Source organism: Dyadobacter sp. HNCC25DJ186 (assembly GCF_056895235.1).
On the sequence record NZ_JBXHAS010000014.1, the window covers coordinates 57,672 to 115,342 of the forward strand.

Annotated in this window: 38 protein-coding genes, 1 tRNA gene and 2 pseudogenes (2 of these 41 cut by a window edge); 22 read left to right on the forward strand and 19 right to left on the reverse strand. The window is 43.5% G+C overall.

Annotation, left to right across the window (positions count from 1 at the left end; translation table 11 throughout):
* The 8 genes from gltB to AC1XUO_RS26965 all read left to right on the forward strand — a co-directional run.
* Nucleotides 1-1,658 carry the end of a glutamate synthase large subunit gene (gltB, locus tag AC1XUO_RS26930; protein WP_483332941.1) on the forward strand. 2,926 nt of this gene lie to the left of the window's left edge, so 1,658 of the gene's 4,584 nt are visible here — the last part of the coding sequence; its start codon lies off the left edge, out of view; the stop codon is at nucleotides 1,656-1,658.
* A gap of 89 nt (nucleotides 1,659-1,747) precedes the next feature.
* The gene (locus tag AC1XUO_RS26935; protein WP_483332942.1) at nucleotides 1,748-3,256 is read left to right on the forward strand and encodes a glutamate synthase subunit beta; all 1,509 of its coding nucleotides are present in this window, start codon (nucleotides 1,748-1,750) and stop codon (nucleotides 3,254-3,256) included.
* A 162-nt stretch (nucleotides 3,257-3,418) separates the two neighbouring features.
* Complete coding sequence (locus tag AC1XUO_RS26940) at nucleotides 3,419-4,042, forward strand: polysaccharide deacetylase family protein (protein WP_483332943.1); 624 nt, start codon at nucleotides 3,419-3,421, stop codon at nucleotides 4,040-4,042.
* A gap of 53 nt (nucleotides 4,043-4,095) precedes the next feature.
* Nucleotides 4,096-5,097 (forward strand): glycosyltransferase, encoded by a 1,002-nt coding sequence (locus AC1XUO_RS26945; protein WP_483332944.1) that lies wholly within the window; start codon nucleotides 4,096-4,098, stop codon nucleotides 5,095-5,097.
* A 27-nt stretch (nucleotides 5,098-5,124) separates the two neighbouring features.
* Nucleotides 5,125-5,892: a TatD family hydrolase gene (locus AC1XUO_RS26950; RefSeq protein WP_483333013.1), complete on the forward strand. Its 768-nt coding sequence runs from the start codon at nucleotides 5,125-5,127 to the stop codon at nucleotides 5,890-5,892.
* 26 nt (nucleotides 5,893-5,918) lie between these two features.
* Nucleotides 5,919-6,992: an asparaginase gene (locus tag AC1XUO_RS26955; protein WP_483332945.1), complete on the forward strand. Its 1,074-nt coding sequence runs from the start codon at nucleotides 5,919-5,921 to the stop codon at nucleotides 6,990-6,992.
* Nucleotides 6,993-7,174: 182 nt separating this feature from the next.
* A tRNA-Ser gene (locus AC1XUO_RS26960) sits at nucleotides 7,175-7,261 on the forward strand.
* Nucleotides 7,262-7,702: 441 nt separating this feature from the next.
* A complete protein-coding gene (locus tag AC1XUO_RS26965; protein ID WP_483332946.1) occupies nucleotides 7,703-9,643 on the forward strand; it encodes an LTA synthase family protein in 1,941 nt (646 codons plus the stop codon).
* Nucleotides 9,644-10,100: 457 nt separating this feature from the next.
* On the opposite strand, the gene AC1XUO_RS26970 is transcribed toward AC1XUO_RS26965, so the two are convergent.
* The 4 genes from AC1XUO_RS26970 to AC1XUO_RS26985 form a co-directional block, all read right to left on the reverse strand.
* Entirely contained in the window at nucleotides 10,101-10,571 is a 471-nt protein-coding gene (locus tag AC1XUO_RS26970) for a S41 family peptidase (protein ID WP_483332947.1), read from the reverse strand.
* A 26-nt stretch (nucleotides 10,572-10,597) separates the two neighbouring features.
* The gene (locus AC1XUO_RS26975; protein ID WP_483333014.1) at nucleotides 10,598-10,678 is read right to left on the reverse strand and encodes a hypothetical protein; all 81 of its coding nucleotides are present in this window, start codon (nucleotides 10,676-10,678) and stop codon (nucleotides 10,598-10,600) included.
* The gene (locus AC1XUO_RS26980) at nucleotides 10,654-10,860 is read right to left on the reverse strand and encodes a hypothetical protein (RefSeq protein ID WP_483332948.1); all 207 of its coding nucleotides are present in this window, start codon (nucleotides 10,858-10,860) and stop codon (nucleotides 10,654-10,656) included. Before AC1XUO_RS26980 ends, AC1XUO_RS26975 begins: the two co-directional genes overlap by 25 nt.
* A gap of 75 nt (nucleotides 10,861-10,935) precedes the next feature.
* Nucleotides 10,936-11,208: a hypothetical protein gene (locus tag AC1XUO_RS26985; protein WP_483332949.1), complete on the reverse strand. Its 273-nt coding sequence runs from the start codon at nucleotides 11,206-11,208 to the stop codon at nucleotides 10,936-10,938.
* A 409-nt stretch (nucleotides 11,209-11,617) separates the two neighbouring features.
* Here AC1XUO_RS26985 and AC1XUO_RS26990 point away from each other — a divergent pair, with 409 nt between their 5' ends.
* On the forward strand, nucleotides 11,618-11,839 hold the full coding sequence (locus AC1XUO_RS26990) for a helix-turn-helix domain-containing protein (protein WP_483332950.1): 222 nt from the start codon (nucleotides 11,618-11,620) through the stop codon (nucleotides 11,837-11,839).
* A gap of 12 nt (nucleotides 11,840-11,851) precedes the next feature.
* On the opposite strand, the gene AC1XUO_RS26995 is transcribed toward AC1XUO_RS26990, so the two are convergent.
* From AC1XUO_RS26995 to AC1XUO_RS27020, 6 genes are all read right to left on the reverse strand, one after another.
* Nucleotides 11,852-12,991 carry a PepSY-associated TM helix domain-containing protein gene (locus AC1XUO_RS26995; RefSeq protein ID WP_483332951.1) on the reverse strand — a complete coding sequence of 380 codons (1,140 nt, stop codon included), beginning with the start codon at nucleotides 12,989-12,991 and terminating at the stop codon, nucleotides 11,852-11,854.
* Between the two features lie 28 nt (nucleotides 12,992-13,019).
* Nucleotides 13,020-15,383 (reverse strand): TonB-dependent siderophore receptor, encoded by a 2,364-nt coding sequence (locus AC1XUO_RS27000; RefSeq protein ID WP_483332952.1) that lies wholly within the window; start codon nucleotides 15,381-15,383, stop codon nucleotides 13,020-13,022.
* Nucleotides 15,384-15,504: 121 nt separating this feature from the next.
* Nucleotides 15,505-15,900: a hypothetical protein gene (locus tag AC1XUO_RS27005; RefSeq protein ID WP_483332953.1), complete on the reverse strand. Its 396-nt coding sequence runs from the start codon at nucleotides 15,898-15,900 to the stop codon at nucleotides 15,505-15,507.
* A gap of 683 nt (nucleotides 15,901-16,583) precedes the next feature.
* Nucleotides 16,584-17,417, reverse strand: a complete 834-nt coding sequence (locus tag AC1XUO_RS27010) for a hypothetical protein (protein ID WP_483332954.1) — start codon at nucleotides 17,415-17,417, stop codon at nucleotides 16,584-16,586.
* A 4-nt stretch (nucleotides 17,418-17,421) separates the two neighbouring features.
* On the reverse strand, nucleotides 17,422-18,192 hold the full coding sequence (locus AC1XUO_RS27015; RefSeq protein ID WP_483332955.1) for a T9SS type A sorting domain-containing protein: 771 nt from the start codon (nucleotides 18,190-18,192) through the stop codon (nucleotides 17,422-17,424).
* A 466-nt stretch (nucleotides 18,193-18,658) separates the two neighbouring features.
* On the reverse strand, nucleotides 18,659-19,342 hold the full coding sequence (locus tag AC1XUO_RS27020) for an IclR family transcriptional regulator (RefSeq protein ID WP_483332956.1): 684 nt from the start codon (nucleotides 19,340-19,342) through the stop codon (nucleotides 18,659-18,661).
* A 100-nt stretch (nucleotides 19,343-19,442) separates the two neighbouring features.
* Between AC1XUO_RS27020 and AC1XUO_RS27025 the strand changes: the two genes are divergently transcribed.
* On the forward strand, nucleotides 19,443-20,393 hold the full coding sequence (locus AC1XUO_RS27025; protein WP_483332957.1) for an aldo/keto reductase: 951 nt from the start codon (nucleotides 19,443-19,445) through the stop codon (nucleotides 20,391-20,393).
* 94 nt (nucleotides 20,394-20,487) lie between these two features.
* Here AC1XUO_RS27025 and AC1XUO_RS27030 read toward each other — a convergent pair whose 3' ends face one another.
* The 6 genes from AC1XUO_RS27030 to AC1XUO_RS27055 all read right to left on the reverse strand — a co-directional run bounded on the left by AC1XUO_RS27030 (nucleotide 20,488) and on the right by AC1XUO_RS27055 (nucleotide 31,598).
* A complete protein-coding gene (locus AC1XUO_RS27030; protein WP_483332958.1) occupies nucleotides 20,488-22,530 on the reverse strand; it encodes a glycoside hydrolase family 3 protein in 2,043 nt (680 codons plus the stop codon).
* 1,637 nt (nucleotides 22,531-24,167) lie between these two features.
* A complete protein-coding gene (locus AC1XUO_RS27035) occupies nucleotides 24,168-25,931 on the reverse strand; it encodes a RagB/SusD family nutrient uptake outer membrane protein (RefSeq protein WP_483332959.1) in 1,764 nt (587 codons plus the stop codon).
* Nucleotides 25,932-25,943: 12 nt separating this feature from the next.
* On the reverse strand, nucleotides 25,944-27,359 hold the full coding sequence (locus tag AC1XUO_RS27040; protein ID WP_483332960.1) for a SusC/RagA family TonB-linked outer membrane protein: 1,416 nt from the start codon (nucleotides 27,357-27,359) through the stop codon (nucleotides 25,944-25,946).
* An 80-nt stretch (nucleotides 27,360-27,439) separates the two neighbouring features.
* Entirely contained in the window at nucleotides 27,440-29,545 is a 2,106-nt protein-coding gene (locus tag AC1XUO_RS27045) for a SusC/RagA family TonB-linked outer membrane protein (protein WP_483332961.1), read from the reverse strand.
* Nucleotides 29,546-29,678: 133 nt separating this feature from the next.
* The gene (locus tag AC1XUO_RS27050; protein WP_483332962.1) at nucleotides 29,679-30,887 is read right to left on the reverse strand and encodes a FecR family protein; all 1,209 of its coding nucleotides are present in this window, start codon (nucleotides 30,885-30,887) and stop codon (nucleotides 29,679-29,681) included.
* A gap of 126 nt (nucleotides 30,888-31,013) precedes the next feature.
* Entirely contained in the window at nucleotides 31,014-31,598 is a 585-nt protein-coding gene (locus AC1XUO_RS27055; protein ID WP_483332963.1) for an RNA polymerase sigma factor, read from the reverse strand.
* A gap of 705 nt (nucleotides 31,599-32,303) precedes the next feature.
* On the opposite strand from AC1XUO_RS27055, the gene AC1XUO_RS27060 reads away from it, so the two are divergent.
* The 8 genes and pseudogenes from AC1XUO_RS27060 to nhaA (AC1XUO_RS27095) all read left to right on the forward strand — a co-directional run bounded on the left by AC1XUO_RS27060 (nucleotide 32,304) and on the right by nhaA (AC1XUO_RS27095) (nucleotide 39,537).
* Nucleotides 32,304-33,458, forward strand: coding sequence for a baeRF3 domain-containing protein (locus AC1XUO_RS27060; RefSeq protein ID WP_483332964.1), 1,155 nt, complete (start codon nucleotides 32,304-32,306; stop codon nucleotides 33,456-33,458).
* Nucleotides 33,459-33,527: 69 nt separating this feature from the next.
* Complete coding sequence (locus AC1XUO_RS27065; protein WP_483332965.1) at nucleotides 33,528-33,842, forward strand: HPF/RaiA family ribosome-associated protein; 315 nt, start codon at nucleotides 33,528-33,530, stop codon at nucleotides 33,840-33,842.
* Nucleotides 33,843-34,030: 188 nt separating this feature from the next.
* Nucleotides 34,031-35,341, forward strand: a complete 1,311-nt coding sequence (gene nhaA, locus AC1XUO_RS27070; protein WP_483332966.1) for a Na+/H+ antiporter NhaA — start codon at nucleotides 34,031-34,033, stop codon at nucleotides 35,339-35,341.
* A gap of 82 nt (nucleotides 35,342-35,423) precedes the next feature.
* Nucleotides 35,424-35,777 (forward strand): annotated as a pseudogene (locus AC1XUO_RS27075) (DUF389 domain-containing protein).
* Nucleotides 35,778-35,919: 142 nt separating this feature from the next.
* Complete coding sequence (locus AC1XUO_RS27080; RefSeq protein ID WP_483332967.1) at nucleotides 35,920-36,180, forward strand: hypothetical protein; 261 nt, start codon at nucleotides 35,920-35,922, stop codon at nucleotides 36,178-36,180.
* 784 nt (nucleotides 36,181-36,964) lie between these two features.
* Nucleotides 36,965-37,393: a response regulator gene (locus tag AC1XUO_RS27085; protein WP_483332968.1), complete on the forward strand. Its 429-nt coding sequence runs from the start codon at nucleotides 36,965-36,967 to the stop codon at nucleotides 37,391-37,393.
* A 228-nt stretch (nucleotides 37,394-37,621) separates the two neighbouring features.
* The gene (gene acpP, locus AC1XUO_RS27090; protein WP_483332969.1) at nucleotides 37,622-37,855 is read left to right on the forward strand and encodes an acyl carrier protein; all 234 of its coding nucleotides are present in this window, start codon (nucleotides 37,622-37,624) and stop codon (nucleotides 37,853-37,855) included.
* 497 nt (nucleotides 37,856-38,352) lie between these two features.
* Nucleotides 38,353-39,537: a Na+/H+ antiporter NhaA gene (nhaA, locus tag AC1XUO_RS27095; RefSeq protein WP_483332970.1), complete on the forward strand. Its 1,185-nt coding sequence runs from the start codon at nucleotides 38,353-38,355 to the stop codon at nucleotides 39,535-39,537.
* Nucleotides 39,538-39,608: 71 nt separating this feature from the next.
* Here nhaA (AC1XUO_RS27095) and AC1XUO_RS27100 read toward each other — a convergent pair.
* From AC1XUO_RS27100 to AC1XUO_RS27110, 3 genes and pseudogenes are all read right to left on the reverse strand, one after another.
* Nucleotides 39,609-39,844: pseudogene (locus AC1XUO_RS27100) on the reverse strand (trehalase family glycosidase).
* Nucleotides 39,845-40,451: 607 nt separating this feature from the next.
* Nucleotides 40,452-41,462, reverse strand: a complete 1,011-nt coding sequence (locus AC1XUO_RS27105; protein ID WP_483332971.1) for a glycoside hydrolase family 43 protein — start codon at nucleotides 41,460-41,462, stop codon at nucleotides 40,452-40,454.
* Between the two features lie 116 nt (nucleotides 41,463-41,578).
* The gene (locus tag AC1XUO_RS27110) at nucleotides 41,579-45,823 is read right to left on the reverse strand and encodes a hybrid sensor histidine kinase/response regulator transcription factor (protein ID WP_483332972.1); all 4,245 of its coding nucleotides are present in this window, start codon (nucleotides 45,821-45,823) and stop codon (nucleotides 41,579-41,581) included.
* A 436-nt stretch (nucleotides 45,824-46,259) separates the two neighbouring features.
* Between AC1XUO_RS27110 and AC1XUO_RS27115 the strand changes: the two genes are divergently transcribed.
* From AC1XUO_RS27115 to AC1XUO_RS27130, 4 genes are all read left to right on the forward strand, one after another.
* A complete protein-coding gene (locus AC1XUO_RS27115) occupies nucleotides 46,260-49,487 on the forward strand; it encodes a SusC/RagA family TonB-linked outer membrane protein (protein WP_483332973.1) in 3,228 nt (1,075 codons plus the stop codon).
* A gap of 13 nt (nucleotides 49,488-49,500) precedes the next feature.
* A complete protein-coding gene (locus AC1XUO_RS27120; RefSeq protein ID WP_483332974.1) occupies nucleotides 49,501-51,495 on the forward strand; it encodes a RagB/SusD family nutrient uptake outer membrane protein in 1,995 nt (664 codons plus the stop codon).
* 105 nt (nucleotides 51,496-51,600) lie between these two features.
* Nucleotides 51,601-56,238, forward strand: a complete 4,638-nt coding sequence (locus tag AC1XUO_RS27125) for a T9SS type A sorting domain-containing protein (RefSeq protein WP_483332975.1) — start codon at nucleotides 51,601-51,603, stop codon at nucleotides 56,236-56,238.
* Between the two features lie 718 nt (nucleotides 56,239-56,956).
* Nucleotides 56,957-57,671, forward strand: the 5' portion of a protein-coding gene (locus AC1XUO_RS27130) for an alpha/beta hydrolase-fold protein (protein WP_483332976.1). It continues 401 nt past the right edge of the window; the window shows 715 of its 1,116 coding nt (coding positions 1-715); its start codon is at nucleotides 56,957-56,959; its stop codon lies beyond the right edge, outside the window.

Consider the following 57,671-nt stretch of genomic DNA (forward strand, 5'->3'; position numbering starts at 1 on the left):
AACTTCCGGGACATAAAGTCGATGACTGGATCGGACGTACGCGTCACTCGACTCCGGGCGTAGGACTTATCTCTCCCCCGCCCCACCACGATATTTACTCGATTGAAGATTTAGCACAGCTGATCTTTGATTTGAAAAATGCCAACCGCGCCGCTCGTATCAGTGTAAAACTGGTGTCAGAAGCAGGGGTCGGAACAATTGCTGCCGGTGTTGCAAAAGCACACGCAGACCATATCCTGATTTCAGGTTATGATGGAGGAACGGGTGCATCGCCACTTAGCTCGATCCGTCATGCCGGACTTCCGTGGGAGCTTGGTTTGGCTGAAACGCATCAGACATTGGTTAAAAATAAATTGCGTGGACGTGTGACGGTGCAGGCTGACGGACAGCTTCGTACAGGTCGTGACCTTGCGATTGCAGCCATGTTAGGTGCAGAAGAATGGGGTGTTGCAACGGCTGCCCTTGTTGCGGCAGGTTGTATCATGATGCGTAAATGCCATTTGAATACTTGCCCGGTCGGGGTTGCCACGCAGAATAAAGAACTTCGTGCATTGTTTTCCGGAAAACCGGAACATGTTGTGAATATGTTCACATTCATGGCCGAAGAGCTTCGCGAGATTATGGCGCAGCTTGGATTCCGTACAGTGAATGAAATGGTCGGACAGGTTCAGTACCTTGAACCTCGCCAGGACCTGAAACACTGGAAATACAAAAACCTGAATTTTGACGCAATCCTGTTCAAGGATGCTGATCTTTCAGTTGCACAATACAAACAGGAAGACCAGAATCACGGCATCGACGATATCATTGATCTGAAATTAATTGAAGCAGCAAAACCTGCTTTGGAAAATTCAGAAGAAGTGTATGGCGAATTCGCTATCAATAACCTGAACCGTGCCGTGGGTACGATGTTGTCGAACGAAATTTCGAAACTACACGGCGGCGTTGGTCTTCCCAAGGGAAGTATCCATTTCCGGTTCCGCGGAACTGCGGGGCAAAGTTTCGGAGCATTCAACACCGCTGGTATCCGTCTGGAACTGGAAGGTGATGCAAATGATTACTTCGGAAAAGGACTTTGCGGTGCTGAACTTATTGTATACCCGGACCGCGATTCCAAGTTTAAACCAGAAGAAAATATCATCATTGGTAATGTAGCATTTTATGGTGCAACATCCGGTGAAGCTTATATCCGCGGAACTGCCGGAGAGCGTTTCTGCGTAAGAAATTCCGGTGCAAAAGTTGTCGTTGAAGGACTCGGCGACCACGGATTGGAATACATGACAGGTGGTTTGGCCGTGATACTTGGTTCAACAGGTAGAAACTTCGCGGCTGGTATGTCAGGTGGTGTAGCTTATGTTCTTGACAAAAAAGGAGATTTCAAGGAAAAGGTGAATTTTGAGATGGTGACACTTGAAACCATTAATGAAGAAGATCAGCTGATCCTTCGTGATGCTCTTGAAAAACATTTCCAGTATACGACAAGTAACGTCGCGTTCCAGTTGCTGCAAAACTGGGAAGATGCGATCAAACAATTTGTAAAAGTTCTGCCAAGCGATTTCAAGAAAGCTCTGGATGGACGAGGCATAACACTTGCCCAGCAAATTGCGGACAAAAACGTTGTATATCAGGACATTGTTGTCGACGTAGAACATTTGTAAAATTAGTCGTTTGCTATTCGCTGTTAGCTTCGGCCGCCACAGAAAATATACAGCCTAATTGAATCACGATTAATAAGGAAATTATAAGAATGGGAAAGCCAACCGGATTTATAGAGTTTGAAAGGGAATTACCAAAAAAACGTGCGATTGAGGAGCGTCTTCATGACTACAAAGAAATAGAGACGATGCCGGTAGAGTCGCACTCTAAGCAACAAGCCGCACGTTGTATGGATTGTGGAATTCCTTTTTGCCATAACGGATGTCCGCTCGGAAACATTATTCCGGAATTTAACGACGCCGTATATGATGGCAACTGGGGACTTGCTTATGAAATATTAATATCGACCAATAACTTCCCGGAATTTACGGGAAGAATTTGCCCTGCACCTTGCGAAGCATCCTGTGTTTTGGGTATCAATAAACCACCTGTTGCGATTGAATTTATTGAGAAATCAATTGTTGAAAAAGCGTTTGAACTGAATCTTGTTAAACCAAGATTGCCTAAAAAACGTACAGGTAAAAAAGTGGCTGTTGTAGGTTCAGGTCCGGCTGGTATGGCTGCGGCTAATCAGTTGAACCAGGCTGGTCACACGGTTTCTCTATTGGAACGTGCTGATAAAATCGGAGGACTGCTACGTTACGGAATTCCTGATTTCAAACTGGAAAAGAGAGTAATCGATCGTCGTCTTGCTGTGATGCAGGAAGAAGGTATTGAATTTATTACCAATGTAAATGTTGGTGTGGATATCAAAGCGGACGAACTTTTGAATGATTACGACGCTGTGGTTTTGACTATGGGTTCAACGGTTCCAAGAGATCTGAACATTGAAGGCCGGAATCTGAAAGGTGTACATTTTGCAATGGAATTTTTAAGCCAGCAGAACAAACGTGTGGCTGATATTTTCCCGGAAGTCGACCATCAAGGTGCGACCTACAAACACGGACAACTTCTTGCCACCGGCAAAAATGTTGTTGTGATCGGTGGTGGAGATACGGGATCTGATTGTGTGGGTACCTCGAACCGCCAGGGAGCGAAATCGGTAACGCAGATTGAGCTTATGCCAGTTCCGCCAAAAGACCGCGATACAAGCACGCCTTGGCCCAATTGGCCGATGATGTTGCGCACATCCACGTCGCATGAAGAAGGTTGCGAAAGACACTGGTCTATCAATACAAAGTCTTTTGTCAATGACGAAAATGGAAATTTGACAGGCTTGAAAATAGTAGAACTTGACTGGCAAAAAGATCCTGAAACGGGTCGTATGCAGATGAAAGAAGTTGCCGGAAGCGAGCAAACGCTTCCTTGCGAGCTTGCTCTTTTAGCAGCTGGTTTTCTGCATCCGCAACAAACCGGACTTTTGAAAGACCTTGAATTGGAATTTGACGAACGTGGTAACATTAAGGCAAACGGATATCAGTCTACTACAAATGAGAAAGTGTTTGCAGCAGGTGACTGCCGCAGAGGACAATCCTTGGTAGTATGGGCAATCAGCGAAGGTCGTGAAGCAGCACGCGCTGTGGATGAGTTCCTGATGGGAGAATCATTCCTGGAAGCAAAAGCAGTTTCCATGCTGAACCCGGTTTTTGCTCACGCCTGATCTTTCTGAAAAATAAATATATTGATAGAATAAGCCACTCGTCATGAGTGGCTTATTTTGTTGTAATTTCTGATAAAACAAATTTCAATGGGTTACCAGTGATCGTCCCTATATTTGAATGATTAAATTTTCGAGTCAGGTTCTCGGTAAACACACTTACTAATGTTTTTACACTACTCTCCTTTTTGGCTGAAAGCATTGTTCCCGCGGTATAAGTGGTCTGTCAACACAAAGGACAAAACAATTTTTTTAACTTTTGACGACGGCCCAATTCCGGATATCACCGAGTTTGTCCTCGATACGTTAAGACAATATAACGCAAAGGCCACATTCTTTTGCATCGGAGATAATGTACGCAAACATCCCGAAATTTTCAGGCAGATTTTAGAGCGCGGACATTCTGTTGGAAACCATACCTTTAATCACATGAATGGATGGAAATCTGACGATGCAGAATATCTGGCCAATATTGATTTATGTGAAAAACAACTAAATATTCCGACAAATTTATTTCGTCCGCCGTATGGGAGAATGAAGAAAAGCCAGGCACGAAAACTTCCAACCAGTAAAGAAATTATCATGTGGGATGTACTCAGTGGTGATTTTTCTCCGAATATAAAGCCGGAAATTTGTTTACAAAAATCCATAAAACATACTAGTCCTGGCTCGATTGTTTTATTTCACGACAGCCTGAAAGCTGCCAGTAATATGCAATACGCTTTGCCTAGATATCTGAGTCATTTTAAAAAAATCGGATACCAGTTTGAAGCATTGCCGATGTTATAGCAGCATTTCATTACACTGCGTTCCTAATATTCAAGTTTCAGTAATAAGACTTTATGTCTATCAAATCAAGCCCTGTTTTAGTAAGTATTTTGTTGGCCGCCAGGAATGAAGAAGCAAATATTGAACGCTGCCTACGCTCTCTCGAAGCATTAGGATTCCCAAAAGAAAAAATAGAAATCTGCATCGGTGACGACGATTCATCTGATGACACCGCCAGTATTATTCAGGAATATATAAAAGACAAACCGTATTTTAAATACTATAAAATTTCAGATCAGAGAGCCGGTTTAAAAGGAAAAGCAAACGTGCTGGCCCAACTTGCCAATTTCAGCACCGGGGAATACTTATTTTTTTGCGATGCAGACATAGCCGTTTCGCCCGACTGGATTGAAAAAATGCTTGCCCATTTTGAAGACAATACCGGGGTGGTCGTTGGTTTGACCAGAATGAAAAAAAGAAACCTCCTTGCAGATTTTCTTTCCCTTGAGTGGATATTTACATTAAGTCTTATGCGCTATTTTTCTTTACTGGGCATTCCCGTTTCCGGTCTGGGAAACAATATGGCAGTGACAAGAAAAGCTTATGACGCGGTGGGAGGCTATGAAGGAATTGGATTCTCAATCGTCGAAGATTACGCGCTTTTCATGGCCATTGCGAATAAAAAATTCGGTTTCGTACAGGCCTATACCAAAGATGTTATTGGAATTTCAGAGCCATTGTCATCTTTTAAAGAGCTTGTTATACAACGAAAAAGATGGATGCAAGGAATTATGCAGTCACCGCTCTTCATCCGGATTTGTCTTATCTTTTCAGCGCTGCTGATTCCGGGAATTATGGTCATCGCCATTTGGGATCCTTTGCGAAGTATACGAATGGTGGTATCAAACTATTTCTTCATCACGGGAATTATGTTGCTCGCTACTGTGATTTTAAGACAATGGGATTTGCTTAAAACGGTCTTACTTTTCTGGTTTTATCTCATCGGTATCAGCTGCCTGATGTTAGTCGTTTATCTTATTCCCGGTAAAACGGTATGGAAAGATCGAACTTATTGAATTAATTTTGAAGGAAATAAAAATATGATGATTGAAACGCACGCCCATATTTACGATGAAAAGTACGACGAGGATCGTACGGAAATGTTACAGCGCGCCTGGGATCACGGAATAGAACAGATCTGGATGCCAAATTGTGATCATACCACGATTCCGGGAATGATGCAGCTGGCTGAGAAATATCCTGACCGCTGTCTGCCAATGATTGGTCTGCATCCAACTTACGTAAAAGAGGGTTTTGAAAAAGAATTACAAATCGTAGAAGAATGTTTAAGTAAGCATAAATTCATAGCCATTGGCGAGATCGGCATGGACTTATTTTGGGATAAAACTTTTAAAACCCAGCAGGAAGAAGCGTTTTTATTTCAGTGCTTTTTAGCTCGCAAACATAATTTATGGATTGATATTCACAGTCGTGAAGCTTTCTGGGAAACCGTTGCGCTGATCGAAAAATTTGGAGATTCATCGCTGACCGGTATATTTCACTGCTTCATAGGATCGCTCGAAGAAGCACAAAAAGCGATCGAACTAGGATTTAAGCTGGGAATCGGTGGCGTTTCGACATTTAAAAACGGAGGATTGGATAAAGTTCTTCCATTTATTGAGCTTGAAAATCTTGTACTGGAAACCGATAGTCCATACCTCGCCCCGACTCCCTATCGTGGAAAAAGAAACGAAGTTGCTTATATTGACCTTGTAGCACAGCGCATTGCTGATTTGAAACAAATTACAAAACAGGAAGTTATTGACGTGACGACGAAAACCGCTAAGTCTATGCTGGCAGTAAACAATTGACCTTCCCAAAAACGATTTCTAAGTAAATGGCATACAATAAAGTACACATCAACCCTATTTCTCCTGAGCCACCACGCGCTTCTGTGTTGGTAATTTATACAGGAGGAACATTAGGGATGGTTTTTGAAGCAAAAGGAAAACAGCTGGTGCCCTTCAATTTTGAGCAGGTGATTGAAAAGGTACCGGAAATTCGCCGGCTGGACTTCGAAATCACATTCTTAACGCTGAATGAACCGATTGATTCGTCCAACATGAATCCCGAAATCTGGGTTGAACTGGCGAAAATTATTGGCGATCAGTATGCATTGTATGATAGCTTTGTGATTTTGCATGGAACAGATACCATGGCCTATACTGCTTCTGCATTGAGTTTTTTGTTAGAAGATTTAAATAAACCCGTAATCCTGACAGGTGCGCAGCTACCCATTGGTGTAGCAAGATCGGATGCGCGTGAAAATTTCATTACTGCACTTGAACTGGCAGCATCCGTCACTGACGATGGACATCCCGTTCTATCTGAAGTTTGTATTTATTTCAATTCGCGATTACTTCGTGGAAATCGCAGTAAAAAACAGGAAAGCTCAGACTTCAATGCTTTTCACTCCGAAAACTACCCGCACCTTGCCAATGCTGGCGTCAGAATCGACTGGAATTTCCCATTCATTAAACCTTATGACCAAAGCAAAAACCTCAAAATTTGCGATAAGCTTGATACGAACGTAGCATTTCTCAAATTATTTCCGGGGATTAATAAGCAAGTTGTACATTCGATTTTGAACATTAGCGGTTTAAAAGGTATCGTTATGGAAACCTACGGAGCGGGAAATGCGATGACCGATCAATGGTTTCTCGATGCCATAACAGACGCCATTGACCGGAATATTATCATTTTTAATGTATCTCAATGTGACGGAGGCCGCGTCTCCCAGGGCCACTACCAAACCAGCCGGTATTTGAAACAGGTTGGCGTAGTCAGCGGCTCAGATATAACTGCCGAAGCGGCCATCACAAAAATGATGTATGTTTTTGGAAAAGAAAGTGATCACTCGAAATGTGTCGATATGCTGTCAAATCCTGTTTGTGGCGAGATGAGTCTTTAAGGTCTGTAAATGGTACTGAAATTAAAAATTGATATTAGAATCTATCGGTTCTATTATACTTAGCACCTAATGGATTGACAATCAGCAAGGCTTAATCCTGATTGTAAAATAAGAAGTTACAAAGCAGTATTTCATTTGATAATACAGTCAAAAAAACTATCTTTGCACCCACATTACCCAATAGAGAGGTGTCCGAGTGGTTGAAGGAGCACGCCTGGAAAGTGTGTATGCGGGTAACCGTATCGAGAGTTCGAATCTCTTCCTCTCTACAATATCAAAATAAAAATCCCTTAATACAAAACGTATTAAGGGATTTTTATTTTGATATGTATTCGAACTGTACCGCTTTCGATACTTAATTGGTTGGACAAATTGTCAAATGAAGGGACACGGTAGATCTGGCATTATCAGGTCGTAATTGTGATTTCACATTCAAGAAAATATTTACCGCGCCAAGGCTTCGCGAATTTGCATCACAAAATATCAAATCTAAATCTTAAGAAGATCTTAAGGTTTACTTAAGGCTATCTGAATTCATTTCCTGGCTATTTAGCGGCGTGATGGATAAACCATTTAAGAGGTAAAGAATGCATTCCTTTCAGATGTTAATACATTCTTATTACAAGATCTGCATATTTCCGGATCCGAAACAGCTGACCTGTCAAATAATTAAATAATCCCTCGTCCTCAAAAATCCTTACCCTAGCCGCATGAAACTGAAAGAGAAAATCGTAAGCGCCAACCATTATCCGATCAAGGCCCATTCATTCGGGCTCATCGGTTTGCTTGCAATACTGGTAATTTTATTTTCCACAATCACAAGGATTGCTTTATTTATGAAATCAGCTGCAAGTATCGATTACACTTTTCTGAACTTGCTAAGCATTTTTGGCATAGGACTTTTGTATGATCTAATTAATGCCCTATACGTCGTCTTACCTCTAATGATCTACGTATGGTTAACGCCCGGTAATACAATCCGCAAAAACTGGCAACTTGGTTTCCTTCACATCCTTTTTTCACTTTTCACATTCGGATTGCTATTCAACGCTGTTTCGGAATGGCTGTTTTGGGACGAGTTTAGTTCAAGATTTAATTTCATCGCAGTTGACTATCTAATTTATACAAATGAAGTCATCGGAAATATCCGCCAGTCTTACCCGGTAGAAATTATTTTAACAATACTGGTTCTGCTAACTGCTGCAATAAATTATTTAGTTCACCCTGCAATCAGAAGGTCCTGTGCAAATGCGCTTCCTTTTCGATATAGATCACTTTGGCTCCTCGTCTATCTGTTTATATTAACTGGGACGTTTTTTCTTTTCGATAATAAAATCAAACAATTTTCTGAAAACACTTATGCAAATGAACTGGCCGGAAACGGGCTTTACGAACTGTTCGCCGCTTATAGAAATAACGAACTTGACTATGCACAGTTTTACCAGAAAATACAGGATGCCGATGCTTTTAAATCAATTCGGAAGCAAATCCAAACACCCGAGAGTCACTTTATCGATCACAATCCTTTCAGTATTGAAAGAGAAATCATCAACCCCGGAACGGAAAAAAAACTGAACGTGGTACTAATTAGTGTCGAAAGTTTAAGTGCTGACTTTTTGGGAACTTTCGGAAACAAACAAAATATAACTCCCAATCTGGATACGCTTGCAGGCCAGAGTATTCTTTTTACAAATCTTTATGCAACAGGTACACGCACGGTGCGGGGTCTGGAGGCCCTTTCGATTGGCACACCTCCCACACCGGGCCAGTCCATTGTAAGAAGGCCCCACAACGAGGGCCTGTTTTCAATGGGAAGAGTTTTTAAGAAAAAAGGGTATGAAACCAAGTTTATTTATGGTGGCTATGGCTACTTCGATAACATGGGCTATTTCTTTGAAAACAATGATTATAAGGTAGTTGACAGGAAGAAAATCAAAAAGAAAGATGTTGCCTACGAAAATATCTGGGGTGTGGCCGATGAAAATCTTTTTACTCTGGCAATACAGGAAATTGAAAAAACAATAAAAAAAAGCAAACCAGTTTTTGCACACATTATGACAACATCCAATCATCGTCCTTATACTTACCCGGACGGCCGCATTGATATTCCCTCTCATAACAGCCGGGAAGGTGCTGTGAAATATACGGATTACGCTATTGGCAAATTTATCCGGGAGGCCAAATCAAGAACATGGTTTAAAAATACCTTGTTTATCATTGTGGCAGACCATTGCGCTTCAAGTGCCGGCAAAACTGACTTACCTGTGAATAAGTACAAAATTCCACTTTTAATTTATTCACCTGGGAATATACAGCCTGTGAAGGTGGATCGGCTGATGAGCCAGATTGACCTCGGGCCTACAATTCTGGGTTTACTAAATTTCTCATATAGAAGTAAATTCTTTGGCTACGATATCTTTAAACTAGAAAAAGGACGCGAGAGGGCATTTATCAGTACTTACCAAAGTCTGGGTTACCTTAAAAATGATACACTGATTATTTTAAAACCTCAGCAGCTTGCGGAATCTGTCATCCCTAATTTTGCTGATGGCTCGGCCGTGGCAACCCATCCAAATAAGAAACTGACAAAGGAGGCCATTACCTGGTACCAGACTGCCAGTTATCAGTTTAGAAATAACTTAATGAAGTAATAAACCACTAAATCTGATCTTAGTTAATATTTTAGAGAGCCCGTCAGGCAATGTTTACTTGACCGGTTTCGCCAGCTCGATTACGCTACACTTTCCAAAAGAGACAAGAATTTTGTGAAAATTGTCAGTGTACTATGTGAATTTTATGACACCGGTACCATAGCAACATCCCGGGAACAGATCAAAATTGACGGCGCAATCAGCGAGCTGGTTAAGCAATTTGTTGATCACCTGGCCACGCTGCGATTAAAGTCAACAACAATAAGGGAGCGCGAACATTATCTGAGCAGGTTCCTTTTTCATCTGAAATATAATGGCATCAATTCCGTCGACAAGGTGGATAGGTTAGTGATTATGGATTATCTGAGGACCTTAGATATACGGTATTACACGGTTGCTCATATAATTTTTAAGAGAGATGCAAAGCGGGCAGGTCGAATAAGATGGCATGATCCCACTAATGATTTTTCAGTTTCATTAGATTTAGCGCAAAGTTTAAAGCGTCCCGGAATTCAACTTGATGATCCGGAGTCACTCCCCTGAAATCGGTCTCCTTAGCGCCCATGTTATAATATAAATTGTGCGATATGGTCAGTTCCATGTTGGTTACCGCCAGGGGCGTGGTAATGATATCTCCGAAGCTTACAATCAGTCCGCCTGTCTCCTGCCCTACTACTTTCCCGAGTTTATAATGATGAATCGCCTGGGTAAAATCAGCAGCAGAGGAAAAGGTAAAAGGACTTGTCAGTACAAACAGTTGGCCATCAAACCGGTTGGCAAGTTCCCTTCTTTTGATAAGTGGATATTCTTCCACTTCGATACTGCCATTTTTCTTATTCATCATCACTTCATAAGCACTGCTGTTGCGATCCGTATTTGAATTGTTTTGATACCTTTCTTTTTGCAGACGGCTATATTTTGTAACCACTTTCGAGTATTGATTGAAGTCAGATTTTACAAAATATTGTAAAAATTCATCGCCAATTTCAGAGTCCCTCCCAGATTAGACCTCAAATCAATGATAAGCTTGTCCACTTTTTCGTCTTTAAGTAAAGAAAACGTCGAATCAGCAAAACGCAGAAAAGATGGTTTTCCTCAAAACTTCGGAAGTCGATGATGGCTGTGTTCAAACTGTCCACCAGTTTCAAACTATAAGGTGCCTGACTCGGTGCGGCTTGACTTTCCTTTTGCTTGCGTGCGTTAAACTCTTTGTCCATGATGGAGAATTCGGACGTGTTAACCATATGATTCCGTGGCAGATTGACCATCAGCAGACTATTACTAGCTGTCTGCTAAATAACTGTCAACCATTTACTTAAACTGATCAATTCCAGCCGAAACAACCTGCCCTCAATTTCCGAATTTGGGTGATCAGTGGCTCCGAATTCTCCTTCCAAAGTAGCATTATGACTATTTTGTGGTTTAATTACGTCAACCTTACTTGATGGAGAAGTATTCAAATATCCGAGCACAAGTGCCATCGTAGTGATAGCCCCCAATAGTAGCTCCACCCACTTTTCTCTGAGTTTGATTCCCATTAAGGCTACTGCAAACGAAACGCACATAATTAGGTTTACTATGAAAATGGTCTCCTCTTTAAATAGATACAAAAATAGATAATTTCGGGAGTTTAAAATTGCAATGAAACTGATAGCCAATCTCGATATGAAAATTGCGAAATTTATCGGAATTAGTTTAGATGAAATTATTGTATCAAGGACTACGACATTTGTAGTTCCGATCTTGGAAGACTTGTAACATTTTGCTTTGTCCAGGTTAAGCTTTTCTGAAAGATGATTAAAGTCAATTTCGTTGCTGCAGACAATTACGATCAGATCGTGCTTCTCGCTGAATTTAGCTACCACAGGCAGCTCAGCTGATTGCTCAGCACCTGCCTGAGCTACCTCATTTAGCTGCTTATCTAATGTATTAATCTCAAGAAAAAGCTAACTAATTGACAATGAGCTTACTTCAATGAACGGAATTGCCTCCGAAACTGTGAGCCGAACACTGACTGATTTTACAGAAGAAGGCTTGATTGAAAAAAAGGAAAGTCTGATTTGTATTAAGGATTCTGAGCGTTTAGGCAAAAATGAAAAACTGATGAGCATCACAGGAAAGCGCGATCTGCCGGAACAGACAAAAGAAAGTGTCGTAGAATTAGCCAGTGTTCCAGATTATTGCCTGATTCAGTAAATGTCCTTATCATTATTGAATAGTGGTTCTATCTTTTTGTGCAGGAATTAAATGCTTTCGCCTGCGCCTCCACCATAGAAGAAAGCCCGTAACAGTTAGCAACCCAGGCGTGAGCCCAATGATGACATAAAGTACCTTGACCGCAAGCCCGCCAAAATTACCTACATGTAAAGGAAAAAATGTCGCTTCGATACGTTCTCCCAAAGGTTTGTCTGCCAGACGGCTAATTTTTACGATGTCTCCGGTTTTCTGATCCGCCTTTACGGAATTCCCGATACCCCATAATTTTAACTGCCCTTTAGTGTAACCTCGTACCTCGAACTTACGGCCTGGTTGTGTCGGCAGGTAAACATAGGTAGGCTCCAGATCGGGCATAGCGAGCAGCGCCTGCTGATACATCCGGTCAGTTGAAACAGATATGTGCATATTGGGTTTGGTCGGTACCAGCTCATTCTGCCAGGTTTTTGCCTTAAATGCAAACATATTCATCCAGAAACCGGTAAAGAAAATTATTGCGTTTAAAAGCAGAGACCACACACCCACGATGCGGTGCAAATCGGAGCTTATTGTCCGCCAGTTTTTCCGGTTGATCTTTACGCGCAAGGTCAGCACTTTCCAAAGCATTTTCCGGTACACCACCGCCCCGGTAAGCAGCGAAAGCAGCATCGTGATCCCAAAAATGGCCGTCAATGCAGCCCCCGGCATGCCCAGCTGGAAACTGAAATGAAACTGAAAAAGCCATTCGATAAAACTGGGCGTAAACTGGCTCGCCGGCCCCTCTCTGAGAATTGCGAAGGTATATGGATCAAATGAAATCAACCCCAGATCGTAGGTCATTAGACGCGTGTCATTGAAATAGATCCGGAAATTATAAGCTTCATCCGGCCCGGCATCCGGATTGACCCACGCAATCCCGTCCAGGTTCGGATACCGGCTGATAATTCTATTGTAGCAATTTTGCAGGACCTGATCGGGAACCCTGGTCTGTGCATGTGAAACGTGGAGTAAATCCTGGTTGAAAAAATGATCCAGCTCCGTTCTGAAAACCAGAACGGAGCCGCTCAATCCAAGCAGGATCAAAAATATACCGGTAAACAAGCCAAGCCAGCTATGCAGCTTGAAAAGCTTTCGGCTGAGTGATGATTTTTTCATGTATATCCTGATCATTAACAAATATGAATTACCAGAGCTGATAGCTAACCCCTACCCTCACATTCAGCGGATCGCCCAATCCGGCCAGTGTCACGCCCGACCGGCTTCCGGTGAAATAGTGTTTATTGGTCAGGTTATACGCGTTGAGCTGAACCTGAAATCTGTTCCGCTGATAAGAAAGCGCCGCATCCAGAATCGTGTAAGACGGAAAGATAAAATTCTGGTTGGTCAGCAAACCCACCTGGTCGCTCACATAACGCACCCCTGCGGCCAGACCAAACCCTTTAAGCACTCCTGAAAGCGCGTACTTGCCCCAGAAGTTGATCTGATGTTTCGGCGCATTGGCAAAACGGTCACCTTTTTTTCCATAATTGCTCGTACTTACCAGTACGTGTTCATTAAATGCATATCCCGCGATCAGGCTAAGCGCATTCAGATTACCCGTTACAGAAAACTCACCTCCACGGCTACGCGTACCGTCGATCGCTGCCTGCCGGTGAGAATTTTCCTCTGTGGGTGCGGCGGTGAGAATGTTGGCGTAGTTGATCTGATACAATGATACTGTGGCCGACAACCGGCTACTGAAAAGATCAGCTTTCGAACCCATTTCGTACTGGGTTGCCTGCCGGGTCGGGAAAGGTCCGCCAGCCAGCACATTATTGGAAGTCTGAGGATTGAATGATTTCAGATAAGTACCATAAACGGATAAATTCTTCATTGGCAAATACACCAGGCCGATCCTGGGAATCCATCCCGAAGCCTGCAGCTCGTCACCCTGCTTGTTGTCGCGGTCAGATAATGGCGTTTCCTTTCCGTTGTAACTGTCATAACGCAGCGATAGCAGCACTTTTAATTTACCAACACTTACCTGATCCTGAATATAGCCGCCGATCAGGTTGGTAATGCGCTTGTTGTCATCGGATTCGTCTGCCGGGACGGAAGCCTCAGGAACACTGCCCGCATAATTCGGATTCAAAATAGAAATGCGGGTAGAAGATTTATATTGATAGTCATTTTGCGTCCAGCCGTAGCGGTTATAATCTGTACCCACAATAATCTGGTGGCCAACCGGCCCTGTTTTTGTGCTGTAAGTGGCAAATGCAGTCGTTTGCAGACTGAACCTGTCGGTAAGCCAATCCTGATATCCCCGGCTGATACTATCATTGCGGATCCTTCCCACCGGTATGTGATCGGTAAAATCCAGCTTGTTACGCACTGCCCGCTCCACGACCGTGAGTTTCAGGTTGTCACCGATCTGATGGTCAAAGGTTAATGTAGCGGATGCATTGTGCGTTTTGCCGTAATCCGTCGGACTTTGGATCGTCAGGTTGTCAGGATAATAGTTAAAATCAAAACTACCATCGGGTCTGGTGTATATAAAACTTCCGTTGTCGTATTGATGAACCGCCTTTTGATAAGCGTAATTCAGTTCGAGGTTTAACGAAGTCTTTCGGTTAAAGAGATAAGTTAGCGATGGGGCAAGAAAAAGATTTTGTTTTTTCTGATAATCCCGGAAACTCTCTGATCGGTCATAACCGGCAATCGCCCGGTACAAAAGCTTTTTCTGACCTCCAACCGGCCCGGTGAAATCCACCGACGTACGTCCAAAACCCCAGCTGCCCAATGAAAGATCCACGCTGGCCCGCTTTTCCGACAAAGGCTTTTTCGTAACGAAATTAACCACGCCACCCGGAGAACCTTCACTAAACAACGCACCCGAGGGACCTCTGAGAAGCTCTACCGATTCAATATTATAGAGCAAAGGTTGCTGACTCCAAAGGAAAAGATTCCCGCGAATACCATTATATAGCAGAAAACTGGCATCATTGGGCGAATATGCCGTGAAGCCGCGTATCTGAAAATTACCGTTTCCGTTGTTGGCCTTCATGCCGGTGAAGGAGCCAGCAATCTCATTCAAAGTGAATGCCTGGCGGTCACGGAGAACCTGTGAAGACATGACCTGCACGGATTGGGGTGTGGAGAGAAGCGGGGTATTGGTCCGGGTTGATGCATTGGAATTCAGTACCTGATAGCGGTTTTTAGCCGTACTTACCACAACCTCCTCCAACTCCTGCTTGCTTTCTGAAAGCTGCAGGTCAAGAAAAGGGTTTTTCCCTTTCGAAATACGAAGACTTTGGCTGTAAGCAGTATAACCTACATTTGAAACAGATAAAATATAAGATCCGGGTGTGATGCCCGTCAGGCTGAACTGACCTTTGGAATCCGTAACGGTTCCCAGACTGGTGTTCTGTAAAGTGATAGATGCGCCGATAATGGGCTGCTGCTCAACATTGACAATACGGCCATTAAGGGAACCTGGCTCGGATTGAGCAAAGGAACTAAAACAGTTACTTACAATAAAAAACAACAGAAATAGATACTTGATTTTCATTAGAAATGATAAAATAATAAGTACCCCCTATTCACTTTTGAAAGGGTACGAATTGATGTCTTAATACAAATAAGGATATAACACCCGTAAAACGGATGGGTCATAGGCTATGGTCAGCCAATCAGAAAGTTGAAACCAACGACAAACAAGGTGGTGGAATTACTATGGAAAGCGGCGCTTGATAAGTTCCCAGCTGATAGCAGAAGGCAAGCCGCTGATTTTGTAAAAAATTCGCTGTTAAAAAAGCGAATGAAGTAACCGGAGAAGCAAAAAGCTGAAGTGAAGGAATGTTTTGAACCTGCTCGCTGGTTTGCTGATCCTTTTTTTCCTGTTGCGATTTCAGTTTTTTAGCCAGATAGCATCGACCATTACAGTTCAGCTGCGGTTTCTCCCGGTTAATGCAAAGTACCCGGGTTATATATTCCTTGTTAATCTGATAATAGGCGATTGTACCCCACTGACTAAAGGTCGGCAGGATTGTAGTAAAAAGCCATATATAGATAATAACTGTGCGCATCGATTCTGTGACAAATATAGGTATGAATTATCTTGTCATACGAATTTAAGTGCCAAAGTTTCGAATTTTATAACCGGTTTACCTCTTAATAGTGCACTTTATATACATCAGTATAAAAGAACTCACCTAACTGAGTTAGCGCGGTTATTTCAGAGGGTACTGGATTTTCCTGTCACAGGCATCTCGTTTGCTAGATGGTCTCCATAAGGAAAAGTTTACCTGAGACATTGTTCGATGAATTCAATCTCCGCCTGGAGCGTCCGTAAATAGGTCGATCTCAATAGAAATTCGGTGGCCCAACTGCTGGCTAAGAAAGGTGCCACCGACTAACTTGAAGGAATCAAACTTATTATCAGCCATGAGTTATCGACGACTGCTATTTAAAGAGTTATTTACTGTTTTATGGTAGATCATGATTGACTATACCATAAGTACCGCTGTTGTTTTACCCATTAGCACCAACCGGATCAGTGCCTTGCCATAAAACCTTTTTATTGCTTATATCCTGTAATCGTCCCCAAGTTCCAATATCCCTCGTTTTCATTAAAGAATCGTATGAAAGTCCTGACTGTTTTCAGCAACGGATAAAGTTAAAGGCAGCTGCATTAACGATCGTTCTTTTCACTCCCGCTTTGGCGTAAATCCTGGGTGGATGGAATTGCCTGTATCAGAATGACAGAAATCTAGTTGTCCAGTTTTTTTATGACCATTGAAGCATTTACGTTGAATTGCATTCCACCTGCCAAGTTTTGTAGCGTGACTGCCGCAGCGCTCGTATGGTTTCTTAGCGACAGTATATCTCCGGCAGAAGCAACAAGTAATACAGTTCCAGTATTTAATTGTGTGCCAGCCCCTGAACCAAATGTTGAACCCGGAACAGGAGCACCATTTTGAAACAGGGCAAACTGATTAGGCTCTACGCCAGAGATATTGAACGTCACCTCATACACACCGGCGCCGCCTAAAACAATAATTTGGGAGCCTGGTGTATGGAGAATTTCGCCGGTTGCAATGCCATTATTGCTAAACGTAACATCAGCTTCGATCGGGACTACCTGAGCTGCTTCGTTGTAAATATAGGCATACGTTCCAGCCACACTACCGGATGTCTTGGCGTACAGGGCATAAGGAACACTCAGCAATTCTGTCGTCCCCATTACGGTGTAGTCAGCTCCCCCGTCAGGATCTATTTCCGTTTTGATAAAATATGGACCCGCCCCCCAATGGATTCCAGAAAATGAGCCTGTTGCGCCTGTTCCCGTTCCGACTGCCACACTCACAAGGCCGTTGGCATTGGTTGTAGGTGCATGTGTCTCTGTATAAACAGCCGTTCCTGAAACAGTTCCCTGTAAAATACTGATTTTCAAACCAATTGTAGTAGTGATCACCAGCGTTCCCCCGGCGTTCCTGATTACTGCCTGATAGGTCATTTTTTCCGGTACCTGAGCGAATAGCGAAAGACTCACGAAGAGTATTATTGCTAACACTGCACCAGCCTTTTGTAGTAGTGATGACATAGTTTTAATTTTTTATGATTTTAAATTTTTTTACTTCGTTGTCTTTATTATATTGAATCAGATACAGGTTGGAAGAAAGGTGGGACATATCGATTTTTCTTTCGCCAGCCGAGAGGTTTTTCGCATCTATCAACCTCCCATTAATGTCAAATATTTGATAGGACCTGTTCAAACCTGGATTGCCTTCCTTTATGAAAAGAAATTCATTCACCGGATTCGGATAAATCTCAGCCAGAACAGCGCTTGCTTTTAGGCTAACAGATTTCATATTTGAGTAGGCATACGAATTATCATAATCAGTCTGCTTGAGGCGGTAATAACTAACGCCTTCGTAGGGAGCAGTATCGGTCCAGCTATAAATTTTGCGCGAATTACTATTACCGGAAGCATTCACGATTGTTGCCTGCTCAAAAGCAACGCCATTCTTACTTTTTTCGACCGTAAAGAAATTACTATTCTCCTCGGCCGCAGTTTCCCAGCGTACCTGGACAAGCCCGTTTTCCACCTTTGCATCAAAGTATACCAGACGGACCGGTAGCACGACGAATTCAAATGGCTGCTGAACACCTTGATTTTCCGTACCTTCTGCCGCTACATTGAAGGTATATACAACCTGCCCAATTGAATAGCTGACCGAGCCTCCAGGCCCGGTTGCTTCACCACCTGCTGGATCTATAATTGCCTGAGCATATACAGATTGGGCAAAAACGGCTGTAAGAATGATGAGACAGCCTGCGCGGATGTGATGGTAAAAATTTGTTTCGATAAGTTCCAATGTTTAATATTTATGACTAGATTAAGTAATTCTACAATATTAACATAAAAATTCTACAAATAATTATATTCAAATGAATAAATTGAACAGGTGTTGCATTCGAATGTACACAATCACCAGATTATGATACTTAGTCACTATCTGATACTCTGAAATCAGGAACAGCGTTATATCAACGATGCATTAAAACTTTAATTCAGGTAGGATCCATAACGGAATTGACAAGTTCCTTGTGGACTTTTCTATCTGCATGAAGACTTAATATTTATTTACTCCAGCCTTACCGATATGTTGGGTGAATAAGGGTATTCAGTGGAAAATATATTAGCAATCTTATCAGGCAGGAAAACCAAAAAGATCATCTCATCCAATGCTATCCTGCCCTGGCGGTTAAACGGAATTTTGGACGAATATATAGACTCAGGGGAGGTTGTGAAAAAGAGACAAAATGAAAACGGTTCCGATCCTAAATCATGCTTTTAACAAAATCAGCCATCGCCTCCATTTTACTTTTACCAAACCTGTGTGCCGGACCTGACAGTCCAATAACCGAAATAATCCTGTCCTTATAAAAATAAGGAACAGCTATGCAATTCAGTTCTTTTTCATATTCTTCCAGGTCCATGGCATAACCCCTTTTGAGTACATCCTGCATTTGGGCTTCCTGCTGTTTTATTTCGCTTTCTCCTTTGTAAATACTATTCGATAAATGCGGCGAATAGGCCATAAATACCTTTCCTATTGCTGTGTGTTTCATCTCAAATTCTTTTCCCAGTTCAAGAGAAATCCGTAACGACCTGTTGGGTTCGCATTTCCATTCGTACCGAAAATAACTGCCCATCTGTATCGCCATAAACGACGTTTCCCCGCTTTCGGCGGTAAGTTTTTCCATCACTGGCCGTAAATCGGCACGTAATTTTTGATAAGGAATATCAGAAAAGTCCAGATGGCGAATTTTAGAGGTTATCCGGTAACGAGGGGTTAACTCATCCTGTTCAACATAACCTAATTCTTTGAGACCGGCCAGGAAATTATGCACCGTTGTCTTTTGAAGACCCAACGCCTGAGCGATATCGTTTAACCGGACAGTGTTCCCGTTGGCCGCTATGTATTCCAGAATATCGAATGTTCTTTTAACGGATTGAATCATTTGTTCAACTATATTGAATTTTTAAACATTTAGCAATCGATCATGCCTGATTATTTCCAAAATAACAGCAATTTTGAAACAATAAGTAAAATATTTAAAAATGAAAAAAGTAACATTAGGAACAACAGGGTTACAGGTAGCCCCAATTAATTTTGGTGGCAATGTATTTGGATGGACATTGAATGAGAAAGAGTCTTTTGATATTTTAGATGCCTTCGCAGAAGCAGGTTTTAATTTTATAGATACCGCGGACACCTACTCTTTTTGGGTGCCAGGCAACAAGGGCGGAGAATCCGAAGCGATCATCGGCAAATGGCTGAAAGAGCGGGGAAACCGCCAGGACATGGTTATCGCCACCAAAGTCGGTTTTCAAAACAATGAAAGACCAGCGGATATCAGCAGGGAAATTATCATCAAATCAGTAGAAGAATCCTTACTGCGCTTAAAAACAGATTATATCGATCTGTACTACACCCACATCGATGATGGAAAAACGCCGGTAGAAGAAACGATGGAAGCACATCACCTGCTGGTAAAAGAAGGAAAAGTACGGCATATCGGCGCATCTAATTTGAGCGTTGAAAACCTTGTCGCTTCTATGGAATACGCCAAAAAACAGGGAATTCCTGCCTATGAAGTATATCAGCCCCATTATAACCTGATCGAAAGAAGCGAATTTGAAACAACCTACGCACCGTTAATGGGTAAATATAACTTGTCGGTCCTTCCCTATTATTCGCTTGCTTCCGGATTTTTGACAGGAAAATACCGTTCAGCAGATGATCTTGGAAAAAGTCCGCGTGGTGGTGGCGCAAATCAATATCTGAACGAAAAAGGTTTAGGTATTTTATCAGCGCTGGACAAGGTATCTGCCAAACATGATACAAAGCCAGCTACCATTGCATTGGCCTGGCTGCTTAATCAACCAAATGTAGTTGCGCCGATTGTAAGTGCAACTTCAAAGGAACAGCTGGCTGTTTTAGTTGATGCACCAAATATCATTTTGGATAGCAGCGATTTGGAAATTCTGGGAAAGGCAAGCACCTTTTAAAAAGTTGAAAGTCAAATCCGGCATATTGTATTAAACGATTTGCCGGACAATTGAAATCATAAGTTATCATTAATGTAAATACTTTAATTAAACGCTACCGTTCTGCCGAACCATAATTTAGACCGTGTCCAAAATTGAACAGTCCGTAACCATTTGGCTCCATGGATCCCGGCAAATCTGACTTATTATCAACCACGGTCTGGTTAGACGCAGGAATTGTAAATGGCAATTTGCCTGTTGGATTAAAGTTTCCGCTTATAACATCTAACAATGCATCGGCCGTTGTACCAAAAGTAGCAAGCAGCGTTTTTGCATCTCCCCCGTCGATCTCATCTAAGACCCATGGGCTGGAAAAGTTGATCGCGATCACTGTTGGTTTACTCTTAACGAGCTCATTTACATGCGTTACATCAATTTTATTTTTGGATAAATTTAACTCGATTGGCTTATTACCAGCTGCAAACAAACCGCCTGTGCTTGGAATTAGCCAAAGTAAAACCACATCAGCATCTTCCTTACTTGAGACAAATTCAATGTCATTGACCGATTGCGTTGGTTTCTGAACAGTAATCGAACCCGCTGCACGACCGTTATCATAATAAGTTTCAAAATAGACTTTTGTTCTGGACTTCAATGGGAGGAGTTGAGCGGAATTGCGCAACAACACTATCGACTTGCGCTGGGCTACATCAGCCTTTTTTTGAAATTCGACATTGCCAACCAGCTGCTGCGCCTTTTGGGCATCTACATAGGGATTTTCGAAAAGACCAAGTTCAAATTTTTCTTTGAGTAACCTGGCAACTGACTCATTGATGCGTGTTTCTGTAACCAATCCCTGTTTCACAGTTTCCAGTAAAATCGCTGGATCTGCGGTTCCCGAAAAAAGGTCAACCCCGGAATCCAGGGCCTTTTGATATCTTTGGTGAAGTGTAAGATTTTCCACACCCCAGGGCATCATTTCGATCGGACCAGTATCAGAATTAATGATGCCTTTGAAACCCAATTTATTTCGCAGCAAATCCTGAATAATTGCTTTATTGTAAGAAAACCCAACCTCTTCAAACTCTTTTCCCTTAGGCGCGGAATAGTACGGCATAATGGCAGAAGTACCTGCTGCAATAGCAGCTTTGAAGGGCTTAAGGTGATACTCAAAATTACCACCAGGATAATGCGCAAATTTCCCCCAGTCAAAATGGGAATCAAGGCCATCAACCTGAGGGCCACCTCCGGGAAAATGTTTGGTCGTCATGGCAACTGAGTTTTTGCCAAGCAGCTTTCCCTGAAAACCCAATATGATCTCGCGAATCATACCCGAAGCCAGATCGGCATCCTCTCCGAAAGTGCCTTCTATACGTTGCCAACGCGGTTCAGTCGCCAAGTCGGCCATGTACATATATCCCTTACGCAGCCCGACGGCCGTCCACTCCCGCCGCGCAATGTCGGCAAATTCGCGTGTAAGTTTCAAATCGTTCATGGCAGCCATACCCAATTCGCCCGGCCATTTTGAAAACGCTGTTGTACCCACACTTAAACCAATGGCTGCGTCAATTGTGATATGGTTACGCGGGTTAGAAGCTACAATCGCTGGTATTCCTAACCTGGAAATTTCGCAAAGTTCCTGAAGGCGGTTAGCCCATTCGGCAATAACTGCGGCTGGCGGATTAGCTCGTAAAATAAAGTGGCGAAGGTGATATTGGTTCACCCCTTTGGTAGTTCCTGCAGATGACATGATGGGAATAGTCAGAGGCTTTCGGGTAAATATATTGTTAGGTTGAACTAAGTCTTCTTCGTTAAAGGCACTAGTAATTTCGCGCTTGGGTGCGTTTTGTTGAAATGCATTATCGCCACCCATTCGCGTGGTGCTGATGAGCATAAAACCTATTTTCTCCTCCAGGCTCATCTGGACAAGAAGGTCCTGAACGCGGGTTTCAACAGGCAGACGCCAGTCTTCATATCGGTCAAGTTTACCATTTTTGTTAAGGTCTTTGAAATTTAATCCACTTTGTGTCAAAGTTTTTACTGAGCGTTGGCCAAGTGTCGGCTGATTAATCCGCTGGGCCTTGAGAACGTGAAAGGAAGACAAAAATACTACCAGCTGCAAACCTGTTCTAACCAATTTTTTGTATTGTTTTTTCATCGATCTGAAATCATTTAATTTGATAGAAAATAATTGATTGACAAGTAATTATTTCTTTGATAAAAGCTGGATATAATTGTTATATACAAACAAATTATATTGCAAAAACAAGACGGAAAGATCACTGATTTACCCTGTATCCAACTTACTTATTTAATAGAATTCTGGTCAATAATTGAAATTAAAATTTCCTCTCCAACAGATGCAAGTTATATTTCACGAGTATAATACCTGATTAAAATTAATATATAGCCCGCCTGATGTACTATACAAAGGAGCGTCGTTGTTACGAGCCTGATTTCTGGCAAAAAAGTTAGTGAGATTTCAGAGACATTTGGAATTGCTGAAAAACGGTCCGCCGTCGCGGCAGATGTATCGTTGGAAAACCTTATCTGAAATGAAGAGAAAGGCCAAAAGTAACGAGTCCGAAGGTAGCTCTAAATTGGTTGCTGAGAATGCGAAATTGAGGGCGGAGATTGAGTGGCTTAAAACTGACCGTGAAATTCTAAAAAAGGCATTGGTTCTTCTGAGTTCGTCCGATCAAGAGATGTCTATAACTTAGTATCACCGCTTGTTAAGAAGCACAAAATGACCTACTTGTGTTCGTTATTTGATATCACGAGGCCGGCGGCAGAACTGCTTATTGTCGGTATAAGCGTGGTAAAAGTTATGATACGGACAATGTGTATTCCTGACTTTGGAACGGTCATATTAAAATCCGTTGACAATACTACTTCAAGGATATCGCTCATTGTAGGGGCAGGAGCAATTTACCATTTTAACACTACCCTATCGCTCGTTGCTCAGCGAACCTATAGTTATACAATTCCCACCACGGATTATAAAACTCGAGCTTATCAACTGAGCCTTAATGTGCAACTGATGTTTAAGCTGTAATTTTATCTGAATGAGGTTGTCAAAAAGCTGATTCCTTGATATTGAAGTTGTCTCTACCTTTCACTCAAAACCACCTTATTTGATTGATATGCCTTTTTGTCTTTAATACGAATCTTTTTTGCTATTATCTACAAGTTAACGTCAATAGACTTTTTTGCAAAATTCCTGCCGCTTCTTATTGTCGCCATTAGCTTTATGTTGGCAGTGTCTGTCTAGTCATCATTATCCTTTAGTAAATTGGGATACTTTTTGAAAACAAGGAGTTTATTTTCTATTTAGTTTTCCCTTTGGCTTGCCGGACAGTTAAGCATTGTCCTGAGTAGAAGGATTATCAGACCGATAAACTTCATTCTAAAAGTCTGACTCATAACAGTCGATTTTTTTGTGCACAAGAACGGTCTGAAATGAGACATATTTTAATAAAGCGTATGCGGGTAAACGCGTGAGCTTGTCTGTGACACAATCAAGTAGGCTGTTCAATATTTCGGTTCTCGTCCCGCATTTATTTAATATAAAAAAGAGATCGGGACTCTTCAAAAGATGATAATCACTAGGGCAAGTGTCGTTTTATAGAATTTAAGAGGCCCCGTTAAAATGAGTTAACTTTTCAGGTTACCACATTTCAACGGGAGATTAACAACCTATTACAAAAATCTGATTAATAAGCTTAGAATTTAATCCTGGACTTGTTTTTCAACATATAAGACAACCTCTTTTTGTCGTTTAACTTCTATTAACTTTTAAGGCAAAGTTGGATCAAAAGTGCCACCCCAGCCTTTGTTCTGTTCCAGGTTTTTGTTCCTGTCCAGAATGTCACGCTGTATTGGGAAGAAGTAATATGTATCGGGTACCACATTCACCTTTACACCTGAACGTGGTACTTCCAGGATACTATACCGAAAGTTCGATTCCTGTAACTCGTATTTGTTAGCTTTGTCTCTGGCTTCCCCGATCGGCATATCCTGTCCGTTTGCTGTAATAGCTATCGCTTCTACGCCGTGCTTGGTTGTTCCGTCCAGGCGGTCAAGCATGCGCAACCTTCTCAGATCCCAGAACCTGTGTCCTTCAAAGGCCAGCTCAATATTTCGCTCGGCAAGGATCGCTTCACGCATTTCGGCCGTAGTAGTAGCAGTGATGCCGTAATTTCCATTTGTTCCGGCTTCGATGCCTGCGCGCTTTCTGATCTGTCTCAGGATATCCATTGCTTCTGCGATCTTTCCGGTTTCGTTGGCAGTTTCAGCATAGTTAAGCATAACTTCTGCAAAACGCATCGCCACATAATCCAAATCATACTGCTGTACCTCTGCTTGTGCCAGGTTCAGCAAGCTGTTTTTCAGTATAAAAAATCCGGTATACCGATCCAAATTTGTGGAGTTCACTCCCGCTTTCGGATTTATACCAAAATCGTCAAGCTCGTGCGCGATTCCAAGTGCAGTATACTGCCTCTTACCAGCCTTACCAGACACTTCATACATTTTGCCGTTCCATACGATCGACTTTTCAAAACGCGGGTCGCGGTCTTTCCAGTAGTTCTGAAGCAGTACTTCATCAGACTTGAAATACTTCCCCGTAGGATCATTGAACATTTTTCCATCCTTCATTGGATATTCTTTCAAAAACTCCCACGTAGGCGTTGCTGATGCCGGCCCCCGGCTTTCAGAACCAGGACGTACTCCATGGTCCCAGGTGGCAACCTTATTTGGATAAGAATTCACAACCGTAAAAATTGATTCCTTTCCACGTTCCGACAAGGCGATATTGGAATAATCCTCGACAAGTGCATAACCCAACCCCTTCAAATCGTCATACGCTTTTTTATTGACCTGATATGCTTCGGTCCAGTAGGCATTATTGAAAGGTTTGGTCGGATTAAATTGCGGGGATGCCTTCCAAAGTAGTACTTTCGCTTTGAACGCAAGTGCAAATGCTCCATCTATCTTACCAAAATCAGCTGAAGTACTTGCAATTCTTGCGGGTAGACCAGCAATCGCCTGGTCAAGGTCCTTTATGATCAGGTCGAAACACTCGGCGCTTGAATTACGGGGCACATTCAGATCGTCCACATAACGGTCTTGCGGTTCGGTGAGATAAGGAACGCCGCCATGGTACTTTACCATTTCGAAATACGTGAAAGCCCGCATAAACAGTGCCTGCGCCGTGATATTAGTTTTCACAGCACCCGGCAAATTCCCGCCGTTCACATCGACAATCGCCTGATTGATCAGCCTGATCCTGGCGTAATTCCAGAGCTTGAACTCTCCGTTTGTGATCGTGATACGGTCCGAGTAGAAGTTGATACCTGCGATTTGCTGACTGAAAGCATCTGCGCCCGGGTTCCAGTTTCCAAACATCGGATATAAGTTCGCCATGTACGCATTGGCCAAATTAGCATCGTTCCATACCAGTTCCGGATTGTAGTTGCTAATGTCCTCCACATCCAGAATATTGTTACAAGAGGTGCAGAATATGGAAATGCAAAAGATTACAGAATATATTTTTTTCATGTCTTTTATAACTTAAAATTTAAGATCCAAACCAACTGTAAAAGTTTTCATGATCGGAAACGAATCGTAGTTCTTCTGTTCCGGATCGTGAAACTCCTTCACTTTCGAGAAGGCGAAAAGGTTGGTACCATTCGCGAAAACCTGCAAGCTGCCCAATCTGAATATAGAAGTAAACTTCTTTGGAATGTTGTAGGCGATGTTCAGGTTTTTCAACCTCAGATATGAGCCGTTCCGAATCCAGAAAGACTGCGATTCCGTACCCGACTCGTACCAATTCTGTCCGATGGGTCTGGGATATTTGGCATCTGGATTTTCCGGTGTCCAAACGTCGTCCGCCCAGATCGGATAATAGGGCCGCACAGTTCCACCGTGCTGTCGCATTCCCGCTCCCTCTTGGTTACTAATAATGCGGTCGTAAGCGCCAACACCCTGGAAATGGGAGTTAATTGCAAGACCTTTATAGGACACATTGATACCAAAACCAAAGTTGATCCGCGGCGTTGCATTGGTCGAAAGCACTTGTATATCGTTTCCATCGATCTTTCCGTCCGGACCAGACGAGTAACCATCTCCTCGCACATCCTCAAAATATAACCCTCCCAGATACGGATTACGGCCGTATTGCTTCAACCCGGTACCAAGCAATTCGTCGAGCTGATCCTGCGTACGTACCATTCCTAGCGTCCGCAATCCGATGATCCGATTGTCTGGTTGGCCGACCCGGCTCTGGAAGCTGCGGTTTCCGCCCGGTTGAAATGCGGCTGACTCGTCGATGATATCCCACCGGTCTTTGGAATAACCAATATTTGCATTGATCGAATAATTAACCTTACTGTCAAAAGCCTTATCGCGCCATTCCGCGAAGAATTCTCCTCCGCGCCACGAGCGTGCTGCATAGTTTTCCGGTGCCAAACTTTGTCCGTAGTTGTCAGGCAAAGTCACAAGACGCGAGCCAAGGATCTCTGTTTCCTTCTTAAGAAACACATCTAGCGTTCCGTAAAGGCGATTTTTCAAAAAGCCAAAATCCATTCCTATATTATAAGTGGTAGAGGTAGCCCAAGTCAGATTCGGATTCGGTGTTGCTCCCGGCGCAATACTCTGGTAAAGCCTGTCGCCGAAAATGTAGCTCCCTGCATTCTGGTAGCGGTAGCTGTATGAAAATGGATTGATCCTGTTGTTATTGACATCTAAATCATTACCAGTAGTACCATAAGAAACACGCAATTTCAGATCATCCAGGAAAGAGGTCCCGTTTTTCATGAATTGCTCTTCCGAGATCCGCCACGCAGCAGACACAGAAGGGAAAAAACCCCAGCGGTTACCTTTCGGAAAAAGGGTATTTCCGTCATACCGGAAAGAGAATTCTGCAATGTAGCGGCTATCGTAATTATAGTTAAAACGACCTATCCACGACCGTCTGGCACCCATTTCTTCATAGGCGCTACCATCTCTGCGCTCAGTATCTGTGGAATATACGAAAGCTTGATCGTAAGAAGTAAGTGGCTCTTCTAATTGCGCACTAGAGCCGAGTACAGTTGGTTTTGCGCCTGTTCAAACACCATTAACCCACCCACACTATGCTTACCGAAATCACGGTTATAATTCAGAAACCAGTCAAACTGGTAGCTCCATCCGGTTTGGATATTATAGTTCAGGAAAGGCTGGTTCTGGCTAAATGTGAAAATATTGATTTTCTTTTCATCAGGCGCGGCAGGGATAAACCTGTTCCCATTTGGATCAGCCTGATTGAAGACATAGTTTTTCTGAAAGGTCATGTATCTTTTTCGCATGAAATCCTCCGCGATGTAATTGCCCACCAGTTTTGTAGAAAGGCCAGGTATCAATTTATCAAGTTTGATATCCAGTGTGAGAATAGAGTTCAGGTTTCTGTTACGGGTTCTGATATAGCGATTTCCCGTCACCTGATCAATCACATTCCATGCCTGCCAGCTACCCATTGGCGTTTGTACCGGATAAGCCGTCGGACTATCGGATGGTGTTCCGTCGGCATTGGTATAAAATGGATATAACTTGGGCCAGTTGAACGTAACGCGGTACAAATCGGATACATCGAAATCATCGTCGCCAGTAAATGGCCAGTAAAATCGGTCGATACTTTGCTGGTAGGCGGCGATGTTCAATCCAACCTTGATATCCTCATTAATGTTGGCGGTGACGTTGGTTCGCAAATTGAACTTGGCGTTTTCAAGACTTTTATATGACCCCTCCTCGCCACGGTAGCTGAGCAATGAATAATATGTGATCTTTTTGTCACCGCCACTCACGCTCAGTGAATGCCTGTGACTGTAAGGATTTTGCCAAATGTAGTCGTTGACGTTATATTTTTTGTCTTTAAAATAATCGAATTCACGCTGACCATTCGGAATTGGTGTGCCGTTGAATTGGGCCACGCGGTTCTGGTAAGTCAGTTCGTCTTCTGCCGTTGTAAGATCTGAAAGCAGTGTTTGGGTAGGCCTATTGGTCGAATAATTAGATTGCAGTGTAAATGTTGGCTTCTGCTCCACACCTGTTTTAGTTGTAACCATAACAACCCCATTTCCTGCACGCGATCCGTAAATAGATGCAGTCGCAGCATCTTTCAGAAAGTTCATCTGATCTACTTCATTTGCTTCCAGTGCATCAAAAGCCTCTTTATCCCGCACAATACCATCAATCACATAAAGCGGGTCTCCAAAACTTCCGCGCATACGAATCGACGAGGAGGCTCCAGATAGCCCTGAAGTATTGGTAACGTTTACCCCGGGCGCGCGGCCAGCGAGCGTATTAGACAGGTTGGAAGCCGACTGATTGTTCAAATCAGCTGAATTGACTGAGGTTATTGCCCCGGTAAGATTTACCTTTTTCTGCGCACCATATCCGACCACTACAAGCTCTTCCAGTCCGCGCACGTCTGGCAACAGGGATACCCTAATTACAGACTGCGATCCGACTGTCACTTCCTGGGAGGTAAACCCAACAAAACTGAATACAAGGATCGACTGTCTCTCAGGGATGGATAACTCCCAGTTTCCTTCATTATCTGAGGATGTTCCGACGCTCGATCCTTTAAGTAAAATACTCACTCCCGGCAGAGCATCCCCTTTGTCGTCGGTCACCTTTCCCTTGATCCTGATATCGGCTTGTATTTGATTGACTGGCTTATGACTAATGAGTTCCGCCGAAACTTTCTCCTCTGGTTTCGCACGCCTTCTCACTACAACGGTCTTGTCTACAATATTATACGAAAGCGGAAGACCGGTAAAGCATTTTTGTAGCGATTCTTCAAGCGATGCGTTTTTAAGTTTGATACTAACTTTTAAACCGTGTACATCGTCTGCATTGTAGAAAAAAATATGACCACTTTGCTTTTCGATGACCTCGAAAATACGCTCGATTGGGGCGTTTTTCTGCGCTGCGGTAATAGGCTGCGCAAAACCGCCAGCCTGAACCCGGATAAAAAAGGCGATAAGCATAACGGCAACCAGCTTTAAACGAATGGCTTGTTGCTTCGTAGTAGGTCTTAAAATTGAGGCGCAAGTTCTGAGCATTTTCAGTAAATGGACATAGTAGGTCCACTCACCGGGGATAGTCTTCCCGTGAGAATGAAAATTCATTTTAAAGAAACGTTTGGGTTAGGAATAATTAAAACACTTGGGCAGTAAGCCTCGACGCCGGCTTGGGCAGCAGGCTTGAAAATACATAGTTATGTTATCATAATTGAGCAGTTAGGTGAAAAATTGAACGACACTATTCATCAGTTGGCAATACAACAATTTTTCCCTGGATACCACGGATCTCACTCGTCTCGATACGAAAATTGACCCCGGCTAATCGTAGAATTTCCAAAATTCCAGAAGCATTGGAATCTCGCCGCAACTTCCCCGAAAACCGCTTTTGCGGAATACCCTGTGCATAAACCACCTCCACATTGTACCACCTTTCGATATCACACATAATTGTTGTCAGCGCGGTTTCGCGATACTGAAAAAATCCTGATCTCCAGGCCACTACTTCATTGACATCCACCTGGCTTTTTTGAAATTGTCCTTCTGCATTGAATACTGATTGTTCGCCTGGAACGAGCCGAAGGTTGTTTTCCCCTGCGTGTGCATGCGCAGCAGCTACATTGACGGCACCTTCCAATAAAGTAGTGCGTATGTCAGGCTCATTTTCATAGGCTTTTACATTGAAATGAGTCCCCGTTACAACGATCTGCTGCCGACCGTTGACATTGACGATGAAGGGTCGGGACTTGTCTTTTTTGATCTCAAAATAGCATTCCCCTTTCAAAGTAATTTTTCTTTCGGATTCGGCAAAAGCAGTAGGGAAAGTGATGGAGGAGCGCGCATTAAGCCAAACCTGGCTACCGTAGGGGAGCACGACGGTATATTGCCCGCCTGCGGGTGTCGTAATGGTGTTTAATCCTATCGAGCCAACAGGATCACCTGACACCTGATAGGCAATTTTTCCATTCCCATTTTTGCTGATATTCGAATTTCCCTGTGTCGCGATATGTCCGTTTTTGGCACTGTCAAGCGTAACTTCTGCGCCATTTGCGAGCGTCAATATCGCGCGCTGTTTTCCAGGCGCGAAATCTTTGGGTATTGTTGAACCGACCTGTATGAAGGGAGCAGACCTCTTATTAAAGTACAGCATACCTGCTATGATGCAGAATAAGACCGACGCCGCTGTGGCGAACCTCTGCCACGAAGATGTTGACAGGCTCCCGAACGGACGTTTTCGCATATTCATTGTTTTCCGGAGAATATAATGCTCCATTTCTTCTTCGAGCGCTGCCTTTTCCAGATCGGAAAATTGATCTAATATATCAGGCTCTTTATTTTGATACGCATATAACTCTTCCAGGAAAGCCCGTTCTTCCTGGCTGGCAGTGCCTTCCTGGTATTTCCGGACAATTTTCAGAAACTCACGCTTTTCTTTGAATTTTCTTTTCATTGAGACCAGGGCTAGATTATTCCCTCATTGAATACATGTACAAAAGCACCGTATCATCTCCCAAACGAAAACAGGTTTTTTTATTATTATTTTTAAAGTTGCCCAAACAAATCGTTGCAGCACCTGTTAATAGAAGAAAATCGAGAAGGAAACCAGGCCCGGACACAGAATTTTATCAAAATTACTGCGAAGTTCAACAGAAGCGGTATTTATCTGGTTTTGGACTGTTTTTTGAGAAATATTAAGCTCGTTCGCAATTTCGGCGGTTGACCGGCCATCAAAACAATGAAGAAGAAAAATTTGACGCCGCTTTTCAGGCAGTGCTTTGATCCACAGGGAATTTAATGCCAGCACCTCATCTTCTAGTAAATTATCGTCCGCCCTGCCAATTGCAGCCAGTGTCGACTCAAAGCTTTGCAGGAGCTGCGAATGCTCCGCTTGTCGCGACGTAAATCTGAATACCTGAAAACGCACTGCGGTATGAAGGTATGCTTGCAGGTTCGTAATTTCGAGCGAACTGCGCCGCTCCCATAAATTAATAAAAATGTTTTGCACAATATCCTGCGACTGATCTCGGCAAAGTAGTCTTTTGTATGCGCTGTTAAACATACTTTTCCAATGACGACGATAAAGCATTGTGAATGCATTATCGTCTCCGGATTTCACCAATTCATAAAGTTCTATATCGCTCAATTCGCCTTGATTACTCATATGCAATCGAATTAGAAAAACGAATTTAATAATTATCATATTAACTCACCATGTTGCGTGTACGAAAACATTCTTTAAATGATGGAGTTGAAGTTATGATAGAGCTCCTTACCATTTCCATTCTATTCCGTACGGCAATCCGCGAACTGACTCTTTCTAGGGACTTTTCGAAGGTGATATTAATTGTTTTTTGAATTACTGTTATTAGAAGATTATCGGTTAGTTTCAAAAGTACTTTTGTGGACGGCGAACGTGACATGTGACCGGAGTAAATAAACCTGTCCGGAATATGGTTCCAATAGGCGTTGACATCGGGACTGTATCCAAAAGGAGGCATTATACACAGATTATAGCAAACCAAATACCTGCTTTTGAAAAGAATCTTACCGACAGTGTTGTAAATCTTACCTGCTTCTGCCCTTTGGCTATATCTCTTTTCTATTATTAAAGAGCAGTGCATCACAAGTAATTCCTGCAAGTTTTCATCGCCCGCTACAATCGATTGTGCTATTCTTCCCAAAGCAAAAGATTATAAGTTTGGTTTATTAATTTAGTAATAGTAGCAAGCAATTTTACAGAAAATCCGAGTAAGAATTTTACTCCTTGGGAGGTTTTGGAAATTCCGGGAAAGAATTTTGAAAGAAACTTTGGTATAATTATTACAGGTCTGGCATTAAAAAAGTTTAATACTAAATTGTAAAAATTATGAATCTACCTACCACTGCGCTAATTGATAAAATCACGTCTGCCGAGTCTGGTCCTTGCCTGTCGATATATATGCCCACCCACAGGAGCCATCCTGATAATGCACAAAACCCGATTCGGTATCAAAATTTGTTGAAGCAACTTGAAGAATCGCTTTTACAGAAATACACGGCATCTGAGGTAAAACTTCATCTTGAACCACTACGTCAAATTACCTCTGATCAGGATATCTGGAACCACACATTGGACGGATTATCCGTCTTTAGCTCAAAAGATATATTTGAAATCGTATCGCTTCCAGTTCCGACAAATGAATTGGCAGTCGCCGCCAACAGTTTTCACACCAAACCACTTCGGAAATATCTTCAAAGTCAGGACCGATTCCAGATACTTAGCCTCAATCTGCACGAATTCCGTCTTTTTGAAGGAAACAGACATTCTATTTCTGAGGTAAAAATTGGTGACCACGTCGCAAATACGATTAAGGAAGCTCTGGGAGATGAACTTACCGACAAGCACACCACAGTTGCTTCCTATGGAGGCGTTGGCGGCGAAAGTGGCAATATGCATCACGGACATGGCTCTAAAAAAGATGAGACTGACATTGATGCTGAACGGTTTTTCAGATATACTGCTGGTACTGTTTATGAAAACTTCTCTAAGAAAACCGAATTACCGTTAGTTCTGGCTGCATTGCCCGAGCATCATGCGCTTTTTCAAAGCGTTAACAAAAACCCGTTTTTGGTCAGCGAAGGCATCAGTATAAATCCTGGTGCGTTGTCTGAGCAGGAACTTGGACAAAGGGCATGGCAGGTAATAGAGCCGGAATATGACAAAAAAATTAATGACTGGGTAGGTAAACTTTCCCAGGCGATAGCTGACCAAAAAGGAAGTGATCTGATCGAAGATGTCACTGCGGCAGCGACTTCGGGCAGAGTTGCAACGCTTCTGGTCGAAGCTGATAAAATGGTGGCCGGACAGATAATTGATGAGGTCAATGGGCAGGTGGAAATTAGTGATCTTTCCAATCCGGACACAGATGACTTACTGGATGATCTTGCAGAAATCGTTGTAAAATTTGGCGGAAAAGTAATTGTCATACCTGCTAAAAAAATGACTGCCCAATCAGGCATTGGTGCAATCTATCGTTATTGATGCATTTCCATTAATCCAGTTTGACCGTTATCACGAAGAATTTTTAAAAAATTAATTAAAAACAGAATCATGACAATTCAATTTAATACCGATAAAAATATAAAAGGAAGCGAGCAAAACAGCACACCGCTTATAGAATTTCTGACCCAGGATTTAAGCCGTTTCAGTAGTCAGATTACCCGTCTTGAAGTTCACCTATCTGATGAAAACGGACATAAGGAAGGAATAAATGACATACGCTGCGTAATTGAAGCGCGTTTGGAAGGCAAACAACCTATTGCGGTTACCAATGAAGCTGATTCCGGTATTCACGCCGTAAAAGGAGCAAGTGATAAATTAAAAAATGCACTCACGACGATTACCGGACGTGCCCGGAATTACTAAAGTTGTAAAAAGGATTTTTCCCCGGATGTATAAAAGTACATTCGGGGATCTTTTTGCGATAAGTTAAACTAACTTAGAAATTAATTTAATAAAAAATCGCTTTACGTAAATAACTCATTTTATTGCCTCCGCCTTGATCATCGAAGAAGAATTACTTTTCCACAACGTTAATAAATACACTGTCCCTAATGCCAACATCTCCTATTGATCAAATTTTAAAACCTGTCAGCAGATTTATTCACCAGGAGTTCACAGGAGGTATAATCCTCTTCGTCAATGTTGTGATCGCCATATTGTGGGTTAATTCCGAATGGGGCGAAACATACCACCATCTTTGGGAAACCCAGCTTTTTGTAGGTTTTGCAGATCTGATATTTAGTCAGCCGCTTCACATCTGGATCAATGACGGACTGATGGCTCTTTTCTTTTTTGTGATAGGGCTTGAATTGAAAAGGGAATTCATGGCAGGGGAATTGTCGACGCTGAAAAAAGCATCTCTCCCCATGATGGCCGCTCTCGGTGGGATGCTCATACCGGCAGTAATATATTTTCTGATCAACCGGAATATGGAATCTGAACATGGCTGGGGAATCCCGATGGCGACTGATATCGCATTCGCGCTGGCACTTCTGTCTATGGCTGGAAAGCATATACCAGGTTCTGTGAAGGTCTTTTTATCTGCTCTTGCCGTGGCCGACGACCTGGGGGCGGTACTTGTGATTGCGTTTTTCTACACTGCCAATATTGCCTTTATTCCATTGATTATTGCAGCAGCGTTACTCATCATTCTGGTTATTGGTAATTTGCTGGGTATAAGGGGTATCCTGTTTTACCTGATTATCGGAATAGCCGTTTGGGCAGGGTTTCTCTTCTCCGGTGTCCATGCTACCATTGCGGGTGTTCTTGTGGCCTTTACTATTCCGGCCCGCACAAAGATTGACGAAAATGAATACATAAAAAATATCAGAAAAAACATATCCGATTTCGAAAAAGAAATACCGCAGAACGGTTCGCTCACAACATCTGAGCAGCATAATACTATTGAGAAAATAAAAAAACTAAGTACCGATGCAGAAACACCACTTCAAAAAATCGAGTACGCCCTGCATCCCTGGGTAGCATTTGTGATTATGCCCCTGTTCGCTTTGGCCAATGCTGGAATGGAGATCGGAACTAATTTCTTTTTTTCGCTGCTGAATCCTGTGAGTATTGGTATAACTATCGGTCTGGTGGCAGGCAAATTCATCGGAATCTTGCTTTTCACCTGGTTAATGGTACGTTTAAAATTATCGTCACTACCCTACCTGGCTAACTGGAAACACATAACTGGAGTGGCCCTGCTCGCGGGTGTTGGATTTACTATGTCACTTTTCATCACCGGCCTTGCATTTGATCACCCGGAAATGGTAGTTCAGGCCAAATATGGTATACTGCTGGCCTCCGTCTTAGCTGGTGTAGGCGGACTTCTTGTCCTAAAAAATATTAAAAGCGAATCCTGAAATGGGTATTGACAATCTATTAAGACGATTTGATATCTCGTCTGAGCGGGAAGAATATACAAAGATCCTCATTATTGGCGCTATGTTAATCTCACCTTTAATGGGTCCAATCCTGGGAATGGGGTACAGCATTGCCACATACGACTTCGAGCTAGTCAAAAAAGCGTTGGTGAATTATCTGTTTGCAATCATTGCAGGCTTGCTTACCTCGGCGCTATATTTCTTTGTAACACCAATATATCAGGCTCATTCCGAACTTCTTGCCAGGACACAACCTAGTGTTTATGACGTAATCATTGCGTTGATTGGCGGTTTTGCATGAATCGTAGCAATTTCCAGTAAAAACAAAGGCAGTGTGATTCCGGGTGTTGCGATTGCCACTGCACTGATGCCGCCATTATGCACAGCGGGTTATGGACTTTCTACCGGCAACTGACCATTTTTCTTTGGAGCGCTGTATCTTTTGACCATCAACACTGTTTATATCGGAAGTGCCACGCTGATCACCGTAAAGGCTTTTAAAATATCAGATCCGAAACTATGCTGACCAGAATCAGAAACGAATGGCCAACCGGTGAGTGTCTTTTATTGCTCTGCTTACTTCGGTTCCCAGCATTTATTACGGATACTTGCTGGTTCAGAAGGAAAATTTCATTCAGAATGCCAATAGCTTCATTACAAATGAAAGTTATATTGAAGGCGATTTCCTTCTAAAAAATGAGCTGGATCCGGCCAAAAAACAAATCAGACTCATTTACGGAGGTAAAACGATCGACGAACCAGAGAAACAGCGCCTTGCAAAAGAAAAAGTATTTACGGCCTTCATGATGTCAGGTTGATTGTCCAGCAAGGGTTTTCTATTAGTGACGTGTCAAAAGACCTCGGCCAGACCGAGCGTTACCAGGCCGATAAACCAGTTAAAAAACCAGCTGAGCCAAAGCATACAAAAAGAAGACAGTCTGACAAATTTAAATGTGCTTGGACAGCCGCCTTACCGTGAATTAAAACCGCTATTCCCAGAGGTTAATTACTGCTCTGCTACCCGCCAGACTTTCTTCACAGAACGAAATCAAGCTCGGATTTTTACAGTAGTCGTATTAGGATCAAGCAATCCAAAGAAAACGATCCGCGATCTTGGCAGAATCAATCAATGGCACAAAGTCAGACTTAAAAGTGATTCATTAAAACTCTTTGTGGAAAAATCTACATTATAGGGCCCCGGATTGTGGACACTATTGCATATACCAATCACCGTCTTAATTATCAGCACATTAGAAAAATATTAGATTATCTCAAATTAACCTGATAATTCACTGACCAGAAATACCGATCGCTATATTTGGGATAGGAAACGCTACCTCCTCCAACGCAGGTGATGAAACAATTTGGTATTTTACATTGCGTTTATCCTAATAAAAGGAACGCAAAACAGCGCGAATGAGGTTCAAAAATCATGCCTTGTAATTCCATCAATATTTCATCCTTAATGAATATATACAAGTTAATGATATCACAATCTACTTTCTAAAATCAATGGTTAAACTACCAGAATGTCTGTTTTGTGGAAACGCGGGAATGTCTAATTATTTCTCATTTTGAATTAAATAAATTGTAGACTTGAAGATGAACAAGAACGGAAATATTATTGTAATTGAGGACGATGAGAATGACCAACTTGTTATGGAACAGGCATTTGAATTATTAGGTTACGAAAATAAAAGAAAATACTTCTTGGATGGCATAAGCGCATTGGCTTATTTAAGATGTACGGAGGATTTGCCCTTCCTAATTTTATCGGACATCAACATGCCTGTGTTGAATGGATTTGGATTGAGAGAAAAATTGTATAATGACGCAGAGCTAGCCACAAAGTGTATTCCATATCTATTTTTCTCTGCTGCAATAAGTCAGAGAATTGTAATAGACGCTTATAGTACCTCTTCCCAAGGATTCTTCGTGAAGCAAAATTCTTTCGAAGATCTGGTTGCTACATTAAGAGTAATAATGGAGTACTGGAAAAGATGTGCTACACCTAATAACTTTAACAATTAAAAAAGTTTGGAAGATCATAACAGTAGTGAAACAGAAAATTTTTCAATAGAAGATACCAACTTCGGCAATCAGGAATTAATAAGAAATGACTGCGGCTTATCATCTTGAAGTTTTGCCTACCCGTATGCAAGCTTCTCCCTTACAAATCCTTGCAGTGTATCAAAAAGCTCAGGTAATATTTGCCTTCAATTTTAAATTGAATAGATAAAAGTTAAACGTGATAGATTTATGAATACCACCGAAGAAAAAATAAAACAACTGTTAGCTGAAAAATTCAGTATTAAATCTGATACCATTAACAGTGAAACGAGTTTAAGATCGGATCTTGGGTTGGATTCGCTTGACGCAGTAGAGCTGATTATGGAATTAGAAACTGAATTTAAGATTACGATCCCTGACCTTGAAGCAGAAAATCTTAATTCAATTGCCGATTTAATATATTGCGTAGATGCCAACTTATAAATACAATATGTTATTGACACTACGTAGGAGAATTAGATAGCCCGCCATTGATGGCTGAGACCTCTATCTAAGGCCTTCCAGCATCAGACCTGTAAAAGAGAAAAACTGATTCAGTTTAGGTATAATATTTTCAGTATCTCAATTTAGATTGTGGGCAAAACCACACAATCTGAAATTTAAAAATAATGTAATATCAAAGCCTGACTTTGGATTTAAGAACGTATTGATAAAAGAATTCGACAATATTTCTGATTGCTATAAAACTTGAAATTAGATTCCCTTTGCTTTTACAAATTTACATAGCCAAATACAACGATATACTACCCAAAACAGGAACTGACTAATATTTATAGATTTTTAATAGCGCAGTTGGTCGTTCATTTCACAATCAAGCCATTTTAAATTAAGACTGTCAGTTTTCACGTAGGTATCCATCAATCCGACTTGCACCTGAAAAGTTCAAGGGCATAGTTACATTTAATTAATAAAATAAGTAAATGTCCAATTATATCAACTTCGCTCCATTCAAAGAATTTCTCAAATCAGGTTCCTTGGGCGGAATAATCTTATTCACCTGTGTTTTTATTTCCCTGATCATTTCTAATTCATCGCTCGGCCCTGGTTTTGCGTCTTTTTTATCAAATGAGATTGGTGTAAATACAGAAAGTATCCACCTGCGATACCCGATCCTCCTTTGGATCAACGATGGATTAATGGCCATATTCTTCCTGCTTGTAGGTCTTGAAATTAAGCGAGAACTTGTAGAAGGTGAGCTGGCTTCTTTCAAAAAGGCGTCCTTACCCATTCTCGCTGCCGTCGGTGGTGCTGTTTTTCCAGCATTGGTCTATTTTTTACTAAATAAGGGCACGGAAACTGCCGATGGATGGGGGATTCCGATGGCAACCGATATCGCTTTTGCGCTTGCGATCATCACCATGTTAGGTTCTAAAATTCCTTCTTCGCTGAAAATTTTCCTGACGGCAGTTGTGATCGTAGACGACCTGATGGCGATTCTGGTGATCGCTATTTTTTATTCCGCAGAGCTGAGTTACATATACCTGCTTTATGCAGCAGGCATTTTCCTTTTTTTATTGGTACTTAACAAAGCCGGCGTCAAGAATCTGGCATTTTACCTGATTCCAGGCCTTTTCATTTGGTACTTCATTCATCACTCCGGCGTGCACGCAACAATCGCCGGGGTATTGACCGCCTTTGCCATTCCTGCGACGGGTGATGCTACCGAATCACCATTGGAGCGGCTGGAACACATGCTTCTCAAACCGGTAAACTTTATCATCATGCCAATTTTTGCATTAGCCAACACAAATATTCCATTTGAAGAAGGCATGATAGAAGGGCTCTCAACAGCTTTGGGGTTGGGCATTATGCTTGGCCTTATCATCGGAAAACCAGTGGGAATTACGCTGCTCTCCTTTCTGGCGGTCAGGCTGGGAATTGCCAATATGCCTACCGGTGCCAACTGGCGACACATTGCGGGAGTGGGGCTACTCGGCGGTATTGGTTTTACCATGTCTATTTTTATCGCCCTGCTTTCATTTGCGGGTGAAGATCTTCTTTTACCGGATGCTAAATTTTCGATACTTGTAGGCTCTGTGGTATCCGGAACACTTGGTTTTTTACTATTATCCTCTGGCGGTAAAGCAATTGAAAAAAAAGCATAGCAGAGATCCTGTTCCTGGATATGTTATGCTTTAATACGTGGGTAAAAAAACGGATTTTACAATATCTGACGTCAACGCTTCTCATTTTTCATGTTGAGATAAACAGCATTGGTCCAGCCAAAACATTCCTGATTGGCATACTCACCGCCGCAGGCAATCAGGTTGGTGTCAGATACGTTATACTTTCGAGCATCTTACCCGAATGTTTGAATTCCTTTTCCATCATGCCAAGCCATTCAAGGGATAACAGATCTGCCGTCTGATCAAAATTATAATTTCTAAGCCATTTGTAAGCGATCCATTGCAAGGTGGCCCAGCCATTAGGAGCATCCCACTGCTAACCGGAATAAACATTGGTCGTTCTTAGACCTCCCGACTTCATAAAGATCAGGCGGATGTATTAATCACGTAGCGGCTGTTGGTGGTTATACGGTTAATTTTGCTTTTGCCAAAGAGAACAATTATGGTATTATATTGATGAGAAACTATGCCGAGGGTGAACCCGATATTTATGAATTGCCTTTTGAACTCTTGGGAGCCTTGAATAAAATTAAGGAATAAATGAGCATAAGTAATCGGTTCACGGGTCAGACGGGATTTTTACACAAAGTAATGTCAAAGAATTTGCTAAACATCAGATTTTCAGTCACATTTTTGTGGTTTATGAATGAGTGCTGCGCCACGCAAAGTTTTTATATACCAAATCGTTAAATTTGTAAGTAATCGTAGAAGTAAGGGTATGGCAGTGAAGGAAATGAGACATAAAAATGGGAGACTTTCGGGTCTTTTCATCAATAGTTGCGCTTTTCAATTTTAGAAACTAAACTTGACAGGGTTGGTAAAAAATTACAAAGCTTGGAAAAGGTGAATATTTAAGATCAAGAAAGTACTCATGAAGTGCACACATCATATAGCTAATCTTCAAACACCGACAGATCCCACTGATCTTTCCATTCAATCACTGGCTTGTTGTCTTTAAATCCAATCGGGAGCCAGATATAGCGGCTATCTTTTAGATCTTTTGGCTTCCATATATCGGCCATGAAAATAAAAGCATCCTTTTTCCCCTGTACCGGCAATATGTAGGTAGACTGCCCCTCAAATGTAAGTTCGGATTTAGGACCGACCATAGGATCACCGATCATTTCCCAGGGTCCAAACAGTGACTTCGAAACATGGATGCTGGCGCGGTTGGGAGCCCATCCCGTGCAACCACTTGTGATAAGAAAATACTGGTCTCCTCTTCTAAACAAAGCAGGTGCCTCCCGGTGCTTACTGAACAAAAGGCTATCTTTGACAGTGGGCGAAAGATAATCTTCTGTTAGCCTGGAAAGTCTCAGATCATAGTTATCTTTCGCCGAATATATATGGTAGGCGGTTTGGTCTAAATCGACGAAAAGCCCCATATCTCTGGACATGTTCCCGTTTGGCCTGAAACTTTTCACCAAGGTAAATGGACCTGTCGGCTTATCACTTACTGCAACAGCAGCTCTGGCGGCGTCATATCCCTGCCCCTTCATTTCCAGATGAAACCACATGACATATTTTTTAGTCTTTTCGTTAAATATCACCTTCGGACGCTCAATGATGCAGCCGCTAACGATGTCACTCTTTGGATCTGAGCTTGTTTGCAGGGCTAACCCCTGGTACTTCCAATGATAAAGGTCTTTCGAAGAATATACATTCACCCCTTTCGATTCGGTCTCACCGCGAAGCTCTCCATACCAATAGTAGGTATCTTTATGATAAAGCAGCCCACCGCCATGTGCATTGATAACATGGCCATTGTCGTCCTTCCAGACTCCACCTGGCCTAAAGACCGCAGTACTATCCTGCCCCTTCTCAGATAAACCCTGCCAGGCAGATGCAGGACAGACCGCGGTGTGTAAAAAGCTAGTAATCAGTAGAAAGACAAATTTTTGCATGATTAACGATTTCTGATTGAAGTTTTAATTGTGCGAAACTATGCACAGATCAAAACCTAAAAGAGGTGTTATTCGTCAAAAAACGGGTCAAATCTTATCAATTTCTAAATGTGCACTCAGCCCTCAGGTTCTGCTGCTGTTTCCTTGGGTTGCCTGTTTTCACTGGCATATTGCGAGGGCGACATGCCGTACCGTTTTTGAAAGGACACACGAAAGTTCTTTGGATCTTCGATTCCCACCATAAACGCAACTTCTGAAACGCGTGCGTGCTGATTTGTGAGCAATTGTGCCGCCCGTTTTAAACGAACATCTTTTATAAATTCTATGACCGTCTGCCCGGTAATGCTTTTGATCCGGCGATAGAATACGGACTGACTCATGTGCATGCTAGTTACAAGCGATTGCACGCTAAAATTGCTATCTGTAAGATTTGTTTCCACAATTTCCATTGCCTTTTCCAGAAAGAGCTTGTCTTCATCAGGAATGACGATCTCGGTGGGTTGTAAAAGAATCTGCCGCTGATAATATTCCTGAAGCCTGCTCCTGTTCCGAAGCAGCGTGTTGATCTTCGCTTTCAAAATATCTTCGTTGAAAGGCTTTACGATGTAGTCGTCGGCTCCCGTTTCCAGCCCCTCCAATTCCTGCACAGCGGCTGCACGGGCAGTGAGTAAAATCACAGGAATATGTGTAGTCTTCAGGTTCTGTTTAATTTTTTTACTCAAATCCAGGCCATTCATCTTGGGCATACTCACATCACTGATGATCAGATCAGGCAAAATTTCAATTGCTTTCGCCCAGCCCTGAGCACCATCAGAAGATAGAAAAACCTCATAACTATCTTCGAATAAGCTAAACAAATAGAGTCTTAAATCGGTATTGTCTTCAACAATCAGAATTTTGTCCGTTCCATTTTTTGCGTTTTTCTGTTTGGAAAAAGGCAAAACCGACATGGTTTGCGCTTGATCAAGTTGTGGAAAAGCAATGTCAGCAGCAAGCTCATCCTGCCGAAGATGTTCTTTCCCGAACGGTAGCAGAACAACAAAAGTTGACCCGGCTCCAAGCGCACTTCTTACAAGGATATCGCCTGAATGTCTTTTGACAAACTCTTTCACCAACGCAAGCCCTATGCCCGAGCCTGTAATAGCCGAAGTAGCATTTGAAGCTTGAAAATAAGGGTCAAAAATTCTTTCCCTTTCCTTTTCATCAATACCCCTGCCCGTATCAGACACTGAAATTTCAAGATAGTGATTAGCCAACGTCTTGTTCTCCCACACCGCATTGTCTTCTGCAGATCCGATAATTTTTACGGTTAAACTAACCTTTCCACCCGGCTTGCTGTATTTGAATGCGTTAGATAAAAGGTTGGTAATGACCACTTCGAGTTTTTCAGTGTCAAAATAAACTGGCACTTCAACCGCTGGTAGATCAAGATCGTAACAAAGATCAAGCTCATCGGCTTTGATCTTGAAAATTGAAAAGATTTCTTTGATCAGCATAGTGATATCCTGCCGGGCCGCAGAAAGCTGCATAGTCCCTGACTCGACTTTACGAAAACTAAGAAGCTGATTGACCAGATTCAGAAGCTTACGCGTTTGCATGTGCATCATCAATGCTTTTTCCCGCATGGCTTCCGACCCTGCCAGTGTATTGACGAATTCCTCCATAGGGCCCAGAATCAGCGTGAGCGGGGTGCGGAACTCGTGTGATACCCCCGTGAAAAAGGTGGCCTTCATTTCTGCCATTTGACGCTCGTTATCGCTTTTCAGTTTTTCAAGCGCCAGCTTATTTTCCAGCCTCAACCGACTTGTGGTAAGCCTTTTATACCATACAAGAAGCGCCGTACATATGATTGAATAGGCCAGGTATGCCCACCAGGTGCGCCACCAGGGTGGCAGCACCTTCACATGCACCGAAGCAGGCACCGCAGACCAGACGCCTTCTCCATTGTTAGCCTTTACTTTGAAAACATACTCTCCAGCAGGCAGATTCGCAAAGCTTGCAGAACGCTGCTCAGCTGGCAGCTGGATCCAGCTCTTACTATACCCTTCCATCATCACAGCATAGGACTGCTTGTGCGGGTTGACATAGTTAAGACCCACAAATTCAAATAAGAAGTCGTTTTCCTCCGCAGTGATCGTTACACCCTCAACCTCCGAAAAAGACCTTGTCACCATTGAACTTCCCGCCTGTCCGTAGGTTTGCTCCGGATTTTTATTCAGTACCCGAAGCCCCGTAATTCTTACCAAAGGCGGTAGCGGATTTGGCCGTATCTCTTCAGGTTTAAACCAGGTGAGTCCATTTGTCCCGCCAAAATACATCGTGCCGGTAGACGCCTTAAAAGCTGCCCCGACCTTGAACGAATTACTCTGGAGACCATCACTGACATCATACTGCACCACTACACCGGTTTTAGGCGAAAATTTTTTCAGCCCCGTACCTGCCAGCCACAGATTTCCATGCCCATCTTCGAGCATGCTTTCGATATCGTTGTCGGCCAACAGATTCTGAAACCTGTCAATCTTTTCCTTTCCGTTTTTTAGAGACAATTTATGAAGGCCGCCTCCAATGGTACCGATCCAGATACTACCGTCTTTGTCCCGTAGCAATGGCCATGCGAAATTAACTTTCAAACTATTTTCATTCTCAGGATCATGCTTAAACTGCCTGAGCAATTGCAGAACGCCCTTATTTTCCCGCAGTTTCAATACCCCCTGATCACGGGTACTGACCCAGATTACATCTTGAGACGGATCAACCAAAAGAAAACTTATATCATCAGTAGGTAAAGGGCTGTTAGATCTATTGTAAGTTTTTATGTACTTACCTTCATCAGTGAAAAGACTCATTCCTGCCCCGAAAGTACCTACCCATACCCGGCCCTTGCCGTCAGCGACGATGCTTTCGATACTTAAGTAATTCCAGGGAACAAGTCCAGGAAGCTCTGCGAGCAAAACCGGGGGATCCAATTTATCCGCCGCAGCCAGGTACAACCCTTTATAACGGGTCCCAACCCACATCTTATCACCAGCCAGGCAGAAAGCAGATACATCGTTTCCTGTGGCATTTCCTCTGGCCGAAAGGCTAAGAAAGTTTTCATAGCTACCTGACGCTTCATCATAAACCGAGTAACCATTCCTTGTACCGATCCATACCCTGCTTCGGGCATTGTCTCGCGCCACCGCATTCACAAAGTTGTTGGTAAGCGTGGGCTTTTGTGAGACCTGACGGCTTAGGTGGTAAAAACCTTTGGATTCAAGACGTATCCTGTTAATTCCTCCCGCAGACGCGGCTAGCCATAGATTCCCGAAGGTATCCTCCATAATTTGATGAATACGCCCCGAATTAATGCTTGTGGGGTCGGAATCCTGAGGAGAATAATGATGTATCGTTTGCGAAGGCGGATCTTTAAGGTAAGTTTCCGGGTTTTCAATCAGATACAATCCAAAATTTGTTCCGATCCATAACCTGCCAAATGAATCCTGATAGAGGCATTGCATCTCATAGAAAAACTCAGGTAGTTTTTCGGCTTTAAAGGTGGCCTTCCCCGGGTTTGGTGTCAGCCGGTAAACGAAGTTATCAGAGGCGATCCATATATTTCCTTTTTGCCCGTGCTGTATCACATGAATTTCAGTTTCCGAAACTGTATTATTCTTAGAGGCCCGGTAAATACCCTTTTCCGCTTTTGAGTCAGAATCAACCGTCCAGAGCCCATATTGAAGCGTTCCTATCCAAATCTGCTGGGCCTCGGTCACCAGCACAGAGGCGGCTCCGTATGGACTGCCGAGTACCACACTATTCACACTGGAAATAACGGCATTTGCATCCGGCGTAAGACAAAACACGCCATGATTCAAAGTCGCAATCCAAAGACGATGCTGCTGGTCCATAGCCATCGCATTCACACTGCCGCGGTTCAACCGGTCACGAATTTGACCGGCTAATACGGGGCTCCTTTTGAACACTGGCCTTTGGAACTGATCAGCGCTGCGATTGTAATAATATATCCCCGCGTTCTCTGTGCCGACCCACAATATCCCACTCAGATCAACAAACAAGACCTTCACCCTGTTAGAGGACACCCCGGTTGGATTGCTTGCAGGTAGCTGATAATGTTTTAGATCGTAGCCATCAAAGCGATCTACGCCATTATTAGTAGCGATCCAGATAAAATCCCGGCTACCCTGGACGACATCCATAGCATCGCTGTGCGCCAGACCATCGTCCACCGTAATATGTTCGAACCGAAATTTGGGAGATTTGTTCTGCGCGGACACTGGCCCGCCGGCAACAAATACAACGAGCCAAAGCACAAAACCACCCCATTTGATTTTAACCTCAGATTTTTTCTTGGCGTTATACATTCTCAGTAGCCGATTTTACTTACAATGTGGCATGAAAAGTCAAAATATTCTAAGAAATTTTTCAAGTCAACAGATTTTCACCCTCAAACTGACGAAAAACACCTCCTTTTAACAAACCCGGCCTCGTAGTTTTGAATTATTCGAATGATTATTTGACAGCCTCGGTTGGCAGGGCAAGTCATTCCGATCAAATGAAAATTGTACGTCTAAATATCAAAATTGACTTTTTTAAAGAATTTCCTTTTTACTACGATGAGTAAAAACTGTTCACCGCTGACAATCTCAGTAAAGATAAATTAAAAACAAACCTGATTTTCTATGCATAAATGTCCACGTTAAAAAAAACAAATATGAGACCTTACCCGTCGAATTTTAACCCTTAAAAGGCTTTTTGCCATAGCAAAAAGCAATTGATTCATTTCTAAAACAGATCAAAATGAAAGAAAGACTACTTTATTTTTTTACCAGGACAGGCCTTTTGATAATCCTATTGTCCCTCGTATCAGTCACAAATAACGTATATGCACAAGCGGTAAAAGTGCAGGGAATTGTTAAAGATACCGATGGTCCGCTCCCCGGTGTCAGTGTTCTTGCCAAGGGCACCACCATTGGCACAATTACCGATGCAAACGGAAACTACAAACTTGAAGTTGCGCACAATGCCGTTCTGGTATTTACATTCATCGGCTACCTAGCCACAGAAGTGAAACTTGCCGATCAGTCGCCTGAGACTAATGGCATTTTCTCCCTGGATGTAACACTCAATAACGACAATAACAATCTTGATGAAGTCGTAGTCGTTGGTTTTGGTACTCAGAAAAAAGTGAACCTCACCGGCGCAGTAGCAACTGTGGATGCGAAAGCGATTGAAAACAGACCCGTTAGAAATGCTACGCAGGCATTACAGGGTTTGGTGACAGGACTCAACATTTCACAAAACAACGGGTCGCTGGAAAGCAATCCGAGCATTAACATCCGTGGCAATGGAACGATTGGAAACTCTTCTTCGAGCCCGCTGATCATGGTTGACGGGATGGAAGGGTCTTTGAATGCCATTAACCCGCAGGATATAGAAAGTATTTCGGTATTGAAAGATGCTGCCGCAGCAGCTGTTTATGGTTCACGCGCTGCTTTCGGTGTGATCCTGGTTACTACCAAAAGAGGCAAAGCCGGCAAACTGTCTATTAATTACAACAACAGTTTTAGGTCTACCGCACCAGTATTAATGCCTAAAATGATGGACTCATATACTTTTGCGTTGTATTTCAATGACGCCGGACAAAATGGCGGCAGTGCACCGCATTTTAATACCGACCAACTCCAGCGGATCCAGGACTACCAGAGCGGTAAAATCACGACCTCGGTTATAGCCAATCCGAACAATACGCTTTACTGGGCTGACGGTTACGGATACGGTAATGCCAATGTGGATTGGTACAAGGAAATGTTCAGAAGTAAAACTTTGTCTCAGGAGCACAATTTCAGCCTTAGCGGTGGTAATGAGAAAACACAAATTTACATTTCTGGAAACTACATGGGACAGCAAGGTCTTATGAAATTCAATCAGGATGACTTTGCCCGGTATGGTGCAACCGCGAAGATCAACTCAAAATTGTCCGAGGCACTTTCGGTTAATTATTCTTCGCGTTTCATCCGCGAAGATTACAACCGCCCTTCCAACCTGACAAATGGCTTTTATCAGGATCTTGGTCGCCAGGGTTGGCCTACATTGCCTTTATACGATCCCAACGGATATCTTTTCAGTTCGCCTTCCCCTGCGCTGGCAATGCGGGACGGCGGTAAAGACCGCAACCAGACCGACAACCTTTACCAGCAATTGCAGCTGGTGCTAGAACCAGTAAAGGGCTGGAAATCTTTTGCAGAGATCAATTACCGTACCCGCAATGATTTCAGGCACTGGGATATACAGAAAACCTTCAACCATGATGTGAATGGGAGTCCATATGTATACAACAACAATTCGGCTGTGTATGAGTTTGCCAATAAGGAAAATTATTTTAACGCCAACTTGTATTCTGAATATAGCCGTAACATTACTCAGAAGCACTTTTTCAAAATTATGGGCGGGTTTCAGACGGAACTTACCAGATACCACAACCTGGGTGCACAAAGAAATGGTATCCTTGTGCCCTCATTGCCAACGATTGCCACCACCAGCGGTACCGACGCCAATGGCGTTGCGGTTGCTCCTTCGGTTACCGGGGTTTACGATCGCTGGGCTACTGCAGGCTTCTTTGGGCGTCTGAACTATGATTACGACGGCAAGTATCTGCTGGAAGCCAACCTTCGCTATGACGGTTCGTCCCGCTACCGGGCAGAACAACGCTGGAACCTTTTCCCATCTTTTTCCCTGGGGTGGAATCTAGCCAGAGAGCATTTCTTTTCGGACAATATTTCTTTCGTAAATACTTTGAAATTCCGTGGGTCTTACGGCCAGTTAGGAAATCAAAAACCTGCTGATGGTTCGGCTGACTTTTATCCTACTTACGTAACGATGCCGGTAGGCACGGCAAGCGGCTCCTGGCTGATCAACGGCGCAAGGCCCAATACAGCAAGCGCACCCGGATTGATCAGCTCTACCCTGACATGGGAAACCGTCAAAAGTTATGATCTGGGCCTTGACTGGGGAATGTTCGGAAATCGCCTGACCGGAACATTTGACTGGTTCCGCCGCAAGACACTCAACATGGTAGGCCCCGCACCGACACTGCCTGTAATCCTGGGAACTGCGGTACCTCAAACTAACAATACCGACTTACAAACAACCGGTTTCGAGTTCGAGGTGGCCTGGAACGACCGCCTGAAAAACGAATTGGGATATAGCGTGCGCTTACTGCTTTCCGACTATCAAACTACTATTACGCGTTACCCAAATGAAACCAAAGACCTTTCAAGGTACCGTGAAGGTCAAAAAAAGGACGACATCTGGGGTTACACGACCATTGGTATCGCGAAGTCTCAGGAAGAAATGAATTCGCACCTGGCCACACTTGGAAACGGAGGGCAGAGTGCTTTCGGATCGCAATGGGCAGCTGGCGACGTGATGTATGCTGATCTGAATGGTGATGGCCAGATCAACGGTGGCGCAAATACTGAGGATAGTCCGGGCGACTTGCGTAAAATTGGTAACAGCACACCACGTTATACTGTAGGGATGGATCTGAACCTGGACTGGAAAGGTTTCGATTTACGCGCCTTCGTTCAGGGTGTTCTGAAACGTGATTACTGGCAGGGCAGCTACTTCTTCTGGGGCGCGACGGACAACATCTGGTGGTCAACCGGATTTAAGGAACATTCCGACTACTTTCGGGATGATGCAAATCATCCCTTCGGACAGAATCTTGACTCCTATTATCCACGGCCGGTATTTGGGAGTGGTAAAAACCAGCAGGTGCAAACCCGCTACCTTCAGGATGCCTCATACCTCCGCTTAAAAAACCTCCAACTAGGATACACTATTCCACAGGGCATTACCCAAAAGGCAGGAATCCAAAAACTGAGGATCTACTTCTCTGGAGAAAACATCCTGACCAGATCGAAAATAGCGAAAATGTTTGACCCTGAAACTGTGGACGGTGGTTCTGGCGGAAGTGTATACCCACTTTCAAAAGTTTACTCGGCCGGTTTAAGTATTACCCTTTAAAATCAGACACAAAATGAATTTTCTCAGAAATAAAAAAATAAGCGCGTTCGTAGTGGGACTTACTGGATTTCTAGCTGTGTCCTGTAATGATTACCTCGATCAATCACCCCTTTCCAGCATTACACCGGAAGACTATCTTCGCGAAGAGTCGCAGCTTGCGGCTTATGCCGTGGGTGCTTACCCTTCCATCCTTCCCTCTCATGGTAACTGGTCATTCGGAACTTTCGGCACCGACGGCAATACGGATGACATGGCGATACCAGCGTTGGATAATAAATACATACCCGGTTTATGGAGAACGGGGTCGGCAGGCGGAGACTGGGATTTTGCGAATATTTTCCAGATGAATTACTTTTTACAGACGGTGATACCCCGCTTAAAAAGCGGCGAAATTACGGGAACCGATGCCAATATCAGGCATTACATTGGAGAGATTTACTTTCTGAGGGCATTTGAATACTTCAGAAAGTTACAGGCATTGGGAGATTTCCCGATCCTGCGCACCACCCTTCCCGACAATCAGGAAGCATTAACGGCAGCCAGCATTAGAAGCCCGAGAAACGAGGTGGCCCGGTTTATCATTTCGGATCTTGATTCAGCCGCGCTGATGATGCAGAACACTGCGCCTGTGGGCGGTACAAACCGTATTTCAAAAAGAGTCGCACAATTGGTAAAATCACGCGTGGCATTGTATGAAGGTACCTGGCTAAAATATTTCAAAGGAACAGCATACGTTCCGAAAGGACCGGAATGGCCAGGAAGCACCAAGCCGGAAGGCGCATCTTATGCCTTCCCTTCCGGAAGTATCGATGGGGAAATCGACTTTTTCCTGACCCAGGCAATGGCCGCTGCCAAAGAGGTTGCATCCAGTGTACAGCTTGTAAACAATACCGGTATTATTCTGTCGGCAAACAATGAGAATCCATATTTCAATATGTTCAGTGCTGAAAACATGGCGACTTATGGAGAGGTTTTACTATGGAGGCAATACAACAAAACGCTGGTGACCCACAACGTGCCGGTGAACGCACAAGCAGGTAATTATGCTGTGGGACTTACCAGAAGCATGGTTGAGAGTTTTCTGATGGCAAACGGACTACCGATTTACGCGGCAGGAAGTGGTTATAAAGGTGATGACTATATAAACGATGTGCGGGCAGACCGCGACGGCAGGCTCAATTTGTTTCTTAAAGAGCCGGGCCAGAAAAATGTCTTACTTAATCTTGCATTGGGATCACATGCAACAGAAATCGAGCCGACGCCTATGATCTGGGAATCGAGCTACGAGAAAAAATATACGACAGGCTATACGATCCGCAAAGGACTGACCTATGACGCAATTCATTGCGGAAACGGAGCTGGATATACTGGCTCGATCACATTCCGGGCGGCAGAAGCTTACCTGAATTACATCGAGGCGAGCTATGAAAAAAACGGAACACTGGATGGCGATGCGATCAGCTACTGGCAACAGATCCGCAGCCGTGCGAAAGTAAATACTGAAATCGAAAAAACGATTGCTGCAACGCAAATGTCCAAAGAAACAGCTGACTGGGGTGCTTATTCGGCCAATCAGCTTGTTTCTCCAACGTTGTACAACATACGTCGCGAACGTCGTAATGAATTGATGGCCGAAGGATTACGCTTTATGGACCTCAAAAGGTGGAGAGCCATGGACCAGATGATCAACACGCCTTACCACGTAGAAGGGTTCAAACTATGGGGTCCGATGAAAGCATGGTACAACGCTTCACAGTTAGTTTATGGTGGTGCTGTAAGCAATTCAGTAGTTTCCGATCCGGCATTGAGCATTTACCTGAGACCCCATGAAATCAGAAGCAATTCCAATTCTTACAACGGTACCAAATGGGCAATGGCTCACTACCTTAGTCCGATTGCGGCGCAGCACTTCACGCTCACAGCCACAGCCGGAGATGCCACTACTTCGCCGATCTATCAAAATCCAGGCTGGACCACTACAGCCGGAGCTGCTCCAGTCGGATATTAAACCAAAAGCCCTTCTTAGCAGTGCAGTTTTGGCTGCATTGCTAAGAAAGGACTAGCTGCACAGATCATCATGAAAAATTGCATTTGTAACAAAATCAATAAACAAATGACGAACTCCAGAACATTTTTTCTCTTTTTTTTCAGTTTACTTGCTAGTTTATCGGGCTATCGGGCCACGGCGGAAATCCTTGCAGCTGACGCAGAAGCTGATTCCGTTGATATGACGGATCGTATCGTTAATCCAAGCTTCGAGTCAGGTTTTACTGGCTGGATAAACGATGGCCTGGCTACCCAAAACAATGCAGATTTTAACCCGCAAAAAGCGGGTAATACCTATGTGGAAAAATGGGTAGGCACTCCGCCGCTTCCTAACGTGAGCGTGACTCAGAAAATAACCGGGCTGGCTAACGGGCAATATACCCTGCGGATTGGTGCCCAGCATATAACGCAAAATCCATTGAGCCGGCAATCCGGCGGTTTTGTTTTTGGCAATGATGCAAAGAAAGAAGTTGGAGCAAAAGGCGAATATGCTGTTGACTTTCTGGTCATTGACGGCACCGCGACAATTGGGTTTAAAACGGAAAACTCCAAAGCCAACTGGGCCGCCTGCGATAATTTCAGGTTGTATTATAAAGGGGTTGCCACAGATTCTATGAGGGTTAGATTACTAGTCCTGGTTGATTCCGCTACGATTGTGTCAGGTAAAAAAATGCTGAATGCGGACCGGACTGCCCTGGAAAGCGCAGTTACCTCCGCCCAACAAAGTCTATCTCAGAATGCCCCTGGCGACGAAGTCGCCGACCTGATTGTGCAGCTGCAAAATGTGCTCGAAACTGTCAATTTATCAATTGATGCCTACATCAGTTTGCAGAAAGCTATTGACGCAGCTGATATCGTTTATGGTGGCGGAAGTGGTACGGGAGCGGCTACTTTGCTGGAAGTCATCGATAGAAATAAGGTACTGGTCAAAAATCTGGATGCAGCGCTCGAAGACCTTCAAAAGGGTCCCGAAGAAATCAATGCGGCCATTCTGGCCTTCCGGCTTGCTAATGCATCAGTCGCATCGCCTCTTGAAATGACGCAGCATATTATGAACCCAAGCTTTGAATCGTCTTTTACAGGATGGATCAATAATGGCATGGCTACCCAGAGCAATGCAGATTTTAACCCATACAAAGCAGGTAACATTTATGTGGAAAGATGGGTAAGCAGCCCGCCGCTTCCCAATGTAAGCGTGTCCCAGAAAATCGTTGACTTGCCAAACGGGAAATACACATTGAAAATCGGAGCCCAGCATATTGCTCAGAACCCATTGAGTGGGCAACCCGGCGGCTTCGTTTTTGCCAATGATGCACAAACAGAGGTGAAAGAAAAAAGCGAATATGCGGTTGACTTTCTGGTCGTTGACAATACCGCGACCATCGGGTTTAAAACAGAAAACTCCAAAGGTAACTGGGCGGCTTGTGATAATTTCAGATTGTATTACCAGGGTGCAGCCACGGACGCCATCAAAGAAAAACTTGAAGTCCTGGTTGATTCTGCTACGATTGTGTTAAATGAAAAAATGCAGAATGCCAATCGGACGCCGCTTCAAAACGCCGTCAATTCCGGTAACCAAAGCCTTGCAAATAATGCTGAGAATGAATGGCCAGACCGGATTGTCGCATTGCAGAATACGTTAAGTGCAGCCTGGATATCAATTGAGGCTTACAGCAAACTACAAACCGCTGTTGACTCTGCCGTGGCCACATATGGTGACGGCAATGGTAATGGAGCGGCCGATCTACTGGCAGTTATTGACGAAAATGAAGCCCTGGTCGATAATCTCGATGCCGCCCTGGCAGATGTGCAGAAAGCCCCAGAAGAAGTGTATGCAGCTATTTTAGCTTTCCGGGTTGCCAATGCTACGGGTCCCGCGCCTGTGGTAGTAACCGACTCACGCATTGCCCGTGGGGCAACCATGGCGTTTGGTCGCAGTACCATATCCGGAGTTGAGGCCGGTACGATCCGCGAACATGGTTTCTGCTGGAGCACAAGTCCCCTGCCTACTATTTTTGACAATAAGACAACCAGCCATTTCTCGAATAACGGCTTTATTTACCGCATTGAAAACTTGCAGCCTGCAACGGTTTACTACATGCGTGCCTACGCCATAGGTCCGAATTATGTAGTTGGCTACGGCGAGGCTATCAAAGTCACCACCATTCCGAAAGGCAATGTTACTTATCAGTTACAATCCAGCGTAACCGAAAGCGGAGAACATTATCCCCGCATTGCAGGCGCCATAGCATCCGCTGTTGACTATTATAATAATCTGACAAGCATTTCAGGTCACCATCTATCGGTAAACTACCATCCTGGAACGCCTACTGCGGAGGCAAGTTATGGGGGATACATGCAGTTTGGAGCTGGTTTGGGCTACCAGAGAACCGGAACGGCACTTCATGAGATGGCACATACAATAGGGGCCGGGCAGCATTGGATGTGGTACGGGCCCAACTCTCCCCTGAGAGCCGAGGGAACAAGAGGAATGTGGCTGGGCGAACGTGCCAACAAAGTAGTACAGTTTTTAAACAACGACCCTGCGGCATTCATGACTGGCGACGCCGTTCACATGTGGCCATACGGGATCAACGGATCTCAGGAAGATAACAACAGTGCGTTTTTGTATACCGCCAACACACTCATAGTCCAGGCGCTGGGCGAAGATGGTTTACCTCCAACAGGCGGGTTTGCCACACCTGCTTACACATTTGATTGTGATACCTCCAAATATTATATCAAAGTAGAAGATGAAAAACTGGGATTCAATACCTCTTTCCTGGTTGAAAATGAATCTGGGAAACTTGCAAATAAAGTGATATCGGCTACTGATGTGCTCAAAGAGAGTCATGCAGCCTGGTATGTCCAGTTCATTCCGGCAACCGGCTACTACCATATCCGAAATGCCGCTACGGGAAAAATTTTCACCTATCAGGGCGACAATGGCATTGGGTTGACGGCCTCAAACGCGGCCACAACCCAGTCGTTCCAACTGATGGGGGCCCGATACAATACAATGATCGGAGAAGGAGAAAATTCTTTCAGCGCAAAAGCTTACTGGATTGTGAGCCCGCAGCCTAACATGACCCCGCCCACGCTGGGAGCGAATGCCGATGGTGCGCCAAATGTTGTAGCTTTTAACTTTACCGACGCTGCCAAATCCCAACGCTGGTTTTTGCTGACGGGGGAAAATGTGAAATCATTCCAAGCTCTACTGGTTGCACCGTCGGAAATAAAAAACCTGCACATTGCTTCCGGTGATGCGAAAATTATACTGACCTGGGATTCTTCCTTTGGTACAAGTTATGACGTCTTTCGTTCTGAGGCACTGGATGGTACTTATACAAGTGTTGCTGAGAATCTTTCTATTGCCAGATTCGAAGACACAGCCGTTACAAACGGAAAAACGTTCCATTACAAATTAGTGGCTCATAACGACCTTGGCACCAGTCCGGACTCAGATACTTTATCAGGAACTCCTGTTAATGGACAACATCTTCATCTTTCCTTCGATGAGAACAGTGGAAGCACGGCCTACGATGATTGGGGAGGTTATCATGCCCAGTTGAAAAATGGAGCCGCCTGGTCGCCGGGTATGAATGCCTCGTCCAATAGATCCATCTCGAACAGGACAGTTGAATCCGGCCAAAGTGCTGTTGTGCTTTCCGAAACCGACAGGTCCTATCTGCAACTTGATCCAGGCGTCGTAAGTACGCTGTCCGATTTCACATTAGCAGCATGGGTGAAACTGCCGGAAAACTTAAGTGATAATGCCCGCCTGTTTGATTTCGGCTCTGGCACGGATACCTATATGGCTTTCGCTCCAAAAGTCGGCTCGAATGTATGGTACCAGATAAGACACGCGTCTGGTGACTATGCGTTGTTTATCCCTTACACGATTCCTACTAATCAGTGGGTGCATCTGGCCATTGCCCAGCAGGATCAAACTTTCAGGTTTTTTGTAAACGGCAAGCTGATTTTCACCGATCTACAGGCTACTCTAAAACCCTCAGATCTGGGTGTAACCACTCAAAACTATCTGGGACGCTCGCAGTGGTCCAATGACCCTTATAGTAATCAGGCCCTGGAAGATTTCAGAATTTACAACTATGCGCTGTCTGAGCAGCAACTTGTAACGCTGGCTGATGCCAACGCCCTGCCGGTCCGCCTGATATCATTTGAAGGAAAAGCCATTACTGAAGGAAATTACCTGACCTGGCGGACAGCCGAGGAGCTCAATAACGATCACTTTATTGTGGAGCGGGCTTTCAATACCCCTTTGAATTTTCAGGCCATTGCCGAGCTCAAAGGAAAAGGTACAACTTCGCTGCAAAGCGACTATCAATTCATTGATACCCAAGCCTTGGGACGCACGGCCTACTACCGTCTACGACAAGTCGATGTAGACGGCACAACGGATGTAAGCCGGATTATTGCCATTGATAACCGGACATTGCGCCCGCTAATTGCATTTCCAAACCCGGTAACTGACGATATAACGATTGAGCTTCCCGATGTCAGCATCGCGCCCGTACATTATCAGATATTCAGTGTTAATGGACGACTTGTAGCCGAAGACAAACAGTATTTTTCCAATGATGGTAATGTGCGTATCACTACGAGCAAACTACCCACCGGCGTGTATCGGATCAATATTACAAGTCCGATAGATCATTATGGAGTAACGGTAATCAAAAAGTAAATTAAAACAAGCTGCAAAGACCGTCTCAGGATTCAGATCTGAGGCGGCCTTTTATTTTAAAATCTATACGAGTATAAGCAAAATAGCTCACCTTTCTGCGTTGAATTCGTTGAGTCAGGAAGGAAATGGAATTAATAGGTACAAAATTTGTGGTTAACAGAATTCGAACGACTAATTTGGGCGAATTCACTCAGGCTAACCAAAAACACACCATGTACAACTGCGGGCAAATTGTTAGTCTTACACGAATTGTTGACAAGCGTTACAATTTTGGTCTAAGGCTTTTGAAATAAGCAAGTATACTTAGAAGCATAATCACATCACATTACTCTCCCACTCAAAAATTTCTCTCAGTTACTGGTGACTACATAATTTGTCTCACTTACTTTATTTTGGGACATCCTTTCAAACGCCCAAAATAGAAATGCTGATAATGAAATCTTTGTCGTTATCAGTTCTGAGAAGAGTAGCCTCTGCCAAGGTTTGAAATATGAAGAGGGACTACCATCTGATAAATCAACTTGAAAACCAATCCGTACTTTTTAAAATATCCGGCTCCAATTAACGATCAACCCCTGCGTTGATAATAAAGGACTTGCCAAAATAGTAGTTTTTCCCTATGACTGCTTTTATCTGATAGCCGGTTCCCCATAGGGTTTCCGGTCAGCATAATTGGGATATGCACTAGATTCGAAACCGGAATTTTAACTACAAGAAAATGAACAAACATTGTTTTACCTTTTTTCTCGCAGCTTTGTCAACTGTCGTAGCCGCATGGGCACAGGTGGAAAAGTCGGCGATTAAGGACGACTTTAAACCGTCAGAACTCAATCAACCTGGTCAGGAATATCCGCAGGTGAATTCTCAGAGATATGTCCGGTTCCGCATCAAAGCACCGCAGGCCGATAGTGTAAAGGTAAGCCTTGGACTGGGCGGCAGGGGCGGCACCAAACTCACAAAAGATCCGGAAGGTTTTTTTTCCGGAACCACCGAAGGACCCATGGACGAGGGTTTCCACTATTACCACCTTAATGTTGATGGAGGGACATTTAATGATCCGGGCACACTGAACTATTACGGCTCGATTCGCTGGGAAAGCGGCATTGAGATCCCTGCTCACGATCAGAACTTTTATCAGCTGAAGAGTGTACCGCACGGCCATGTGCAACAGATATTGTTCCCCTCTAAAAGTACAGGCACTTCCCGTCGTGCATTTGTTTATACCCCTCCCGGATATGAAAAAGGAAACAAACGCTACCCGGTACTGTACCTTCAACATGGATGGGGAGAAGATGAAACTGCCTGGAGCAACCAGGGCCGTGCAAACCTGATTATGGACAACCTGATTGCAGATGGCAAAATTCAGCCGTTCATAATTGTGATGACATATGGCATGACGAATGAGGTTAAAATGGGAAAGATCAGAGAATTTA

What these genes read in the sequence shown, in the direction of transcription:
- AC1XUO_RS26990 (WP_483332950.1), top strand. Translation starts at nt 11,618, where the DNA reads ATGAACGGAATTGCCTCCGAAACTGTGAGCCGAACACTGACTGATTTT.
- AC1XUO_RS27105 (WP_483332971.1), bottom strand. Translation starts at nt 41,462, where the DNA reads ATGCAAAAATTTGTCTTTCTACTGATTACTAGCTTTTTACACACCGCG.
- AC1XUO_RS26985 (WP_483332949.1), bottom strand. Translation starts at nt 11,208, where the DNA reads ATGTGCGTTTCGTTTGCAGTAGCCTTAATGGGAATCAAACTCAGAGAA.
- AC1XUO_RS27010 (WP_483332954.1), bottom strand. Translation starts at nt 17,417, where the DNA reads ATGTCATCACTACTACAAAAGGCTGGTGCAGTGTTAGCAATAATACTC.
- AC1XUO_RS27040 (WP_483332960.1), bottom strand. Translation starts at nt 27,359, where the DNA reads ATGGGTGCCAGACGGTCGTGGATAGGTCGTTTTAACTATAATTACGAT.
- AC1XUO_RS26950 (WP_483333013.1), top strand. Translation starts at nt 5,125, where the DNA reads ATGATTGAAACGCACGCCCATATTTACGATGAAAAGTACGACGAGGAT.
- AC1XUO_RS27055 (WP_483332963.1), bottom strand. Translation starts at nt 31,598, where the DNA reads ATGAGTAATCAAGGCGAATTGAGCGATATAGAACTTTATGAATTGGTG.
- AC1XUO_RS26995 (WP_483332951.1), bottom strand. Translation starts at nt 12,991, where the DNA reads ATGAAAAAATCATCACTCAGCCGAAAGCTTTTCAAGCTGCATAGCTGG.
- AC1XUO_RS27045 (WP_483332961.1), bottom strand. Translation starts at nt 29,545, where the DNA reads ATGAATTTTCATTCTCACGGGAAGACTATCCCCGGTGAGTGGACCTAC.
- AC1XUO_RS27000 (WP_483332952.1), bottom strand. Translation starts at nt 15,383, where the DNA reads ATGAAAATCAAGTATCTATTTCTGTTGTTTTTTATTGTAAGTAACTGT.
- AC1XUO_RS27115 (WP_483332973.1), top strand. Translation starts at nt 46,260, where the DNA reads ATGAAAGAAAGACTACTTTATTTTTTTACCAGGACAGGCCTTTTGATA.
- AC1XUO_RS27025 (WP_483332957.1), top strand. Translation starts at nt 19,443, where the DNA reads ATGAAAAAAGTAACATTAGGAACAACAGGGTTACAGGTAGCCCCAATT.
- AC1XUO_RS27125 (WP_483332975.1), top strand. Translation starts at nt 51,601, where the DNA reads ATGACGAACTCCAGAACATTTTTTCTCTTTTTTTTCAGTTTACTTGCT.
- AC1XUO_RS26980 (WP_483332948.1), bottom strand. Translation starts at nt 10,860, where the DNA reads ATGGACAAAGAGTTTAACGCACGCAAGCAAAAGGAAAGTCAAGCCGCA.
- AC1XUO_RS27085 (WP_483332968.1), top strand. Translation starts at nt 36,965, where the DNA reads ATGAACAAGAACGGAAATATTATTGTAATTGAGGACGATGAGAATGAC.
- AC1XUO_RS26965 (WP_483332946.1), top strand. Translation starts at nt 7,703, where the DNA reads ATGAAACTGAAAGAGAAAATCGTAAGCGCCAACCATTATCCGATCAAG.
- AC1XUO_RS26940 (WP_483332943.1), top strand. Translation starts at nt 3,419, where the DNA reads ATGTTTTTACACTACTCTCCTTTTTGGCTGAAAGCATTGTTCCCGCGG.
- AC1XUO_RS26955 (WP_483332945.1), top strand. Translation starts at nt 5,919, where the DNA reads ATGGCATACAATAAAGTACACATCAACCCTATTTCTCCTGAGCCACCA.
- AC1XUO_RS27020 (WP_483332956.1), bottom strand. Translation starts at nt 19,342, where the DNA reads ATGATTCAATCCGTTAAAAGAACATTCGATATTCTGGAATACATAGCG.
- acpP (WP_483332969.1), top strand. Translation starts at nt 37,622, where the DNA reads ATGAATACCACCGAAGAAAAAATAAAACAACTGTTAGCTGAAAAATTC.
- AC1XUO_RS27060 (WP_483332964.1), top strand. Translation starts at nt 32,304, where the DNA reads ATGAATCTACCTACCACTGCGCTAATTGATAAAATCACGTCTGCCGAG.
- AC1XUO_RS27120 (WP_483332974.1), top strand. Translation starts at nt 49,501, where the DNA reads ATGAATTTTCTCAGAAATAAAAAAATAAGCGCGTTCGTAGTGGGACTT.
- AC1XUO_RS27030 (WP_483332958.1), bottom strand. Translation starts at nt 22,530, where the DNA reads ATGAAAAAACAATACAAAAAATTGGTTAGAACAGGTTTGCAGCTGGTA.
- AC1XUO_RS26945 (WP_483332944.1), top strand. Translation starts at nt 4,096, where the DNA reads ATGTCTATCAAATCAAGCCCTGTTTTAGTAAGTATTTTGTTGGCCGCC.
- nhaA (WP_483332966.1), top strand. Translation starts at nt 34,031, where the DNA reads ATGCCAACATCTCCTATTGATCAAATTTTAAAACCTGTCAGCAGATTT.
- AC1XUO_RS27110 (WP_483332972.1), bottom strand. Translation starts at nt 45,823, where the DNA reads ATGTATAACGCCAAGAAAAAATCTGAGGTTAAAATCAAATGGGGTGGT.
- nhaA (WP_483332970.1), top strand. Translation starts at nt 38,353, where the DNA reads ATGTCCAATTATATCAACTTCGCTCCATTCAAAGAATTTCTCAAATCA.
- AC1XUO_RS27050 (WP_483332962.1), bottom strand. Translation starts at nt 30,887, where the DNA reads ATGAAAAGAAAATTCAAAGAAAAGCGTGAGTTTCTGAAAATTGTCCGG.
- AC1XUO_RS27035 (WP_483332959.1), bottom strand. Translation starts at nt 25,931, where the DNA reads ATGAAAAAAATATATTCTGTAATCTTTTGCATTTCCATATTCTGCACC.
- AC1XUO_RS26935 (WP_483332942.1), top strand. Translation starts at nt 1,748, where the DNA reads ATGGGAAAGCCAACCGGATTTATAGAGTTTGAAAGGGAATTACCAAAA.
- AC1XUO_RS27065 (WP_483332965.1), top strand. Translation starts at nt 33,528, where the DNA reads ATGACAATTCAATTTAATACCGATAAAAATATAAAAGGAAGCGAGCAA.
- AC1XUO_RS27005 (WP_483332953.1), bottom strand. Translation starts at nt 15,900, where the DNA reads ATGCGCACAGTTATTATCTATATATGGCTTTTTACTACAATCCTGCCG.